The 57,671-nt window shown below is 51.9% G+C and carries 48 protein-coding genes and 2 tRNA genes (2 of these 50 cut by a window edge); 20 read left to right on the forward strand and 30 right to left on the reverse strand.

The features are described 5' to 3' along the window. Nucleotides 1-1,081, forward strand: partial view of a trans-sulfuration enzyme family protein gene (locus tag J3P35_RS06155; RefSeq protein ID WP_210463462.1) — the 3' portion only. 89 nt of this gene lie to the left of the window's left edge; 1,081 of the gene's 1,170 nt are visible here — the last part of the coding sequence; its start codon lies off the left edge, out of view; it ends in the stop codon at nt 1,079-1,081. A gap of 346 nt (nt 1,082-1,427) precedes the next feature. Here the strand turns inward: J3P35_RS06155 and J3P35_RS06160 are convergent, their stop codons facing one another. Beyond that, nucleotides 1,428-2,330: a polysaccharide deacetylase family protein gene (locus tag J3P35_RS06160; protein ID WP_210463463.1), complete on the reverse strand. Its 903-nt coding sequence runs from the start codon at nt 2,328-2,330 to the stop codon at nt 1,428-1,430. 272 nt (nt 2,331-2,602) lie between these two features. Next, the gene (locus J3P35_RS06165; protein WP_062542753.1) at nt 2,603-2,794 is read right to left on the reverse strand and encodes a cold-shock protein; all 192 of its coding nucleotides are present in this window, start codon (nt 2,792-2,794) and stop codon (nt 2,603-2,605) included. Between the two features lie 367 nt (nt 2,795-3,161). Here J3P35_RS06165 and J3P35_RS06170 point away from each other — a divergent pair, with 367 nt between their 5' ends. After that, nucleotides 3,162-4,235 carry an oxidoreductase gene (locus tag J3P35_RS06170; protein ID WP_210463464.1) on the forward strand — a complete coding sequence of 358 codons (1,074 nt, stop codon included), beginning with the start codon at nt 3,162-3,164 and terminating at the stop codon, nt 4,233-4,235. A gap of 11 nt (nt 4,236-4,246) precedes the next feature. Beyond that, a complete protein-coding gene (locus J3P35_RS06175; protein ID WP_210463465.1) occupies nt 4,247-4,849 on the forward strand; it encodes a hypothetical protein in 603 nt (200 codons plus the stop codon). Nucleotides 4,850-5,040: 191 nt separating this feature from the next. Here the strand turns inward: J3P35_RS06175 and J3P35_RS06180 are convergent, their stop codons facing one another. Together J3P35_RS06180 and typA are read right to left on the reverse strand one after the other, a co-directional pair. Continuing rightward, complete coding sequence (locus J3P35_RS06180) at nt 5,041-6,255, reverse strand: OmpA family protein (RefSeq protein ID WP_210463466.1); 1,215 nt, start codon at nt 6,253-6,255, stop codon at nt 5,041-5,043. Between the two features lie 322 nt (nt 6,256-6,577). Further along, nucleotides 6,578-8,383 carry a translational GTPase TypA gene (typA, locus tag J3P35_RS06185; protein WP_210463467.1) on the reverse strand — a complete coding sequence of 602 codons (1,806 nt, stop codon included), beginning with the start codon at nt 8,381-8,383 and terminating at the stop codon, nt 6,578-6,580. 563 nt (nt 8,384-8,946) lie between these two features. On the opposite strand from typA, the gene J3P35_RS06190 reads away from it, so the two are divergent. The 4 genes from J3P35_RS06190 (at nt 8,947) to metG (ending at nt 13,452) form a co-directional block, all read left to right on the forward strand. Further along, nucleotides 8,947-9,771 (forward strand): DUF3050 domain-containing protein, encoded by an 825-nt coding sequence (locus J3P35_RS06190; RefSeq protein WP_210463468.1) that lies wholly within the window; start codon nt 8,947-8,949, stop codon nt 9,769-9,771. 66 nt (nt 9,772-9,837) lie between these two features. Beyond that, entirely contained in the window at nt 9,838-10,143 is a 306-nt protein-coding gene (locus J3P35_RS06195) for a hypothetical protein (RefSeq protein ID WP_210463469.1), read from the forward strand. A 61-nt stretch (nt 10,144-10,204) separates the two neighbouring features. Beyond that, the gene (locus J3P35_RS06200) at nt 10,205-10,510 is read left to right on the forward strand and encodes a hypothetical protein (protein ID WP_210463470.1); all 306 of its coding nucleotides are present in this window, start codon (nt 10,205-10,207) and stop codon (nt 10,508-10,510) included. Between the two features lie 896 nt (nt 10,511-11,406). Continuing rightward, the gene (metG, locus tag J3P35_RS06205; protein ID WP_210463471.1) at nt 11,407-13,452 is read left to right on the forward strand and encodes a methionine--tRNA ligase; all 2,046 of its coding nucleotides are present in this window, start codon (nt 11,407-11,409) and stop codon (nt 13,450-13,452) included. An 82-nt stretch (nt 13,453-13,534) separates the two neighbouring features. Here the strand turns inward: metG and J3P35_RS06210 are convergent, their stop codons facing one another. The 6 genes from J3P35_RS06210 to J3P35_RS06235 form a co-directional block, all read right to left on the reverse strand. Beyond that, complete coding sequence (locus J3P35_RS06210; protein WP_210463472.1) at nt 13,535-14,407, reverse strand: energy transducer TonB; 873 nt, start codon at nt 14,405-14,407, stop codon at nt 13,535-13,537. A gap of 97 nt (nt 14,408-14,504) precedes the next feature. After that, nucleotides 14,505-15,377 carry a hypothetical protein gene (locus J3P35_RS06215; RefSeq protein ID WP_210463473.1) on the reverse strand — a complete coding sequence of 291 codons (873 nt, stop codon included), beginning with the start codon at nt 15,375-15,377 and terminating at the stop codon, nt 14,505-14,507. Between the two features lie 155 nt (nt 15,378-15,532). Further along, nucleotides 15,533-16,510, reverse strand: coding sequence for an NAD(P)H-quinone oxidoreductase (locus tag J3P35_RS06220; protein ID WP_210463474.1), 978 nt, complete (start codon nt 16,508-16,510; stop codon nt 15,533-15,535). A 180-nt stretch (nt 16,511-16,690) separates the two neighbouring features. Beyond that, entirely contained in the window at nt 16,691-17,851 is a 1,161-nt protein-coding gene (locus tag J3P35_RS06225; RefSeq protein ID WP_210463475.1) for a lactonase family protein, read from the reverse strand. Nucleotides 17,852-17,968: 117 nt separating this feature from the next. Continuing rightward, a complete protein-coding gene (locus J3P35_RS06230) occupies nt 17,969-19,183 on the reverse strand; it encodes an MFS transporter (RefSeq protein ID WP_210463476.1) in 1,215 nt (404 codons plus the stop codon). Nucleotides 19,184-19,254: 71 nt separating this feature from the next. Then, complete coding sequence (locus J3P35_RS06235; RefSeq protein WP_210463477.1) at nt 19,255-20,511, reverse strand: MFS transporter; 1,257 nt, start codon at nt 20,509-20,511, stop codon at nt 19,255-19,257. A 304-nt stretch (nt 20,512-20,815) separates the two neighbouring features. Here J3P35_RS06235 and J3P35_RS06240 point away from each other — a divergent pair, with 304 nt between their 5' ends. Further along, nucleotides 20,816-21,079 (forward strand): hypothetical protein, encoded by a 264-nt coding sequence (locus J3P35_RS06240; protein ID WP_210463478.1) that lies wholly within the window; start codon nt 20,816-20,818, stop codon nt 21,077-21,079. 95 nt (nt 21,080-21,174) lie between these two features. Here J3P35_RS06240 and pth read toward each other — a convergent pair whose 3' ends face one another. From pth to atpD, 4 genes are all read right to left on the reverse strand, one after another. Next, nucleotides 21,175-21,735: an aminoacyl-tRNA hydrolase gene (gene pth, locus J3P35_RS06245; RefSeq protein ID WP_210463479.1), complete on the reverse strand. Its 561-nt coding sequence runs from the start codon at nt 21,733-21,735 to the stop codon at nt 21,175-21,177. Between the two features lie 209 nt (nt 21,736-21,944). After that, complete coding sequence (locus tag J3P35_RS06250) at nt 21,945-23,072, reverse strand: trans-sulfuration enzyme family protein (RefSeq protein ID WP_210463480.1); 1,128 nt, start codon at nt 23,070-23,072, stop codon at nt 21,945-21,947. A 288-nt stretch (nt 23,073-23,360) separates the two neighbouring features. Continuing rightward, on the reverse strand, nt 23,361-23,609 hold the full coding sequence (atpC, locus tag J3P35_RS06255; RefSeq protein WP_210463481.1) for an ATP synthase F1 subunit epsilon: 249 nt from the start codon (nt 23,607-23,609) through the stop codon (nt 23,361-23,363). Nucleotides 23,610-23,702: 93 nt separating this feature from the next. Further along, the gene (atpD, locus tag J3P35_RS06260; RefSeq protein WP_149089285.1) at nt 23,703-25,208 is read right to left on the reverse strand and encodes a F0F1 ATP synthase subunit beta; all 1,506 of its coding nucleotides are present in this window, start codon (nt 25,206-25,208) and stop codon (nt 23,703-23,705) included. Nucleotides 25,209-25,754: 546 nt separating this feature from the next. On the opposite strand from atpD, the gene J3P35_RS06265 reads away from it, so the two are divergent. The 5 genes from J3P35_RS06265 to J3P35_RS06285 all read left to right on the forward strand — a co-directional run bounded on the left by J3P35_RS06265 (nt 25,755) and on the right by J3P35_RS06285 (nt 32,243). Beyond that, nucleotides 25,755-27,632 carry a T9SS type A sorting domain-containing protein gene (locus J3P35_RS06265; protein ID WP_210463482.1) on the forward strand — a complete coding sequence of 626 codons (1,878 nt, stop codon included), beginning with the start codon at nt 25,755-25,757 and terminating at the stop codon, nt 27,630-27,632. Between the two features lie 342 nt (nt 27,633-27,974). After that, complete coding sequence (gene purL / locus J3P35_RS06270) at nt 27,975-30,194, forward strand: phosphoribosylformylglycinamidine synthase subunit PurL (RefSeq protein WP_210463483.1); 2,220 nt, start codon at nt 27,975-27,977, stop codon at nt 30,192-30,194. A gap of 96 nt (nt 30,195-30,290) precedes the next feature. Beyond that, nucleotides 30,291-30,363 (forward strand) — tRNA-Gln (locus J3P35_RS06275). A gap of 259 nt (nt 30,364-30,622) precedes the next feature. Next, nucleotides 30,623-31,555 (forward strand): ribose-phosphate pyrophosphokinase, encoded by a 933-nt coding sequence (locus J3P35_RS06280; protein WP_210463484.1) that lies wholly within the window; start codon nt 30,623-30,625, stop codon nt 31,553-31,555. Between the two features lie 103 nt (nt 31,556-31,658). Beyond that, complete coding sequence (locus J3P35_RS06285) at nt 31,659-32,243, forward strand: 50S ribosomal protein L25/general stress protein Ctc (RefSeq protein ID WP_210463485.1); 585 nt, start codon at nt 31,659-31,661, stop codon at nt 32,241-32,243. 258 nt (nt 32,244-32,501) lie between these two features. On the opposite strand, the gene J3P35_RS06290 is transcribed toward J3P35_RS06285, so the two are convergent. From J3P35_RS06290 to J3P35_RS06300, 3 genes are read right to left on the reverse strand one after another with little or no spacing between them, the layout of a single operon-like run. Continuing rightward, nucleotides 32,502-33,632 carry a DegT/DnrJ/EryC1/StrS family aminotransferase gene (locus tag J3P35_RS06290; RefSeq protein ID WP_210463486.1) on the reverse strand — a complete coding sequence of 377 codons (1,131 nt, stop codon included), beginning with the start codon at nt 33,630-33,632 and terminating at the stop codon, nt 32,502-32,504. After that, a complete protein-coding gene (locus J3P35_RS06295) occupies nt 33,629-34,288 on the reverse strand; it encodes an acetyltransferase (protein ID WP_210463487.1) in 660 nt (219 codons plus the stop codon). The genes J3P35_RS06290 and J3P35_RS06295 overlap by 4 nt, the downstream gene beginning before the upstream one ends. After that, nucleotides 34,285-34,881, reverse strand: a complete 597-nt coding sequence (locus J3P35_RS06300) for a sugar transferase (RefSeq protein ID WP_317195359.1) — start codon at nt 34,879-34,881, stop codon at nt 34,285-34,287. The genes J3P35_RS06295 and J3P35_RS06300 overlap by 4 nt, the downstream gene beginning before the upstream one ends. Nucleotides 34,882-35,132: 251 nt before the next feature. Between J3P35_RS06300 and ispE the strand changes: the two genes are divergently transcribed. Further along, a complete protein-coding gene (ispE, locus tag J3P35_RS06305; RefSeq protein ID WP_210463489.1) occupies nt 35,133-35,945 on the forward strand; it encodes a 4-(cytidine 5'-diphospho)-2-C-methyl-D-erythritol kinase in 813 nt (270 codons plus the stop codon). On the opposite strand, the gene J3P35_RS06310 is transcribed toward ispE, so the two are convergent. The 3 genes from J3P35_RS06310 to tgt form a co-directional block, all read right to left on the reverse strand. After that, nucleotides 35,922-36,845: a DMT family transporter gene (locus J3P35_RS06310; protein ID WP_246849993.1), complete on the reverse strand. Its 924-nt coding sequence runs from the start codon at nt 36,843-36,845 to the stop codon at nt 35,922-35,924. The two genes, ispE and J3P35_RS06310, sit on opposite strands and share 24 nt — an antisense overlap. A 230-nt stretch (nt 36,846-37,075) precedes the next feature. Continuing rightward, nucleotides 37,076-38,152 (reverse strand): LptF/LptG family permease, encoded by a 1,077-nt coding sequence (locus J3P35_RS06315; protein ID WP_210464118.1) that lies wholly within the window; start codon nt 38,150-38,152, stop codon nt 37,076-37,078. 119 nt (nt 38,153-38,271) lie between these two features. Beyond that, nucleotides 38,272-39,402, reverse strand: a complete 1,131-nt coding sequence (gene tgt / locus J3P35_RS06320; protein WP_210463490.1) for a tRNA guanosine(34) transglycosylase Tgt — start codon at nt 39,400-39,402, stop codon at nt 38,272-38,274. Nucleotides 39,403-39,573: 171 nt separating this feature from the next. On the opposite strand from tgt, the gene J3P35_RS06325 reads away from it, so the two are divergent. From J3P35_RS06325 to rsmG, 3 genes are all read left to right on the forward strand, one after another. After that, nucleotides 39,574-40,704 carry a glycosyltransferase gene (locus J3P35_RS06325; protein WP_210463491.1) on the forward strand — a complete coding sequence of 377 codons (1,131 nt, stop codon included), beginning with the start codon at nt 39,574-39,576 and terminating at the stop codon, nt 40,702-40,704. Further along, nucleotides 40,695-41,303, forward strand: a complete 609-nt coding sequence (locus J3P35_RS06330) for an RNA polymerase sigma factor (RefSeq protein ID WP_062542709.1) — start codon at nt 40,695-40,697, stop codon at nt 41,301-41,303. The genes J3P35_RS06325 and J3P35_RS06330 overlap by 10 nt, the downstream gene beginning before the upstream one ends. Before the next feature lie 369 nt (nt 41,304-41,672). Beyond that, nucleotides 41,673-42,314 carry a 16S rRNA (guanine(527)-N(7))-methyltransferase RsmG gene (gene rsmG, locus J3P35_RS06335; RefSeq protein ID WP_210463492.1) on the forward strand — a complete coding sequence of 214 codons (642 nt, stop codon included), beginning with the start codon at nt 41,673-41,675 and terminating at the stop codon, nt 42,312-42,314. Between the two features lie 112 nt (nt 42,315-42,426). Here rsmG and J3P35_RS06340 read toward each other — a convergent pair whose 3' ends face one another. Both J3P35_RS06340 and J3P35_RS06345 read right to left on the reverse strand, forming a co-directional pair. Further along, nucleotides 42,427-42,882 carry a DUF5713 family protein gene (locus J3P35_RS06340; RefSeq protein WP_210463493.1) on the reverse strand — a complete coding sequence of 152 codons (456 nt, stop codon included), beginning with the start codon at nt 42,880-42,882 and terminating at the stop codon, nt 42,427-42,429. A gap of 55 nt (nt 42,883-42,937) precedes the next feature. Then, nucleotides 42,938-44,875 carry a peptidylprolyl isomerase gene (locus J3P35_RS06345; RefSeq protein ID WP_210463494.1) on the reverse strand — a complete coding sequence of 646 codons (1,938 nt, stop codon included), beginning with the start codon at nt 44,873-44,875 and terminating at the stop codon, nt 42,938-42,940. A gap of 157 nt (nt 44,876-45,032) precedes the next feature. On the opposite strand from J3P35_RS06345, the gene J3P35_RS06350 reads away from it, so the two are divergent. Beyond that, the gene (locus J3P35_RS06350; protein WP_210463495.1) at nt 45,033-46,223 is read left to right on the forward strand and encodes an MFS transporter; all 1,191 of its coding nucleotides are present in this window, start codon (nt 45,033-45,035) and stop codon (nt 46,221-46,223) included. A gap of 370 nt (nt 46,224-46,593) precedes the next feature. Here the strand turns inward: J3P35_RS06350 and J3P35_RS06355 are convergent, their stop codons facing one another. Then, on the reverse strand, nt 46,594-48,447 hold the full coding sequence (locus J3P35_RS06355) for an ABC transporter ATP-binding protein (RefSeq protein ID WP_210463496.1): 1,854 nt from the start codon (nt 48,445-48,447) through the stop codon (nt 46,594-46,596). A 288-nt stretch (nt 48,448-48,735) separates the two neighbouring features. Between J3P35_RS06355 and J3P35_RS06360 the strand changes: the two genes are divergently transcribed. Together J3P35_RS06360 and cysK are read left to right on the forward strand one after the other, a co-directional pair. Continuing rightward, nucleotides 48,736-49,569, forward strand: a complete 834-nt coding sequence (locus J3P35_RS06360; protein ID WP_210463497.1) for a serine O-acetyltransferase — start codon at nt 48,736-48,738, stop codon at nt 49,567-49,569. Nucleotides 49,570-49,672: 103 nt separating this feature from the next. Beyond that, on the forward strand, nt 49,673-50,587 hold the full coding sequence (gene cysK, locus J3P35_RS06365; RefSeq protein WP_210463498.1) for a cysteine synthase A: 915 nt from the start codon (nt 49,673-49,675) through the stop codon (nt 50,585-50,587). A gap of 287 nt (nt 50,588-50,874) precedes the next feature. Here cysK and J3P35_RS06370 read toward each other — a convergent pair whose 3' ends face one another. The 7 genes from J3P35_RS06370 to J3P35_RS06400 all read right to left on the reverse strand — a co-directional run. Beyond that, entirely contained in the window at nt 50,875-51,582 is a 708-nt protein-coding gene (locus tag J3P35_RS06370; RefSeq protein WP_210463499.1) for a DUF2927 domain-containing protein, read from the reverse strand. A 247-nt stretch (nt 51,583-51,829) separates the two neighbouring features. Continuing rightward, a complete protein-coding gene (locus J3P35_RS06375; RefSeq protein ID WP_210463500.1) occupies nt 51,830-52,552 on the reverse strand; it encodes a DUF3575 domain-containing protein in 723 nt (240 codons plus the stop codon). 469 nt (nt 52,553-53,021) lie between these two features. Continuing rightward, a complete protein-coding gene (locus J3P35_RS06380) occupies nt 53,022-53,291 on the reverse strand; it encodes a hypothetical protein (RefSeq protein ID WP_210463501.1) in 270 nt (89 codons plus the stop codon). Nucleotides 53,292-53,448: 157 nt separating this feature from the next. Further along, the gene (locus tag J3P35_RS06385; RefSeq protein WP_210463502.1) at nt 53,449-53,766 is read right to left on the reverse strand and encodes a hypothetical protein; all 318 of its coding nucleotides are present in this window, start codon (nt 53,764-53,766) and stop codon (nt 53,449-53,451) included. Between the two features lie 168 nt (nt 53,767-53,934). Beyond that, nucleotides 53,935-55,077 carry a glycosyltransferase gene (locus tag J3P35_RS06390; protein WP_210463503.1) on the reverse strand — a complete coding sequence of 381 codons (1,143 nt, stop codon included), beginning with the start codon at nt 55,075-55,077 and terminating at the stop codon, nt 53,935-53,937. Nucleotides 55,078-55,227: 150 nt separating this feature from the next. After that, nucleotides 55,228-55,301 (reverse strand) — tRNA-Ala (locus tag J3P35_RS06395). A 222-nt stretch (nt 55,302-55,523) separates the two neighbouring features. Continuing rightward, nucleotides 55,524-57,671, reverse strand: partial view of a TonB-dependent receptor gene (locus J3P35_RS06400; protein WP_210463504.1) — the 3' portion only. It continues 990 nt past the right edge of the window; the window shows 2,148 of its 3,138 coding nt (coding positions 991-3,138); the start codon falls outside the window, past its right edge; the stop codon is at nt 55,524-55,526.

Consider the following 57,671-nt stretch of genomic DNA (forward strand, 5'->3'; position numbering starts at 1 on the left):
CAGTTTCGCCTTCGATAACGCCGAGGACATGCGGGCCGCCTTCGCTGATGAAACCGATGACAACATCTACAGCCGGTTCAGCAACCCCAGCGTGCAGGAGTTCACCGATAAGATGGTGGCCCTGGAAGGTGCCGATGCGGGGTATGCCACCTCCTCGGGCATGAGTGCCGTGTTCGCCTCGTTTATGGCCTTGCTGAAAGCGGGAGACCATTTGTTGGCTTGTAATTCCATCTTCGGGAGCACGCATACCATCATCACCAAGTACCTGCCCAAGTACGGCATTGAGTACAGCTACGTGTCTGCAGACAAGCCTGAGGAATGGGAAGCGGCCATCCGGCCGAACACCAAGATGCTGTACATCGAGACGCCTACCAATCCCGGGTTGGACATTATTGACCTGGAGTTTGCCGGTAAGCTGACTAAAAAGCACAACCTTATCTACAACGTGGACAACTGCTTCGCCACGCCCGTAAACCAGTTGCCCATCCAGTACGGCGCCGATCTGGTGGTGCACTCCGCCACCAAGTGGATTGACGGACAGGGCCGCGTGCTAGGCGGTGTAGTAGTAGGCAAAAAAGAGCTGATCAAAGACATTTACCTGTTCTGCCGAAGCTCAGGTCCGGCCCTATCGCCGTTCAATGCCTGGGTTTTGAGCAAGAGCTTGGAGACGCTGGACGTGCGCATGGAACGCCACGCGGCCAACGCCCTTTCCATCGCCACAAGACTACAGGATCACCCCAAACTCACCTGGGTGAAGTATCCGTTTCTGCCCACGCATCCGCAATTTGAGATTGCCCAAAAGCAGATGAAGAACGGCGGCGGGCTTTTCTGTTTCGAGCTGAAAGGAGGCCTGGAAAGCGGCCGCAAGTTTCTGGATAGCCTGCAACTCATGTCGCTTACGGCTAACCTGGGAGACACCCGCAGCATTGCCTCGCACCCGGCCAGCACTACCCACGCCAAACTCACCGAGGAAGAACGCCAAGCCGTCAGCATCACGCCAGGGCTCATCAGAATCTCCGTAGGCTTGGAGTACGCCGACGATATATTGAACGATATTCTGCAGGCGCTGGAGAAGTGCTAGGAGAGGAGTAGTAACCTTCCATTAACTAAAAAGTGTTTAGGCCTGTTTTTCTAAAAACAGGCCTAAACACTTTTCTTTTTCTCGCTGGCGCGAGCCTCCGGCTCGTGTCCGCACACATTGCTGATCCTTTTTTGTCATCCTGAAAGAACCTTGCGGGCAAACGAGAGTAGCGTTTTTCTAAGCCTTTTCTTGTTGGCTCACAAGAACTTTGTAAGATGACAAGAGTGTGTATCGAATACTTTCAGGAATACGTGCGGACACGAGCCGGAGGCTCGCGCCAGCGATGGAGTTCCGGAAATAGGCCTGGAATGCTCTTTGCCCCTACAAACAGAATTTCTAGGTTCGCTTAAAAGCTGTTCACAATGCTATTATGCAAACCTTTAGTGCTCCAGTAACCACTGGCGATGATGCGACGGATGGTGAACAGCGGGTCTTGCGGATCACGTTTGGTAGCTAAGATATAAGCCGCGTCAAAACCACGTTTCTTCAGTTCAGGAATAGCTTCTGGTCGCCACAAACCAAATGGGTAGGCAAAGTACTTGATGGGTTTGCCGGTGATCGCTTCCAGTTGCTTCGTGGGTTTCTCAATCTGGGTGATCCAGTCTTTGCCTTCGTACTTCTTCACGTTGTGGTGGTCATAGGTGTGGGAGCCTATCACGTGCCCGGCATCTGACAATTCTTTGATCTGCTCTTTGGTCATGTAGTTGGGCCGACCAATAGAAACGGTCATGATGAAGAAGACGCCTTTGAAGCCGTACTTGTCCAGTTCTGGTTTAGCAACGGTGTACTGGTCCAGTTTGGTGTCATCAAAGGTGAGCATGATGGGCTTGCTGGGCAGCGGGGTGCCTTTGGTGAGGTAATCTTGCAGTTGGTCTGGCAAAATGGTGTGATACCCGCTATCAGCCAGCATCTTCATCTGGGCCCTGAATTCATGGGGCTTCACGATGTAGTCTTTGCCTACTTTTCCGTCATGGGAGTTCCACTCACGTATCTGGTGGTAGCACAGAATGGGCACCTGCGGGCGGGCCAGGATGGTGGAGGCAGTGGCTGGTTCAGTATCGGTGGGGGCAGCGGTTGTTTGGGTAGATGGAGCCGGAGCTTGTTCTGTCTTGGCGCCGGCCGTCACTACCGGCGTGGCAGATACGGCAGGAGCATTCTCTGTTTTTTTATCGGGAGTGGAGCAGGCAAAGAAACTCAGCCCAAGGGCTGCCAGGAGGAAGAAACGACTTCCGTGTTTAGTAAAAGGCATAGGTATTAAAAAGGAAGATCTGTAAAGTGAAATGCCCTGGCTGCCTGGAAATCCGCTCCAGGGCGGCTCGCCATGCCAAGAATATTTCAATTGTAATCTACTACAATCTTGCGGTAATCTGAAGCTGTTTTAGCCCTGTTTTCTGTAAAATAAGCCAAAAAGGAAAGGCTGATTTCTCCAGGGCAGGGATTTATGAAAATGGGTAGGGCCTAAAAGCAAAAAGGGCCTCACGTGTGGTGAGGCCCTTTTGGAGGACTGATGTATATTAAAACTTAAGCAAGTTTCACATTTACAGCGTTCAAACCTTTGCGGCCTTCTTTCAGCTCAAAAGTTACTTCGTCATTTTCTCTGATTTCGTCCACCAAGTTAGATACGTGCACGAAATACTCCTCATTGGAGTCTGCGTCTTTGATGAAACCAAAACCTTTGGAATCATTAAAGAATTTTACTTTACCGTTTTTCATTAATGTGATAATGTTATAATAAACAAATGTAGAGATTAAAATCTACATTCTGTCTTTTTAGACGAAGTATATTACGGAACATGTCTTTTTTAGTTCCTGGAGCCGTTAACCTAAGCCCATAGCCAGCACCCGCAGAGCACTACAAAGACAGGTTTGGGCACTAGAAGTCTGCAGAGAATCAGGCTTTTGGAATTTTCCTGTTTTAAATCATCCTGCTGAGATAACCGAAGTGTAATACTTTGCCAAAGAGAATTTTAATATCTGTAAGTGGCTTTTGATACCTTGCAGATGAAAGCGTTTCTCCTTGGGTTAAAGGTTAAACCCCATGAGGAACGCTACTTTTAGTATTAGAACAGAAAAGCATTCCATGGCAGAAACACAGAACACCATTAAAGTAGGGCTCATTGGTTTCGGGATGGCCGGCCGCATTTTCCATGGGCCATTCATCCACCTGGTAGCCGGGCTGGAACTGGTGCGCATCCGGGAGTCACGTGAGGAAAACATCCAGATTGCCCGCAGCCGCTATCCACAGACGCAGATCACGAGCCAGGTAGATGACATCCTAGATGACCCAGCCATTGATTTGGTGGTGGTGGCCACGCCCAACAGTTCGCATTATGGTTTAGCAAAACAGGCTCTAAATGCAGGCAAGCACGTGGTAGTGGAAAAGCCGTTCACGCCCACCGCCGCTGAGGCCGATGAACTGATCCAACTCGCCCAACAGAAAGGAAAGATTCTTACCGTTTACCAAAACCGCCGTTGGGACAGCGATTTCAAGACGGTGCAGAAAGTGCTGGCGAGCGGCGTGCTGGGGAACGTGGTGGAGTACAAAGCCCACTTTGACCGGTTCCGGCCGGCGCTCAAAGGCAATACCTGGAAAGAAGAAGAGGCCCCTGGCTCGGGCATCGTCTTCGACCTGGGTTCTCACCTCATTGACCAGGCCTTGGTGTTGTTCGGGCTCCCGCAGGCTATCTCCGCCGATGTCAGAATTCAGCGCCCCAGCAGTCCGGTAGTAGACAAGTTTGAGGCCACACTGTTCTATGAGCATCTCAAAGTAACCTTATCGGCGGGGTTGCTGGTGCGGGAACCAAGTCCAAGATACATCCTCCACGGTGACCAAGGCTCCTTCCTGAAGTACGGCTTGGACGTGCAGGAAAAAGCCCTCAATGATGGTTTGCTACCCCACCTTACGCCTAACTGGGGCGTAGAGCCCGAAAGCATATGGGGGCAATTGAACACCGAGTTCCAAGGTCTTCATTTCACGGGGAAAATAGAAAGCGAACCTGGCCATTACCGCAGCTTCTATGAGAATGTCTACCTGGCTATCAAAGGAGAGGCGCCGCTGGCGGTAAAGCCCGAGCAGGCCCGGGACGTAATCAGAGTAGTGGAACTCATCATGCAAAGCAGCCAGGAGAAACGGACGGTTCCGTTTCAGGCATAGGAAAAGTAGACATGAGTAGAAGTTATATCCTCCTGCTAGCCTTCTTGGTTCTAGCTTTTTCAAGTTGCTCTGATGGTTCGTCTAAAGCTGAAACAACGGTTGGTAACTCAAAGGAAAACCCTGCGATTTCCCTTGACAAAGAGTCTGGTGAGCAAGCCTTCCAAGATGGTCTCCAAAGCCTCTTGGCAATAAAGAAGAAGATTTCAAAAGGGAACTACAAGCAGGTAGAAGACTTTATTAGCCAAGTCAACTCCAGTATATCAAAAGACTCGGTCCGGATGACCACAGAGGAAAGATTAAGCTTTCCTCAGCCAAGTAAAGAAATTCTGGTAGACTTCCTGAAATCAATCAACTCTGATTCCTTACGGGCTACCAAGAGATTTGAAAAGAAGTATTCCTTTGGCTCAGCACCCAAAGGGTATAATCCGGACAGCAGCGGGTGCCCAGACGGACTTACCTTGACTTTTGACGAAAACACCCAGGAATTCACTCTTTCTATTGCCAATAGGTTCTTGGTTGATGCTGACATAGGATGTGTAGAGTCAATGACTATTTACTATTTAACAGCGGAAAAGGAGAGAATCAGGTTGAAGAGATTAGAGTATGCTGGTTAGTTAAGTAAATACCATGCTTCTCGAAACGGCCGACGCTTAGCGTCTGGTTTTCACAAAACACCATAAAAAAGGCCCGCTATATAACAGCGGGCCTTTTTTATGGTAGAAAGTCGTTTCTACATCCTCTACATGAAGAAACAGCTTTGATAGGTTAAAAGAGCATGTTGGTTGTAGGTAATGGGCTAGGGTAATTAAATCTTGACAAACTCTACTCTGCGATTATTGGCCTTGGCCTCTGCCGTGGTGCCTTTGTCCAGCGGCTTGCTTTCACCCTGGCCTTTGGCTTTCAGACGGCTATCCGCGATGCCCTGGCTCACGAGGTAGGTTTTCACAGCCTCGGCGCGTTGCTGGCTCAACTTCAGGTTAGAGGCGTCGTCTCCATCTGTGTCAGTGTGGCCATCTACGCTGAAATTAAGGGAAGGTTGCTCCTGCATGAGTTTTACAATGCTGTTGAGGGTACCCATAGATTCTGGCCTGATCACGGCTTTGTTTGTATCGAATTTTACGCCGTAGGTCACAATCTTGCCGGTGGCCAGCACCTGGTCATAAAGTTTCTTACCGCCCTCCGCAATGAACACGTTTTTCACCATGGCATTTCCTTCTATCCGTCTATCTGATTTGATCTTCAGGTTAACCGGTTTACCGGTGACGTTGGGGATGTTGATGAGGCGATGTTGATCAAGGTAGATTTTCATGCTGCGTTTGTTGAAGGCGATGGACACGTGGCGCCACTGGCTTTTGGTACCGGCAGCCTCTAACTCAGCAGAATTCGACCCGAAGTTTTTGAAGTGTACCCCTTCCGGCGAAATCACAATCGGGTCCCAGAACATGCCGTGGGTAGCCTCGTTGTACTTGTTCGCGTCGCTCAGGAAATAGATTTCATAAGCCATGTTGGGGTTATCTGAGTCAAAGTAGACGTCCATCTCTACGGTAAACGTTTCAGGCAGATAGTTCTCGGTCTTCATTAGCGGGCTGATGGCGGTGCCGTTGCTCACCAGGTGAATCACATCAGTGCCGCCAAAGGAAGCTACCTCCGCGTTTCCATTTTTCAGATCCCAGCGGGAAGGGAACTCGCCGTTTTCCTCGCCTTTGAGGTTATCGGCGAACAGTACTTTGTCACCGGGCACAAAATCATATTTGGTCCAGACTTTCGCCTTAACCTCCGGGGCAGCCGCAGTGCCCTCGGCTTCTGCTTCCTCTGCCGCAGTTTCCTGGCTTTCCTTTGCTGCCCCGCTAGTTGCTTTTTTGCCGCTGGTTACCTGGTCTGCCGTTTTGTTTATTTTGGCATCTATCTTCTCGTTGACTTTGCTTTTGAGTTTGTCAGCGATGTTGAACTGAGCGTGTGCCGGAAGCACTAAAAGGAAGAGGGCCAAAGCCCCGCCAAGCATAGAAAGTCTTGAATTCATAACAGAAAGGAATGAAGGGTTTGAATATGTGATAGAAGTTAGTCTATGAGAGTGCCAGTAAATTGTTCAACCCTGGCCGCTTATATAGACAAAGAACCTTAAGGCAACCCCTATCCCCGTGGATGATCCCTGAAATAAATTCTGCTTGCCTAATATCAGAGCAAAGCAAAGCGTGACTTTTGCGAAAGGTGGGAAATGAAAAGGAAGATGGGTGAAGGTCTTTGGCCGGCCTTTTCATTTTAGGCGCGTTTTTAGAAAAACAGCCATAAAAAAGCCTTACCGCGGGTAGCAGTAAGGCTTTTAAAGGAAATATCAATACTTATTATCCTTGGGAGTTTCCGTAGCGCTTGCGCTCGTTCTCGTCAAGGTAGATTTTACGCATTCTAATGCTCTTAGGCGTCACTTCCAGCAATTCGTCTTTCTGGATGTATTCCATGGCTTCTTCCAGGGAGAATTGTTTCTTAGGAACAATCTTCACGTTGTTGTCAGAGCCGGAGGCACGCATGTTGGTCAGCTGCTTTCCTTTCTGGATGTTCACGGTCAGGTCATTCTGACGAGAGTGCTCACCGATAACCATACCCATGTACACATCCTCGCCGGGCTCCACGAAGAACACACCGCGGTCTTGCAGTTTGTCAATGGAGTAAGCAGTACCAGGACCATTTTCCATCGCGATCAAGGAACCATTGATACGACCCGGGATTGGGCCTTTGAACGGCTCGTAGCTGATGAAACGGTGGTTCATGATGGCCTCACCGGCAGTGGCAGTCAAAACGTTGTTACGCAGACCAATTAAACCACGGGCCGGGATGTTGAACTCCAAATGCTGTAGGTCGCCTTTCGGCTCCATGATCAGGAGGTCACCTTTACGCTGGGTTACCAATTCAATAACCTTACCGGCAGACTCTTCAGGAACGTCCACTACCAGGTGCTCCATTGGCTCCATTTTCTGGCCGTTTTCTTCTTTGAAGATCACCTGTGGCTGACCCACCTGTAACTCATAGCCTTCGCGGCGCATGGTTTCAATAAGTACAGACAAGTGAAGGATACCGCGTCCGTACACTAGGAAGGTGTCTTCTTTGTCGGTCTCGTCTACGCGCAGGGCCAGGTTTTTCTCGGTCTCTTTGTACAGACGGTCACGCAAGTGACGGGAAGTCACGAACTTACCTTCCTTCCCGAAGAAAGGAGAGTTGTTGATGGTGAAGAGCATGTTCATGGTTGGCTCATCAATAGAGATGCGCTCCAATGGCTCTGGGTTCTCAAAATCAGCTAAGGTATCGCCAATGTCAAAGCCTTCAATACCGGTCACGGCGCAGATCTCGCCGGCAGATACAGACTCAACTTTTACTTTGCCAAGGCCTTCAAATACCTGAAGTTCTTTGATCTTCACTTTCTTGATAGAACCATCGCGCTTGCAAAGGCTCATGTTGGCGCCTTCTCTCAAAGTACCGCGTTTTACGCGCCCGATGGCGATACGGCCCACGAAAGAAGAGTAGTCCAAAGAGGTAATCTGCATCTGCGGCGTGCCTTCTTCTGAAGGAGCCGGAGGGATTACGTCAATGATAGCCTCCAAAAGAGGAATGATGTTATCAGTTGGTTTCTGCCAGTCGGTGCTCATCCAGCCGTGTTTGCTGGAACCATACAACGTCACGAAGTCCAGCTGGTCTTCAGTGGCGTCCAGGTTGAACATCAGGTCGAACACCATTTCGTGTACTTCGTCCGGACGGCAGTTCTCTTTGTCTACTTTGTTTACTACCACAATCGGCTTCAAGCCCAGAGAGATAGCTTTTCCTAGCACGAAACGGGTCTGCGGCATAGGGCCTTCGAAGGCATCTACCAGCAGCAATACGCCGTCGGCCATTTTCAAAACGCGTTCTACCTCACCTCCAAAGTCGGCGTGACCAGGCGTGTCAATGATGTTGATTTTCACATCTTTGTAACGCACCGATACGTTTTTGGAAACGATGGTGATGCCGCGCTCCCGCTCCAGGTCATTGTTGTCCAGGATCAGGTCGTCGAACTGTTGGTGCGCGTCAAATATCTTTGAGGCGTGGATGATTTTGTCTACCAGCGTGGTTTTACCGTGGTCCACGTGGGCAATAATCGCGATGTTGCGGATACTTTGCATTCAGAGGTTATTTTCAGCCCGCAAAGGTAGGGTTTTTCTCAGGCTTTTCTATACTTTTTATGAAAAACGCCTTTTGCCCAACCAGTTACGGATGTTTGCTTGTTGGGAAGAACAGCTCTATGCACTACTAAGTTCCGGTTAGGGCCATGCTTCATAGTAGAAGTACGGTAGATTACTACTCCGCTAGGTACTATATTTACGTATAAGGTAACAAGCATAATTGGTCCCTAAGTCCAGGTCCGGTATTTTCATTATCAAGGGTGGATTTCAGCTAAAAAGGTCAGTCAGAAAGGCAGGTGGGAGCATTCCAGCACAGGTTTCTTGCATTTTGTTAGAAGGTAATTCACTGACTTTAAGCCTAGAGAAACCACTTAGGAAACGATGGCTCTTTTTGTCCAAAATAAGATAAAATAAAAATAAAACGAACGTGCGTTTTTTGCGTAATCACCGGTTCCAAACGTACCTTTACCCTCCAGGATAGCAGTCTGCAGAAGAGGAGATGTTTGGGGGCCGGGACCGGAAAATCCGTAGTCTGTCTATACCTAATTCTATACCCCCATACTATGCCCGTAACTTTAGATAATTCCGTATCCTTATCTACCCTGTCTCCCTATTATCAGGAAAAGATAAGCTGGCTACAGCAGTCTCTTCGCCCGCACCGCGAAGCCCTGATGCAGCATCCGCTCTACGAGTCCATCTATGACCTGGCCGACCTGCGGGTTTTCATGGAGCACCACATTTTTGCTGTTTGGGATTTCATGAGCCTGCTCAAAAGCCTGCAGCGCCACCTTACCTGCGTAGATGTGCCCTGGACCCCGCACGGCACCCCTGCCAACCGCAGACTCATTAACGAGATTGTGCTGGAAGAAGAAACCGATGTGGACCCCGCCGGAAACCCCATCAGCCATTTTGAACTATACGTGCGGGCCATGGAAGAATGCGGCGCCGATGTCCGCCTGATCCACGAGTTCATGGCCGGTCTGCACCAGGGCAAATCGGTATTCGCCCAACTGGAGAACCTGCCGGTGCCGGGCCACACCCGCGATTTTGTGTCGCACACGTTTCAGATCATCAACAGCGGCCAGGTACACCGCATCGCGGCCGCCTTTACCTTCGGGCGCGAGGATGTGATCCCAGATATGTTCCGCTGCCTCATTGGTGACTTGAACCGCCGTTACCCCGGTACCCTTGACACCTTCCAATATTATATGGACCGCCACATCCAACTGGATGATGAGGTACACTCACCGCTGGCCATGCGCATGGTGGCTGAATTGTGCGGCCAAGATGAGCACAAATGGGAAGAGTGCCTCCAGGAAGCCATAGCCTGCCAGAAGATGCGCCTGCACCTGTGGGACGGTATTCTGGCCAGCCTGCGGCGCTACTAAGCGGCCTAAATCCTTTGGGTGGGGGTTGACGTACTGTAAAGCACAGAGACCTTAACACACAAGACTATGGATTTAGAGAACCTGAGCTCCAACAGCGAGAATATTGAGAATACCGGCTACCTGATTTTAAAAGCCTTCAAAGCCAAAGGCACCCAGGCCGAAGAAGTTTTAGGATGGACTGAAATCTACCCTTTCCTGCACCAGGAGGATGAAAAGCTTCATTACCAGGATGTGCAGAAACGGGCCGAGGAACATTTACGGAACCAGGGGTACGCCACGCCAGACCCATCTGGTCTGCGGTTGACGCCTGTAGGCTACAAAGCGGTGCAGGAACTGGAGGATGAGGATTTAAGCCAAAGCAACGCCCGATAAGCCATAAACCATGCAGACGTTTTGGAGCAGTTTTGGAAAAAGGAGGCGTAAAACGTCTGGGTTGATATGGTGTGCCCTGTGGAGCGCCTTAGCTGTGGGTTGCACCTCATCCAGGGAAAGTCCCCCGCTGGAAACAGCAGGACAGCAACGCACCTACCGCGCCACCCCCACCTCGCGTGACCTGAACAACCAGGCCAGCCAGGTGAACCAGAAAAAGAACATAGAGGACCGCAACCCCAACTCCCCCGGCAACCAGACCCCGGCCGTCCGGAGCCAGAAAATCCTCCCGGGCCGGCAACCCGTAGCGCCAGACACCATCCGGCGCCCAGCCATGCCGCCCACGGTAGGCACCACCACGGGCCAGTAACAGAAAACCGTTTTCAGGCCCTTTCCCTGGAAACAACCCCAAAACGCCGCGACCTCCCCAGAAGTCGCGGCGTTTTGTTTTGCTGTGTGGATAACGGCTTGTGCAGACCTGAAACCCACCCCAACTCCTCTGAGGAGGGGAATCTAGTAATGCGTGAGAAGGTAGTTGAGCAGTGTTTTTGGTTGTTGGTGATAACACCAACAACGGTGGGCGCGACGCAAGAGGATTGGAAGAGAATGGTAAGGTGAATGTAGGGGCACCTCTTGTGGGTGCCCTTCCAGGTGGTAAACGTTCTTTGCAGAGGGCCCGCCGGAGACAAGGCATGCCTTGTCTCTACAGGTTAATAAAACTACCAAACGTACAACCATCTGAATTCTGCGGCAGGCCGGGGCGAAGGCCTACGGTGAGGCCGAGGCACAGGCTGCAGCACGGATGAACTGCTCAAGCAGTAATGGCCTGCGTTGGCTATGCAACAGAGGACGCTGGCGGGGTGGTACCTTGATGGAAGCCTCACTGTCCGAGCGTCAGCGAGTTTGAGGCTTCTTGATTCTTTTGGTTACTTTTCTCATCAAGGAGAAAAGTGACAAACGCCCGCAGACCCCGGCTGCAGTTCTGAGACTTGGCAAGGAAGGGATTAGAAAGTAAAGACCCAAATACATGTTTGAGGGTGACGCCTCACTGCAGTTGCAAACTGCAGACCATTATAGGTCCAAGTTGAAAACTTGAACCAGAGAAGAGAGAGGTATTCAAAAGAACCAGCAAATTCAGTAAAAGAAAATGCTCAAAGAGAAAATAACTCAACCCGGCAGGAGAGAGAAAAGGCATTTTTATTGCCAGTAGAACCACAAAAAAACCTCCCTGCAAATTCGCTATATTTGCCCCTTCAAAGAAAGACTATGGCTGAAATAACCTATCCCCAACGATATACTTTGACCGCGGCGCTGCCCTACGCCAACGGCCCCGTGCACATTGGGCACCTGGCCGGCGTGTACATCCCCGCCGATATCTATGCCCGTTACCTGCGCTCGCGCGGCCGCGATGTGAAGTTCGTGTGCGGCTCAGATGAGCACGGTGTTCCTATCACCATCCGGGCCAAGAAAGAAGGCATCACGCCGCAGCAGGCTGTGGACAAATACCACGAGCTCATCAAGAAATCCTTCTCCGATTTCAACATCTCCTTCGATACCTATTCCCGCACCTCATCACAGACGCACCGCGAGGTTTCCTCCGGGTTCTTCCTGAAGCTCTACAACGAGGGCAAGTTCATTGAGCAGACCACTCAGCAGTACTATGACGAGAAAGCCCAGCAGTTCCTCGCCGACCGCTACATTGTGGGCACCTGCCCCAAGTGCGGCAACGAGAACGCCTACGGCGACCAGTGCGAAAGCTGCGGAACCTCGCTTAACGCCACAGATCTCATCAACCCCAAAAGCACACTGAGCGGGGAGCCTCCGGTGCTGCGCGAGACCAAACACTGGTACCTGCCGCTGGATCAGTACGAACCCTGGTTGCGCGAGTGGATTGTGGAAGGCCACAAAAACGACTGGAAAACGAACGTGTACGGCCAGTGCAAAAGCTGGATTGACCAGGGACTGCAGCCGCGCGCTGTGACGCGTGACCTGGACTGGGGCGTTCCCGTGCCGGTAGAAGGTGCCGAAGGAAAAGTACTCTACGTGTGGTTCGATGCGCCCATCGGGTACATCTCCGCCACCAAAGACCTTACGCCCGATTGGGAAACCTATTGGAAAGACAAAAACTCCAAACTGGTGCACTTCATTGGCAAGGACAACATCGTGTTCCACTGCATCATTTTCCCGGCCATGCTCAAGGCCCACGGTGATTACGTGCTGCCGGATAACGTGCCCGCGAACGAGTTCCTGAACCTGGAAGGCAACAAGATCTCCACCTCCCGCAATTGGGCCGTGTGGCTGCACGAGTACATGGAGGAACTGCCCGGCAAAGCCGATGTGCTGCGCTACGTGCTCTGCGCCAATGCCCCCGAGACCAAGGACAACGACTTCACCTGGAAAGACTACCAGGCCCGCAATAACAACGAGCTGCTCGCCATCTTCGGGAATTTCATTAACCGGGTGGTGGTGCTCACGAACAAATACTACAACGGGGTCGTGCCGCAACGCGGTGAGTTGACTTCTTTTGACGAGGAAGTACTGGCCCAACTAGCCGATTTCCCTGAGAAGGTTGCCGCTTCCCTGGAACAATATCGTTTCAAAGAAGCTTTGGGTGAACTGATGAACCTGGCGCGCCTAGGCAACAAATACCTCGCCGACACTGAGCCCTGGAAACTGATCAAGACAGATGCCGCTCGCGTAGAGACCATCATGAACATTGCGTTGCAGATCTCAGCCAGCCTGACTATATTGTCTGAGCCGTTTTTGCCGGAAACAGCCAATAAACTCGCCGCGATGCTCAATTACACGCCGGGCAAGTGGGACGAGGCGGGTTCACCTGATCTCATTTCTTCGGGGCACAATATCGGCGAAGCCGCTTTGCTGTTTGAGAAGATAGAAGATGCCGTGATTGAAGCGCAGGTGCAGAAACTGCTCAACACCAAAAAAGAGAACGAACTGGCGAACGCTGTGGCCGCGCCGGCCAAAGAAGACATCAACTTCGAGGATTTCTCCAAGATCGACATCCGGATAGGTACAATCCTGGAGGCTGAGAAAGTAGCCAAAACCAAAAAGCTCCTGAAGCTGAAGGTAGATACCGGCATTGACCAGCGCACCATCGTGAGCGGTATTGCCGAGCACTTCAACCCCGAGGAAATCATCGGTCAGCAAGTGAGTGTGTTGGTGAATCTGGCGCCTCGCGAGATCAAAGGTATTGTGAGCCAAGGAATGCTCCTGATGGCTGAGAACGCCGATGGATCTTTGGCCTTCATGCAGCCTTCTAAGCCAGTGGTGAACGGCGGTGGCGTGAGCTAACTGAACACAAGCGCCGTTTTTGAGCTGTTTCCTGAAAAAGAAGCCGAAAACAGAAACCAAATAGAAAAGCCCCGCCGGGAATTTACCTGCGGGGCTTTTTCTTTGCCGGTTTTACGGGTTCATCCATTATTTGGAAGGACACGGGTATTGTATACCTTGACTTTACCCTTCTACCATTTACCAGGGCAGGGTTCCAGGCGGTTGAAGCTTCCAGTTTTTGAAGCACTACTTTATTAAAACCGTCGTATGAGCTGTTTAGCGCCTTGAATTCTCCTAAATGGCCTTTGTCATCTACCGTAAACTGTATGTAAATGGTAGCTTGTACATCTGCATATAGTTCATTTTCAGGGTAGGGGATTGTACTGGCAAGCTTTTGTACGAAAGCCTGGATACCAGTCTTGGGTTCGGCCCTTTGGTCCAGCTTAATAAAGACAAAATCTTTCTGGGCGGGCCGGTACGTGAAGGCAGAAACCAGCAGTGAATCTTTATAGAAGTAACGCGAATTTTCTGTGCTGTCTTTGTTCCAGTAATTGCTGTTGCCAGTGCCTTTGACCAGATAGGGTATGTTGTCACTATTCCACAATTGTGCGTAAAGTACGCGCGTGCCGTTGGCTATGATGTCTGAAGAGGGTTGTCCGGCTTTCGTGAAGGTATGCACCCTGGCCTTCAGGTTGCTGAAATAAGGCTCCACCAAATAATCGGCTTGGACTCTGACATACCACAAATAATCATCGGCTTCGTCTAAAGAGGTTGTGCCGGTTATAAAGCTTTTCTGCTTCAGCGTATCATATTCATAATCTTCTGTCCGCACTTTGTTTGCCTCTAAGAAGTAGCGCCTTTCAAAGCCAGTTTTAACGCTACGTTGGGTTTGGAACCTTTCTGAAAAGTATCTGACCTCTTGTGAAAAGGCCGTCACAGAAAGCAGGGAAAGAATAAAGCAAAAGATGAAGCGCATGGGAGGGGAAGTCTCATGGGGAATGAGGTGTAAATATAAATAGAGGAAAGCATATATAGGAACCGAAGCAGAATTGCCTCGTTATTGATCCCAAGCGTTAATCCTCAATGAAGACCTGATTTTTGGGCGGGAACAGCATGTCAACAGCCTGTATGAGCCTAGCGCGTGTCTTCTTGTTGCGCTTGATCAAAGCCAACGACTTGTACTGGAACTGCTGCAGGCGGGCCACGTCCTGCGCAACGGTAAAGTTTTTCAGGTGAGACTCCAGGAAGAACTGGCTGATGTGCTCATTCCACTCGTCTTTGTTGCCCCAATAGTGCGCAAGCCAAGGTTTGGCTTCCCGCAGGCTATAGGTCTCCTGCAGGGCCACCGAAAGCGCAAATTGCTCAATAAGGCGGGGCGTTACCTGTTGGGCGCACATTTTGTCGCAGATATCCAGGGCCAGGGTTACGGCCGCCAGGTTGTGCTGGCTTGGCAAAGCCACCACGCCTGCGTTCCACATCTGGTGGTGCTCATTCAGTTTAAACCTTCCCAAATCCATGCCTTGCACTTGTTGCCACATCCGCTTCTCGGTTTTGCTCGGCAGCTCAGAGAGTCTTCCTTCGGGTTGGTGCATGAAGGCCGTCCCTTTCCTTAGTTGGCTGCACAACTCCTGCGGATTCTGGTACAGGAATACGTCTGAGTCTACGTACATCACCGGCTGGTCTGGACTCTCCTTGATGAGTTGCTCAATGGCTTTGATCTTCACGCGCCAGAAGAATTGGTGCGGACCTTCCCAGGCGGTGAGCTGTTCCTGGGTTACGGTGATCACCTGAACCTGCTCCCTGAGGCGCTCATAGTATTGCGGGTAATCGGTGAAGACGTAGATGGTGTTCAACTCCTGCTGGTACCGCAAAAACGACAGAATGGCGAAGTTTGCCTGGTAATGGTTTTTGATGTTGGGACCAAAAGTGAGGAACAGTAGGTTCATGCAGGGCTTCAGTGAAGAATCAGAAGGTTAAAGATAAGGTGAAAGGATTGACCATGAAAAGAAGGAGTGCCTGCTCCTTTGTTTTAAGGCCATTTTTCTGGAAACAGGCGCTAAACCTAAGGTCTTCTCCTTTACTCTATCGGGTACTTTGGGGTTTAATCCCGGGATACCTTGAGAACGATTTTTCCAATATGGCCGCTGCTTTCCATGAGGGCATGTGCCTGGGCGGCATCGGCTAAGTCAAAGGTTGTATAGAGGACGGGTTTGAACTTTCCATTTCCCAGGTTGGGCCAAACGTGCTGCCCAACTTCGGCGGCGAGGGCGGCTTTGAAATCAGCGGAGCGTGGGCGCAGGGTGCTGCCGGTAATGATGAGGCGCTTCTGCATGACCTGGCGCACATCAAACTGGCCCTGGGCGCCTTGCATGGCGTTGATGAACACCAACCTACCATCGGGTTTGAGCAGGCTCAGGTTCTTGGGGATGTATTCACCGCCAATCATGTCCAGCACCACGTCCACGCCATCGGCTTTGAGTTCCTCGGCAAAGTCCTGGGTTTTGTAGTTGAGGCAGCGGTTGGCGCCTAGTTCTTCGCAGGCGCGGCATTTCTCCTCGGTGCCTGCGGTGGCGTACACCGTGGCGCCCCAGGCCTTGGCCAACTGAATGGCCGTAATCCCGATGCCGCTGCTTCCGCCGTGCACCAGAAAAGTCTCGCCTGGCTGTAAAGCGCCTCTTTGGAAGACGTTGTGCCAGACGGTAAACACGGTCTCGGGCAGGGAAGCGGCCTCCTCAAAGCTCCAGCCTTGGGGCACGGGCAGGCAGTGGCGAGCGTCCACTACCGCGTATTCGGCGTAACCCCCGCCGGGAAGCAGGGCGCACACGGCATCGCCTGCTTTCCAACGCTCCACCCCCTCGCCGCAGGCTTCCACGGTGCCCGCAATCTCCAGGCCCGGAATGTCAATGGGAGCGCCCACTGGTGGCGGATAATTGCCTTTGCGTTGTGCCACATCGGGGCGGTTGATGCCGGCGGCGTGCACGCGCACCAAAAGCTGGCCCGCCTCCGGTGCCGGAATAGCGCGTTCCTGTACCTGCAATACCTTGGGTGCGCCTGGTTCTGTGATCACCACTGCTTTCATTGTCCCATTTTTTAGATGAAGTATATAGAACCTATACCTTTTGCCGGGAGGGAGGTTTCAAGTTGGGCGCAAACCATTGGAAATGCTCCGGAAGCCTACCTTGAGTAAGGCAGGAACCAGAAAATGGAGGAGTCGGTTTAAGCCCTGTTTTACAGAAAACAGGCCCTAAACAGTTTAGAGTTACGGTCTTGGGGTCTGCGGGAAAGCGGGCACCACCTGCACGTACACCGGTGATGGCACCGCGGCGGAGTTTCCGGTGTAGGTCAGCTTGCCGGTCTGGGTGTCTACTTTGAAGGTGGTGATGTTGTTGGAGCGTTGGTTGGCCACCAGCATGGTTTTGCCCGAGGGGCTGAAGGTGAAATTGCGGGGCCAGTTGCCCTGGGTGCTTGCGTGCTGCACCAGCGTGAGTTTATTGGTGTTTTGGTCAATGGCGAAGACCACAATGCTGTTGTGCCCCCGGTTAGAGCCGTAGAGGAAACGACCATCAGCGGAGACGTGGATGTCAGCGCAGGAATTTTCTCCGGTATAGTCTGCGGGCAGCGTGGGCACGGTTTCCACCTCGGTAAGGGCACCGGTCTGTGGATTATAGTTGAAAGCCGTAAGCGTAGCGTTCAGCTCATTGATCACGTACGCAAAGCGCTTGTTGGGGTGAAACGTAAGGTGCCGCGGCCCGGCGCCGGTCTTGGCCGTGTACGCCGACTGCCGCTCCAGCTTGCCGCTCTCCTTGTCTATTTTATAGCTGATGACCTGGTCAATGCCCAAGTCCACGGCCAGCGCGAAATTGTTGTTGGGGTCTGGGGTGATGCAGTGCGCGTGCGGACCATCTTGCTGCTGCGGCCGAGGACCTTTGCCGGCGTGCTGTTCCATATCAGTGGAGGCGCTCAAACGGCCATCGGGTTGTACCAGGTAAGCGGAGACGTTACCGCCCACGTAGTTGGCCACCATAGCCATTTTGTTTTTGTGGTCCAGGCTGATGTAGCAGGGCGCGCCGCCCAAAGAAGGTTGCTTGTTGAGAAAAGTAAGGTTACCGGTTCTCTGGTCTACGGAGAAGGCACTCACCGCCCCGCTTTTCTGGCCCTCGTATTCAGTGGTCTCGTTTACTGCGTACAGGTGCTTGCGGTCATTGTCCAGGGTAAGGAACGATGGATTCTCCCCGCCTTTCACCGCGAAAGCCTTGGTCAATGTCCCGTTCTCCTCGTCTAACCGGTAAGCGAAAATGCTCTCGGCATCTGGCTTGGCGTAACTACCCACGTAGACCAGCATTTCCTGTTGCGAGGAACTTTGCTTCACCACAGAACAGGCGACCAGCAATACGGTTAAGACGATTAAAAGTGACATCATTGTTTTCATAGATCAGAGGAACGAAGTGTTGGTGAAAGATGCCAAAAAGATGGCAAAGCAGAAAAAGCTTTTCCGTTTTACGGCTGATTTCTGGAATAAGAGAAGAAAACGCAGAGCCTATCCGGCCTGCAAGCGCCTTACCACATAGTAGAACCCCACAATAGCCACCAGGCACAAAGCGCTGGCGCCCCACCACAGGGTGTCAAACCCAAAGCTGGCGATGACCGTGGTACCCACAAACGGCCCTATAATATGGGCGGCAGAGTAAGACAAACTGTAAAGCCCCATGTAAGAGCCTCGGTTATGCGCACCAGAGCGCTGCACCGTGATTGTGCTCATAAAGGGCATGGCCAGGATCTCTGAAAGGCTCATAAGCAGCACCGATATCACCAGTACCGGGAACCCTTTGGCCACGTTGAGCAGCACAAACGCCAGCGCCAGCAGAAACAAACCCAGCACAATCATCTTCCAAAGCGCGTGCTTATCGCCTATGAGGTACACAATGATCATCTCCAGCAGGAACACAACCATGCCGTTAAACGCCAGCAAGGCGCCAATCTGCAGTTCAGACAAGTGGTAGACCCTTCTGAAATACAGCGGCATGGTGGAGAAGAACTGGAAGAAGGCCACAGCAAAGCAGCAGCACAACACCGCAAATAAGACAAAGAGGCCATCTCGGTAAGGAGAGCGCGTAATCGCAGGCGGCACTGGTGGCTCTCCGGCTGTCTGCGGTTGGGGATCGTGCCCCTGCCGGTGCCTGAAATACAGGAAAAACAACACCCCCGCGGAAAGGCTGGTAAGACCATCGGCCAGGAAAAGCCATTGGTAAGAAACCGTGGCCAGAATCCCGCCCAAAGCCGGCCCGATGGAAAAGCCCAGGTTAATGGCCATGCGGTTAAGGGAGAAAGCCCGGGTCACGTTTTCGGGCCGGGCGTAGGAACTCACCGAGGAGGCGTTGGCCGGGCGCAGGCACTCAGTCAATAGGCTGAGAAGGAAAATGCCGCCCGCAAAGAACTCAAATTGCTTAAAAGAGAGCATCACAAAGAACCAGAAACCACCCAGCGTCAGGCTGAAGAACTGCACCTTGAAATGCCCGATCTTATCGGTGAGCCAGCCGCCCAGGAACGTACCGCACATGGAGCCCACCCCGAACAGACTTAACAGCACGCCTACCTGCTGCAGACTGAAGCCCAGGGCCTCGGTAAGGTACACACTCAGGAACGGCACCACCATGGCCCCGCTGCGGTTGATGAACATCACGGCGGCCAGAAACCAGGCTTCTTTGGAAAGTCCGCCGAAGGCGTTGCGGTAAAGGGAAAGGATTGGGGTCATTCTAAAGCGGGTAGCGGCACAAAAGTAGAGAAATGAAACCAACTCTGCCGCTTATAAATGAACCGGGCTTTTTAAACCGGTTCAGGTACGGCCAGGTTGAAATCCAGCTCAGTTGAGGCCTGCAACCGGCGCACCACCAGGTATAACCCTCCGGCGGTGAAGACACCCAACGCGCTGCAGGCCCACCACAGCGCGTTGAACCCGTAGGCATCAATGAGGTGGGTACCCGCCAGAGGACCCACCACAAACGCCACCGAGTAGGAGAGCGTGTAGAGTCCCATATAGGAGCCTCGGTTCTGCAGACTGGACCGCTGTACCGTAAGGGTACTTGTAAAGGGCAAGGTTAAGATCTCTGAAAGAGCCCAGAAAACCACCGAGAGGACCAACACCAGAACCCCGTGGGCCATGGGAAGCAGCAGGCAAGCCATAGCCAGCAGAAGGAGTCCGGGCACAATCATTTTCCAGAGCCTACGCACCTTGCCCAGTCTATAGATGATGACCATCTCCAGGAGAAACACCAGCAAACCCTGCAAGGCCATTAAGGCGCCAATCTCAGAATTAGACAAGTTATGCACCTGTTGCCAGAACAAGGGCAGGGTAGTGAATAATTGGGAAAACACCACCAGATAGCAGCAGCACAGGAAAGCAAAAGCCAGGAAAAGCACGTCACGGTACGAGGAGAGCGAAGAGAAGGAGTTTAACCCGGGATCTTTTGGTTGGGCTTGCGGGCTGGCTTCCACTGCCTTTCTGTTTCTGAACAAAAAGAAAAACACCAGGCCGGCCGTGAGGCACGTGAGGCTGTCGGCCAGAAAGATTAGTTTATAAGACACCGTGGCCAAAAAGCCTCCAAGCGCCGGGCCCAGGGAGAAGCCCAGGTTAATGGCCAATCGGTTCAGGGAAAAAGCACGCGTTATCTGCTGAGGTGGCGAGAAGGCGCTCACCGCAGATTCATTGGCCGGGCGCAAGGTCTCGGTTAAGATACTCAGCAGGAAAAGCCCTCCGGCTACCGTCTCAAACCGCTGCATCCAAAGCACAACCATAAACCAGACCCCGGTCAGTAGATAACTCCCCAACTGTACCTTGAAATGGCCAAACTTATCGGTGAGCCAGCCGCCCAGAAAATTACCGATGGTGGCACCCACCCCATAGAGGCTTAGCAGCACCCCAACCTGCTTCATACTGAAACCCAGAGATTCTGTGAGGTACACGCTCAGGAACGGCAACACCATGGCTCCGCTGCGGTTGATAAGCGATACTGCCGCCAAATGCCAGGCTTCTCTTGGGAGCCCACTAAAGGCATTGCGGTAAAGGGAAAGGAGTAGAATCATTGGGGGGAATTGCGCGACGCAAAATAAGGTAAATGGCACCAATTCAAAAGCATACACCGGGTGAGAACGTGGTTTTAACTTCCGCGGACCTGCGTCTGTCGAGTCTCAAGTAGTATGCTTGCAGCATTTCTTAACTTTAATTAAACAAGGCTCCGGTGCTTTAAGGAAGGGAGTTAACGAAAAAGAGCGAATTATCCATCAAGCCACTTGGGTATTAGGCAGGCGCCCAGCCGCTAATCAGAAGGAAGCCAGGAGAAATCTCTTAATACTGGCAGTTTACGCAAGAAAAATAAACCAAAAAGCCATGCTGCAACTAGAATTGAAAAGGAGCCAGCCGGAAAGGGTGAAAGAGCAGGAGGAGTTTGCCCTGGCCAATGAAAAGCTGCAGAGATTTCAGGATCAACTTAGCCATCACCTCCAGATGCTTTTAGATGAGGTGGTGGCGCTCGGAAATAAAATGGAGACCGATACCGCCGCCAATGGGGAGTCTATGAGCCGGAATTTCAAACGTCTGAAAGTACAGGCCGAACTTCTGGCCCGGAATCTGGAACTGCTGCGCGCCGTCTAACGACAACTCATTTCCCTGAAACTAAGCCAGCGTTTGGAGGCTGTTTTATAGAAAACGGCTTCCAAACGCTGGCTTAGTTTTCTTATACAGGGAAATTACTTATTGAAGAAGTTCATGGTGCGCTCCAGCCCAATAGTCCCGAAGGAAAGGCTCATCTCGGCGGCTTTTTCAATATGCGTCTGCAGGTCAATCTGCTCATCGGCAGAAAAGGGGCTCAACACATAATCTACCTGCCGGCCCTTGGAGAACTGTGAGTCCACCCCAAACCGCAGCCGCGGATATTCATTATGGCCCAAGGTCTCCTCAATGTGTTTGAGGCCGTTGTGCCCGCCGGCGCTTCCTTTGGCGCGCATACGCAGTTTACCGAAGGGCAGGGCCAGGTCATCGGTGATCACCAGCATCTGCTGGGCCGGAATCTTCAGAACGCTTAGCCAATGTGCCACGGCTTTGCCGCTCAGGTTCATGAAAGTGGTGGGTTTCACCAAGGTGAAGTGCTTGCCTTTGGTTTTGAACTCGGTCACAAAGGAGTGACGGCTGGTGTCAAAAGAAACCTCGTGCTTTTTGGCCAGGTGATCCAGCACCATAAACCCGATGTTGTGCCGTGTATCAGCGTATTCTGGGCCAATGTTGCCCAGGCCCACAAGTAAGTATTTCATATCAGTTGGGGTGTCATCTGCTGGCTGAGCAGTCTCTTTGCCGCCGAGCCAGTTGACTAAACGTGTAAACATCCTGCAAAGGTAAGGCTCTTAGTTCATAGTGTTTAGTTGTCAGTTTGTGGTAATCTAGATTTTGAAGGTATCAGGACACTCAGTAAGCTCATTTCCTTCTGAACTATCAACAATCGCTACTAACAAATCGCTAACACCTAAATAGCCGCCAATCCCTGCTCCAGATCCGCGATGAGTTCCTGCGCATCCTCGATACCCACGGACAACCTGATGAGGCCCACGGTGATGCCCATCTTCTCCTGCTGCTCCTGGGTGAGACCACGGTGCGAGGTTCCCAGCGGATAAGAAATGGAAGTAGTAACCCCAGCCAGTGACGGAGCAAAAGGAATATGCGACAAGGCTTTCATGAACCGATTCACGGCTTCGGTTTCATCCGCGATTCTGAAGGACAGCATACCGCCGCAAAGGCCATTGCCCTGCTTTTGCGCCAGCTCGTGCTGCGGATGCTCCGAGAGACCGGGATAGAAGACGGCCTGCACTTTGGGGTGCTGTTGCAGGTATTGGGCCACGGCCAATCCATTGGCAGAGTGCTCCCGCATTCTGAGCTTCAGGGTTTTCAGGCCACGGGCACCCAGCCAGCTCTCAAACGGACTCAGGTTCAAGCCCCAGGTGCGCATGATCTGGGCGGCCCGGGCCTCGTCTTCGGCTACTTTGGCAATCAGTACGCCCGCGGTCACATCGCTGTGGCCCGAGAGGTATTTGGTAACGCTGTGGATGACCAGATCAGCACCTAGTTCCAAAGGGCGGGTGATGATAGGCGAGGCGAAGGTGTTGTCCACCACCAATTTGATGCCCCGGCTTTGGCACTCCTGCGCCAGTTGGGCCAGGTCCATCACCATCATCATGGGGTTGCTGATGGTCTCGGCCAGGAACAGTCTGGTATTCTCGCGCACGTACCCTTCCAATGAGTAAGTATCAGCGGTAGGCACGTAGCTCACCTCTACACCCAGCCGGTTGAGTTCATTGGAGAGCAGGGAAGATGAGCCGCCATAGATTTCCTCGGCACAGAGCACGTGATCGCCCGCCTTGGCGTACACCAGTACCGCGGTGAGAATCGCCGACATGCCGGAGGAGGTAGCCACCGCGCCTTGTCCATGTTCCAGTTTATTTACTTCCTGGGCCAGTTCCTCGCTGTTGGGGTTGCCGTAGCGGGTGTACATGTAATGCTGACCAGGCTCCTGGAAGTAAGCCTCCAGCGCATTCAGGTCTTCAAACGTGAAAACCGAGGTCTGGTAAATGGGGGTGATCTTTGGCGAAATGGACACTTTATTAATTAGGAATTAAGAATTAACAATTAAGAATTGAAGGTGTTCTTAAAGTTTGCCACAGTGCCATTGTTGGTGTTATCACCAACAATCCAACGTCAAGAAAAACCTTGGCTCCCTCACATTCTTTACAAACAATCAACAAATAATAACCAGCAATTCTAAAGGTAGTCAGAAAGCAGTAATTCTATTGAATCTGTTTAAGGCCTGCTTTTGCGGAAAGAGCTAAAAACAAAAGCCCGCCTCCTGGAAAGAAGAACGGGCTTTTTAAATGGAAAACAGGAAATCTTAGGCGGTTACGGCTTCGGCCAGGACAATGATCTTGTTGTCTAGCACCTCCACAACTCCCCCGTCAATCTGGAAGGCCACTGGGGCTCCGGTGGCAGGCGTAATGCGTACCGCTCCGTTGGCCAGGGCACTGATGAGGGCGGCGTGGTTGTTCAGCACCTCAAATCCACCATTAATGCCCGGAAACTTAACCGAGGTTACGTCGCCTTCAAATACTCTTCTATCTGGGGTAATGATTTCTAAATACATTTCTTAGGAGTTCTGAGTCTTGAGTCTTGAGTTCTGAGTCAAAATCTTGCACAGACTCAGGACTCAGAACTCAAGACTCAGAACTAATGAATATTATTTTGCTTCGGCCATCATTTTCTGACCTTTGGCAACGGCGTCTTCAATGGTACCAACCAAGTTGAAGGCTGCCTCAGGCAGGTTGTCATGCAGACCGTCCATGATCTCGTTGAATCCGCGGATGGTGTCTTTGATGTCAACCAACACACCTTTTAAGCCGGTGAACTGCTCGGCTACGTGGAATGGCTGAGACAAGAAACGCTGCACACGACGCGCTCTGTGTACGACCAGTTTATCTTCTTCAGATAATTCGTCCATACCCAGGATGGCGATGATGTCTTGCAGTTCTTTGTAACGCTGCAGGATTTCTTTCACGCGCTGCGCGGTGTTGTAGTGCTCAGCACCTACCACGTCGGCGGTCAAGATACGGGAAGTAGAATCCAGTGGGTCTACCGCAGGGTAGATACCAAGCTCAGAGATTTTACGGGAAAGTACAGTGGTAGCATCCAAGTGAGCGAAGGTGGTCGCTGGAGCCGGGTCAGTCAAGTCATCTGCAGGTACGTAAACGGCCTGTACAGACGTGATGGAACCACGCTTAGTAGACGTGATACGCTCTTGCATGGCACCCATCTCAGTCGCCAAAGTGGGCTGGTAACCTACCGCAGATGGCATACGACCTAAAAGGGCCGATACCTCAGAACCTGCCTGGGTGAAACGGAAGATGTTGTCAATGAAGAAAAGGATATCGCGGCCAGAACCGGTACCGTCACCGTCGCGGAAAGACTCCGCAATGGTCAAACCAGACAAGGCTACACGGGCGCGGGCCCCTGGCGGCTCGTTCATCTGACCGAACACGAAGGTAGCTTTAGAGTCTTTCAACGCGTTAGCGTCAACTTTGGAAAGATCCCATCCGCCGTGCTCCATAGACTCCATGAACTCGTCACCGTATTTCACGATGCCTGATTCAATCATCTCACGCAGCAAGTCATTTCCTTCGCGGGTACGCTCACCCACACCGGCAAACACAGAAAGACCACCGTGGCCTTTGGCGATGTTGTTGATCAACTCCTGGATCAATACGGTTTTACCCACCCCGGCACCCCCGAACAAACCAATTTTACCTCCTTTAGAGTAAGGCTCAATCAGGTCAATTACTTTGATACCGGTGTATAATACCTCTGATGAAGTAGAAAGGTCCTCGAAACGTGGCGCGTTGCGGTGGATAGGCAGGTCTACCAAACTGGCAGGCTGCGGAATACCGTCAATGGCATCGCCGATTACGTTGAACAGACGGCCTAGCACGTTGTCGCCGGTAGGCATTGAGATAGGAGCCGCAAGGTCAGTTACTTCCATGCCGCGGGTTAAGCCCTCGGTTGCGTCCATCGCAATGGTACGCACGCGGTCTTCGCCTAAGTGCTGCTGAGTTTCCAGTACCACGCGGGCACCGTTCTCTTTCACCACTACCAGGGCATCCATGATGTTGGGCAACTTAGAATTCTCACCCGAAAAGCTAACGTCCACTACCGGACCGATCACCTGGGTAATTCTGCCAATATTCGCCATTTGGTTGGTTTATAATTATTTAGATAGATACAGTACTCAATCAGGGTGCAAAACTACTGCATTCTTCCCTCATTTCCATAGAAGTAGGTAAAAAGTTTTGGATGTAAAATGTATTAAAGTGCGGTTTTCGGCCAAGGTCTGTTTTAGCGCCGATTCTGGCAAAATAGCCCGGAATCGCTTTGCAGATACTAAGGAGGGAAGTAAAGTTAGTTTTGGCTCCACACAGCCCAAGAGCACACTCGCCTTTGATAATTTCGCTAAAGCCTGAGCCACTGCATCCAGATTGTAAATCCGGATATTTTCTGTTCCCAGCCGCCCTTGAACGCGCGAGCTGTTTTGTCAAGGTTAGGCTAAAAGCAACCTCCTTTCAGGTTTTGGGCGATAGGTGCTGCTTGGTTTTTAAGGCGTTTTTGGGATTTCAGGTGAAAACGGGATCTTCCATTGGTAGGGGAAAAGACGGTTGAGGTTGTCAAAAGGTAAGTGGCCGTGTCTTAGGTAATGCGCTGGCTGCCCGCTCTTCTCGTCACCACCAGATCCAGGCCATATATGAAGACCAGACTTGTACGTTTCTTTTTCCTCTTCTTTTTACCTTTTTCATCCTTGGCGCAGACGCAGCAGTGCTGGGAGTGCTCCATTCCCGGTATTGCGCTGTATGACTTTGATGTGCAGGTTCCCAAACCCACCGATCCGGCGGCGCTTACTGCCTGGCGGAAACTTTTCCTGGCGGCCGGGCACGTGAACAACATCCTGTCTACCACCCTGAGCGACAACCCCTGTTTCACTGTCTTCCACGCCGATGACCTGGAAAGGGACAGCCCCGATCCAGACCACATTAACCTGCCGGGCACCCGTGACCAATCTTACGCCGATTACCTGGTAATCGGCACTGTAACCGGCTCCGGCAATGACTACACCGTGCAAATCAAAGTGGTAGGTGCCGTGAACCGGAAAGTGGCTGTGACCAGCAGTGCCTCCTTCAAACTCTCTGACCCGGATGGTCCGCGTGATGCCGCCGTACGGGCCGCAAACCAACTGAACCCGCTGCTGGACAAGATCAAAGCCTTTGAACAAGCAGAAAGGGAAGCCAGCACTGATGTGGCTCTGCTGTCTATGATGATTGGGCAGGTGCAGCCCGTGGACATCAAGATCACACCTTCCAAAACGATCCTGAGCAAGAACGAGGAGATAGACGTGGAGATTGAGATGGTGGACTGCGACGGCTACAAACTCAAAAACCGGAAGGTGCGGTTCACCTCCGGCGAAGTGGCCGGCCTTTCCGTGCCCGGCACTACTTGTGGCCAGATCATTCCTTCAGAAGTCACCACTGATGAGCAGGGGAAGGCCAAAGTGAAGTATAAAGCCGGTAACCAGGCCTGCTCTGGCAAGATTGTGGCCTACTATGGTTTTACCCATCCCAACGGTAGCCCTGGTATTATGTACGGAGAGGTACCCATCAATGTGGAGAACACAGACACCTGGTATGTAGATGTGCACTACCATTATAGAATGAAAAGATCTTTGGATAAGACCTCTCAAACCTCAGAAGGTACCAAATATGATAAAGGCTCTTCTAATTATGAGACAGAGTACAGGGCCCAGTTTCTTTACCGCCCCAAGGAACCCATGACCGACAACATCAGCATCAGTTCACTTGCTGAACCTGAAGCCGAGGGCCAGGTTTTTGATTTCTTTGAGCAGGGCAGCCATACTTCCTTCGGGAATTCTTACATGAAAATGGTCTACAAAGGCGGCCCTGTTGTGACAGACCGCAACCGTCACCTGGCCACCGGTAAGCCAACTGATAGGCGTCTGGCGGCTATCAACTTTGATTATGGCCGTTTCGGGGATATGCTGAGCCTGGCGCTTGATTTTGAAGTTGACCGTACGTCTACCCAATCAGGGGGCTTGGGCAACGGTACTAATACCTCTAAAGACGTAGAATCTGTGGGGCAGGTAACGGTATTTGACGGCATAAACGGAGGCAAGATAGAGGTGTTGCCGCCTACGTCCACGTCCAGGTTTAAGATGTACAAGGTTACCTTCCATGAGGAAAAAACCAACAGTTCTTCCGGTTCCCGCATCACCTGGAGTGAAACTGTCAGAGCCTACATCATGTCGCCCACCATTGTTACGGGCATCTTGGATAACCTTGAAACCAAAGACAGCGGCCTGGAACTGGAGCAGAACTTTCCCAACCCTTTCAAGGGCTCCACAATTATCCCGTACACGCTACCAGCCAGGGCACAGGTTTCCCTCACGTTGTATGATGTGGCAGGTAGACCCATGAGGGAACTGGTGCATGAGACCAAACCCGCCGGGTTCCACCGGGTAGAACTGTCTAGCCTTGACCTGAAACCCGGTATGTATTTCTATAAATTACGGGTGGGTAACCAGGTGGTCACCAAAAGGATGATCCATTTGTAAAGCCATAAAAAAGCAAACTGGCCACTTATTTATTAACGACTTCAAGAGCCGGTGCCAGGTAAGCGCCGGCTCTTTGGGTTAGCTGTGGTCTGGAAAAACTGGTTCGGAAAACGGTGGGTCTCGCCTTTTGGCCAGCTTCTAAACTTCAAATGAGGCAAATTAGGGAGACTTTCTACCGTTTCTGAAAGCAACGATTTCATGCCCAGAGGCTTCCTTTTAGGGGCTGTTTTCCGGTTTTTGCCCTGCTTTTGGGAAAACACCTGAAAAACGCTGCAAAAAGATGGCAGTGCCTTGTAAAAGAAATCTTTATTTTTGCCCCGTCTTACCAAATCCATATCCGTCTTGGAAACCCAGACCCTGACTACCGTAGAGACCGCCCAGAAACTGGGCCTCCTGCCCGAAGAATTCGATCGTATCAAAGAAATACTAGGCCGCACGCCCAATTTCACCGAGCTCAGCATCTTCTCTGTGATGTGGTCTGAGCACTGCTCCTACAAAAACTCCATTGTCTGGCTCAAGACTTTGCCCAAAGACTCACCGCGCATGCTGGCCAAAGCCGGCGAAGAGAATGCCGGTCTGGTAGACATTGGCGGAGGTCTGGCCTGCTCCTTTAAAATAGAGTCCCACAACCACCCGTCGGCGTTGGAGCCTTACCAGGGCGCGGCTACCGGTGTGGGCGGGATCAACCGCGATATCTTCACCATGGGTGCCCGGCCTATTGCGCAGCTGAACTCCCTGCGTTTCGGGAACCCTAATTCAGATAAAACCAAGCGTCTTTTAAGAGGTGTGGTGAAAGGAATCGGGGATTACGGCAATGCCTTCGGTATCCCGACGGTGGGTGGCGAGCTGTTCTTTGATGACTGCTACAATGTGAACCCCTTGGTAAACGCTTTCTCGGCGGGTATCGTGGAGGTGGGTAAAACTGCCAGCGCTACCTCGCACGGCGCCGGAAACCCGGTGTTCATCATCGGGGCCGCTACTGGCAAGGACGGTATCCATGGCGCGGCCTTCGCGTCTAAAGACATTACCGAGGATTCTGTGAACGATTTGCCGTCTGTACAGGTAGGCGACCCGTTCCAGGAGAAACTGCTTTTAGAGGCTACTTTGGAGATTCTGGCCACCAACCGTGTTATTGGTATGCAGGACATGGGAGCCGCCGGTATCACCTGCTCAACCTCAGAGATGAGCGCCAAAGGCGAAAGCGGCATGGAGATCTGGCTGGACAAAGTGCCTACCCGCCAGGCCAACATGCAGCCGTTTGAGATCCTCCTTTCAGAGAGCCAGGAGCGGATGCTGGTGGTAATGGAGAAAGGCGCTGAGGACCTCATCCACCAAATCTGCGATAAGTGGGACATGTCTTGCGCCCAGATTGGTGAGGTAACCGACACCAAACGCCTGCGTTATTATGTAAAAGGCGAATTGGTGGCCGATGTGCCTGCCGAAGACTTAGTATTAGGTGGCGGAGCCCCGGTGTACCACCGCGAGTACCGCGAACCTGCTTATTTCCAAGAAGCCAAGAAATTCTCCATTGACTCCGTGCAGGAGCCAGCCAACTATAAAGAAGTAGCCGAGTTCCTGGCCACGCACCCCAACATCGCGTCTAAGCGCTGGGTGTACAAGCAGTACGATTCCATGATCGGGACTTCCACCTTGACCACCAACCGCCCTGCCGATGCGGGCATTGTGAAGGTGAAAGGTTCTGACAAGGCCATTGCTATTACCGTTGACTGCAACAGCCGCTACGTGAACGCCGACCCTGAGGAAGGTACCGCTATTGCCGTAGCCGAGGCGGCCCGTAACATTGTGTGCGCCGGCGGTGAGCCCGTGGCCATCACCAACTGCCTTAACTTCGGGAACCCGTACGTGCCGGAGGTGTACTGGCAGTTTGTGGGGGCCATCAAAGGCATGGGTAAAGCCTGTACCGCTTTCGGGACGCCGGTAACCGGCGGTAACGTGAGCTTCTACAACCAATCCTCGGATGAAGGTCCGGTGTTCCCAACGCCAACCATCGGCATGCTGGGGATAGTGGAAGACAAAGCCAAAACCATGACGCTGGCCTTCCAGAACGAAGGAGACGCCATTTACCTTTTGGGAGACGCGCAGAATGACATCGCCTCCAGCGAGTACCTGTATTCTTACCACAACGTGAAACTGTCTCCGGCCCCAGCCTTTGACATGGAGAAAGAATTGGTGCTGCAGAAAACGGTGAAATCCCTGATTGAGGAATCGCTCATCCAGTCGGCCCACGACTGCGCTGATGGTGGTTTGTACATCACTTTGCTGGAGTCTGCCATGCCTAACGAGCTTGGATTTGCCGTGACCACCGATGAAAATTTCCGGAAGGACGCATATTTATTTGGCGAGAGCCAGAGCCGTGTGGTGGTGAGCGTAAGTCCGACCCAGCAAGAAGCATTTGAGAATCTGGTAGCCGGTAACGGCCTGACTTTCAAAAAAATTGGTGAGGTGACTGCCCGTTACTGCGAGGTAGACGGCGAGGTTTTCCATGCCATCCAGGTCATCAAAAACAGCTATGACACCGCCCTGGAGCGGATTATGGAATAAATTTTTTGAAAAATTTTTCGCCTGGTGTATTGCGCTGAATAAATTCTTTTCTACCTTTGCAACACCAAACGACAACAACAGGTTGTCAGCGGAGATTGTCCGATGGTGTAACTGGCAACACGTCTGATTTTGGTTCAGAAGAGTCCAGGTTCGAAACCTGGTCGGACAACTTAAAACCTCTGTTTCTGCAAAGAGACAGAGGTTTTTTGCTTTTATAGTTTTGTGTTTCTGGGACAGAAGAAGCAGAAATAGCCTGCTAATGGTAAGTTAGTGATTCTGAGTGTGTTTGGATTATGCCAAGGAAATTGTGGGCTAAGTAGTTGTACTGTTAAGTTTCTGAAAAAGTACCACTTATTTTTAGGCGCTTGGTTTGGGTCTACCAAAATAAGGAGTAATTTTGCGACTTCATTCGGCAACCCTCTTTTCCCATGAGCCCAACGGTAAAGATTTTCTCCGGAACAAATTCCCGGTATTTCGCTGAACAGGTAGCCGCCGCTTACGGTCTGCCTTTAGGTGACCTAACGGTGCAGCACTTCTCTGACGGCGAGATCTCAGTTCACTTCAATGAGTCTGTACGCGGCTGCGAGGTGTTTTTGATCCAGTCCACGTTTCCGCCCGCTGACAACCTCATGGAGCTCATGCTGCTGGTAGACGCGGCCAAACGGGCCTCAGCGCACAAAGTGATTGTGGTGATGCCTTACTACGGCTACGCCCGGCAAGATAGAAAAGATAAGCCGCGGGTTTCCATCGGGGCCAAAGTGATGGCCAACGCCATCCAGTGCGTAGGTGCTGACCGCCTTATGACCTGTGACCTGCACGCTGGTCAGATTCAGGGCTTCTTTGACATCCCGGTGGACCACTTAGATGGTTCGGCCATTTTTGTGCCTTACCTGCGCAGCCTGAACCTGGGCCAGGACCTGATCTTCGCTTCTCCGGATGTGGGAGGTGTGGTAAGAACCAGAAGCTTCGCTAAGGTATTCGGGGTGGAGATGGTAGTCTGCGACAAGCACCGGAAACGCGCCAACGAGATTGCTTCCATGCAGGTGATTGGTGATGTGGACGGAATGGACGTGGTGCTGGTAGATGACCTGGTGGATACCGCCGGAACTATTACCAAAGCTGCCGAGTTGTTGCGTGACAAAGGCGCGAAAAGCGTACGGGCTATTGCTACCCACGGGGTATTGTCTGGTCCGGCCATTGACCGCATTGAGAACTCCGTACTGGAGGAACTGGTGATTTCAGACACCATTCCTTTGAAGCGGGAGAGCTCTAAGATCAAGGTGCTCACGTTCTCAGACCTGTTTGCCCGGGCCATCAGCAACGTGGTAACTCATGATTCCATCAGCTCCCTGTTTATCTAATTGCTGATGGTTGTTTGCCATACAAAAGAAGTCTAGTGTCTAATATTTAGCTACTAGCATCTTCTTAAAAGAGTTTTTTCATTTTTTATTTATATCCATTTTTATGCAAAGCTTAGAGATTATAGGGTTTAAAAGAGCAAATCTCGGTAAATCCGAAGCCAAAGCGCTTCGTGAGGAAGCTCAAGTTCCATGCGTGTTGTACGGCGGTGCTGAGCAAGTTCATTTCTCATCGCCTGCTATCCTGTTCCGTGACCTGGTGTACTCTCCGGAGGTTTACCAAGTTGATTTGAACATTGAAGGCACGCACTACAAAGCCATCATGCAAGACTTACAGTTCCACCCAGTAAACGAAATGTTGCTGCACGTGGACTTCCTGTTACTGCAAGACGAGAAAGAAGTTAAAGTTGATGTACCGGTACGTTTCACTGGTACTTCTCCAGGGGTTATGGCCGGTGGTAAACTGGTGACCAAACTGCGTAAACTGCGCGTGAAAGCACTTCCTGCTAACCTGCCAGATTCAATCGCGGTTGACATCTCTGACCTGGAGTTAGGTAAGTCTATCAAAGTGAACAAAATCACTCCTGAGAACTACACTATCTTGACCAACCCGCTTTCACCAGTGGCTACGGTAACTATCCCAAGAGCTCTGAAAAGCGCTCAGACAGAGGAGAAAAAAGGCAAGAAATAGTCTGTTGCTTCTTGAAGTCTTTGGAAATCCTGTTCTGCCCCTGGCAGGGCAGGATTTTCTTTTTTAAGCAGGATTTACGGGATTTATTTGATTGATCAGGATTGGGAATGTTGTCAGTCAATAGGTGGATGGGGGGAGTCTGATCCTTTCATTCCTCATGAAAGCCTATGACTTGATCTGAAGGGTTTGAGGCTTTCCATCTGTTCAATCAATCTATCTGCTCAAATCCAGGTTTTGCCTATTTTCCCTGAATCAGACCTAAAACGCTTTTTTGATGACATCAGCTACCCGTTCCTGATCTGAGAGGGTTAAGCTGGAGCCGGAAGGGAGGCAAAGGCCGCGGGCGAACAAATCATCGCTCACGTAGTCACCAAAGTAGTCGCAGGATTGATAGAGCGGCTGCCTGTGCATGGGCTGCCAGAGCGGACGGCTTTCAATGTTGACGGCTAGCAATTGCTGGCGTAGGGCCTCTGGGGTAAGTTGGCTCCCTTTTTTGATGGTGAAGCAGCTGAGCCAGCGGTTAGAGTGGAAACCCTCAGGTTCATGGTGCCATTCTAGTTCGGTCACGTCCTGCAGCAATTCCTGGTAGTTGGCGAATATCTTACGGCGTTGCTGTACTCTTTCTTCCAATACTTCCAATTGTCCCCGACCTATACCGGCAGAAATATTACTCAGCCGGTAGTTGTAGCCCATGGTGGTATGGTGATAGTACGGCAAGTCATCTTTGGCCTGCATCGCCAGCCAGCGGGCCTGTTCTACTAAATCGGGGTCAGAAGACACGAGGCCGCCGCCGCCTGAGGTGGTGATGATTTTGTTTCCGTTAAAGGAGAAAACCCCTAATTTCCCAAAAGTACCCAATAAACGACCGTGGTATCTGGAGCCCAAGGCTTCGGCGGCGTCTTCAATGATGGGCACTCCGTAATGCTGGGCAAGTTCCTGGATTTCCTGCATTCTGGAAGGCATGCCGTAGAGATGCACCAGCATGAGGGCTTTGGGCAGCTTGCCTTTCTTCTGGCGGTCCTGAAGGGCCGCTTCAAGGGCGTTAGGGCAGAGGTTCCAGGTGATGGGCTCACTGTCTATGAGCACAGGGGTGGCGCCCACATAACGGATGGGATTGGTACTGGCCACGAAGGTGAACGTAGAGCAGAAGACCTCGTCTCCGGGACCTACGCCCAAGGCAAGCAAAGCCAGGTGCAAGGCAGCGGTGCCCGATGCCAAAGCGGCTGCGGCCGGTACTCCTGTATAGCTGGCCAATTCCTGCTCAAAGCCGTTCACGTTGGCGCCAGCGGTGGTAATCCAGTTTTGATCAAAAGCCTGTTGCACATAATGCTGTTCCCTGCCGCCCATGTGCGGAGGCGATAGGTAAATGAATTCTCCTTTTTGGCTCATGCCGTCTGTTTGATGATGCGGGCCGGGACCCCCACGGCGGTACAGTAACTGGGCAGGTCTTCGTTTACCACCGCGCCTGCACCTATGGTGGTGAAATCGCCCACTTTTTTGTTTTGTAAAATAGTGCTGTTGGTGCCGCCGTACACACCCGCGCCCAAACGTACACAGCCACTTACCGCTACCTGCGGCATTAAAGAGCAAAAATCACCTATGATCGCGTCATGCCCAATGGTGCAGGCCAGGTTCAGCAGCACGTGCCGCCCCAGGGTTACGTTGTTTGTCAGGATGCAGTTCTGGCAGATGATGGTACCTTCGCCAAAGTGGTTTTTCTGCTCGGGGTTGCACAGCACCGAGGGGTGCACCAGCACGGGAAATTTCAATAAAGGACTCAATAATCGGTCGGCCACGTCTGTCTTGGCGGCGCAGTTGCCTATGGCAATGGCCACGCAAAGCGGGGTTTCGGTGTCGTTGAGCTGATCTACGGTGCCCAGGTACGGGTAGCCGCAAATGGTGGGGTGGGCCGAAGGGGCATCGTCATAGAACCCTACAATCTCCCATTTGGGCGTAGCCTGGTTTATCTGCAGCAAAAGCATAAGCACCTCGCGGCCCAGTCCGCCGGCACCTACAATAGCAATTCTTTGTTTAACGGTATTCATGAGGAAGAGGGGTTGGAGGAGCCGGTGAAGCGCTCCATGGTGGCTGTGCCCGGGGCCGAGATGCCTTCGGGTTTAAACAAGTGCTTTATGGTGCGCCATAAAACCAGCAGATCAACCCGTAGAGACACATGCTCCACGTACCATACGTCATAAGCGAATTTCTCTTCCCAGCCCAAAAGATTGCGGCCGTTGACCTGTGCCCAACCCGTAATACCGGGTTTCACATCGTGCCGGCGAGCCTGCTCCGGGGAATACAGCGGCAGGTAATCCATGAGCAGCGGGCGTGGCCCTACAATGCTCATCTTACCTTGTAACACGTTGAAGAGCTGCGGTAGTTCGTCCAGGGAAGTTTTGCGGATGAATTTCCCCAGCGGGGTAAGGCGTTGGACATCGGGGAGAAGGTTTCCGTGCAGGTCCCGCGCCTGGGTCATGGTCACGAATTTATAGAACGCAAACGGCTTGCCATGCAGGCCCGGGCGCTGCTGCCGGAACAAAACCTGCCCGTTGAACCCCACCCACAGAACCACCGCCACCAATACCATTACGGGCCACAGCAGTAGCAGCGCACTCCCGGCCAGCAGAAGGTCAAGCAAGCGTTTTCCGTAAGGCAGATACATGAGTAATGTGCTAATTTTTAAGGTGCTGATGCTGCTATTGGATTGACAAAACAGGCAATAAATAGTGATTAAGAAATGATAGCCCTTTCAAGAAAACGTTTTGAGTCTGATTTCTTAAAAACAGGTTTAAAACGGAAGATACCAAATTTAATGTTTGTATGGCTATTCCCCGGTTCATGGGCACTAAACACTAACAACTAATTACCAATCACTAGTATCTTGCGGGCATGATTCAATTCCCGAACGCGAAGATAAACCTGGGCCTGCAACTGGTGGAGAAGCGCCCCGATGGGTTCCACAACCTAGTCTCCTGTTTCTATCCTGTAGGGTGGACAGATGCTCTGGAGATTCTGCCCGTGCAGGGAGAGGCCTCTTTTACGCTCTCAGGATTGCCGGTGCCGGGCGCTCCCACCGCTAATCTCTGCTGGAAAGCCTACGAACTCCTGCGCCGCGACTTTGAACTGCCCGTCATCCAGATGCACCTGCACAAGGTCATTCCCATGGGGGCCGGCCTGGGCGGCGGCTCCGCCGATGCCGCTTTCACGCTCAAACTCCTGAGCCAGCAATTTGCTTTGGGATTGTCTAATGAGGCCCTTGAAAACTACGCCCGGCAACTGGGCAGCGACTGCGCGTTCTTCATCAGGAACCAGCCGGTGCTGGCACTGGAGAAAGGCGATGTGTTTGAACCCATCCCATTGAATCTGCAAGGCTGGCACCTACTGCTGGTCTACCCCAACTTTGCCATCAGCACCGCCGAGGCCTACGCCGGAGTTTCGCCCCGTTTCCCTGAAAAGAGCCTTAAAACGCTGTTGGCGCAGGACATGAGCACCTGGAAAAACGAGGTGGTGAATGACTTCGAGGCTAGCCTGTTTCCCCGGTACCCGTTGCTGACCGAATTGAAGGCGCAGCTGTACCAATTGGGCGCAGTGTACGCGTCTATGTCAGGTTCGGGTTCAACGATGTACGGTTTGTTCAAAACTGCGCCCGAAGGGCCGTTACCTTTTCCAGAGGATTACTCAGTTTGGCAAGGCGTCCTTTAAGCGGTTCTGGCGCCGGTTGATCACACTTTCCAGGATAGGGTGCAGAAACACGCTGAACAGGATAATTGCGGCCCCATAGTAAAAGCCCGCAGACATCTGCTCGCCTTCCTTGAAGATGAAGAAAGCCAGCAGAATACCGTACACCGGCTCCAGGTTCACGGTGAGGTTCATGGTGTAGGCGCTGAACTTGTGCATGAGGCGCACGGCAGCCGTGTACGCGTAGACCGTGCAGACCAGAGCCAGCATGGCAATACAAAGCACATCAACCCAGGTAAGGGCAAGGTGCAGTTCGCCTGTATCAGTCATGAACTGGCGGTAAAACGGGAAGAAAAGGCACGTCGCCAGCCAAGCCCCGGCCATCTCATAGCAGGTGATGGTGGTAGCCGCGTGCTGTTTGGTGAGTCTGCTGTTGATGATGGTGAAGCAGGAGGCCAGAAACGCCGAGCCCACGGCCATGGAAATGCCCACCGCATGGTCAAATTCAAACCGGAAGATGACGTACAGGCCCACAAGAATCAAAAGGGCCAAAGCCACCTCATGCGGCCTTATTTTCTTGTTCGTGAAGATGGGTTCCAGAATAGAGGTCCAGAGGCTGGACGTGGCCATACCTGCTAGACAGATAGACACTGAGGCCACCCGCGCCGAGGCGAAGAACAGAATCCAGTGCGCTGCAATCAAGAAACCCACTCCCAGGATCTTGGCAATATTCCGCCGGCCAATCCGCAGAGACCCTTTCCTGACCTTGATGACCACAGCCAGTGCCACCGCCGCCAGAATAGTCCGGTAAAACACCAGCTCCACCGCCGGAATTGAGATGAATTTCCCCAGAATGGCCGTAAAGCCCCACAGCAGAATAATAAAGTGAAGTTCCAGGAAATCTTTGAGGCGAGGGGTTTGCAAGAGAATCAGGAATTAGGAATGTGGAATTAAGAATTAGGAAGGGTGGGTGGTTCCCAGGCCGTTTTCTGAAAAATGGCCCTGAAACAGGAAAGCGGCTTGGAGCGCTTCACCACCCCGCCTTGCGGGCACCCCTCCTAAATTAGAAAGGGAGTTTTGGGGTGCTTACAGGACAGCGCTTGCTCAGAAGACCTCGCAGCGTCCGGAGGTCCTGCGAGCGTCTGTGCCAACAATTATCGGGGAACCGTCCGGTACAAGACAATCCCGATGATACTAAAGACGAACAAAGGCACGAAGGCGGCCAGCTGCGGCGGAATCCCGCCCACCGAGGCCAGGCTTCTGCTCATCATTACGAAGATGATGAAGATAAACGCCAGCACGAAGCCCAAGGCAATCTGCAGACCCACGCCGCCGCGCACCTTGCGGGAACTCAGAATCACCCCGATAATGGTGAGAACCGTGATGGCGAACGGATAGCTCATTCGCTCGTATTTTTCGGTCATGTACATCTCTACATCGGTGGCGCCCCGCAGGATTTTCTCGTCAATGAGCTTGTTCAGCTCGGCATTGGTGAGGGTCTCTTTGAGGCGGTAGGTACTGGCGAAGTCCTTAGGCAGCAGGTTGAGGGTGGTGTCAATGGCGCCGCCGTTGAAGACCGTTTCTTTGTCGCCGTTGAAGGTCCGCAGGGTGTAGGAGTCCATGTGCCACTTCTGCTTGGTGCTGTCCCACCGGATAGACTCTGAGGAGAGTTTCCGGATCAGTTCCTGCTTTCTGATGGTCTCCAGCGTGAATTTGTAGCCCACATCGGCGTGGTTGTTATAGCTCTCAAGGTAGGCGTAAGAATCTGGGCCTATGCGGAAGTGCACGTTGCGGCCCTCAAAGGTATAGGGGTTCTTCACGTACTTAATTTCAAAGGCCACCCGCGTCTTGTTGGCCGTAGGAATCACGTAGGAAGAAAAGAAGAAGATGAAAATCCCGATGATCACTGACCCGATGATGTAGGGCACCAGCATCCGCTTGAAGGAAACCCCGCTGCTCAGAATGGCCACAATCTCGGTGTGCGAAGCCAGTTTGGCCGTCACAAACACTGTGGCAATAAACACCGTGATGGGGCTCAGCATGTTGATGTAGTGCGGGATCATGTTCATGTAGTAATCCACCAGAATGATCTTCACAGAGAGGTTATGCTGAATGAAGTCATCATTCTTCTCCACGAAGTCAATCACGCAGATCACCGCAATCAGGATGATCACCACAAACACGAACGTGGTCAGGAACTTCTTGAGGATGTAATTATCTAATAGCTTCAGTTTCACACTTATTCAATTATGAATTAAGAAGTAAGAATTAGGAATTGATTTTCCATGCAAATAGCGGGATTCATCAGCTTCCAATTCTTAATTCCTAATTGTTAATTCCTAATTCTTAATTACAAACGTGTCATTAGTTTCTTCACCATCTCATCTTTCCAGGTCCGGAAGGTGCCGGCAATGATCTGCTCGCGCGCCTGGCCCACCAGCCACAGGTAGAAGGTGATGTTATGCACACTGGCAATCTGGGCTCCCAGCATCTCAGTGGCATGCATAAGGTGGCGAAGATATGCCTTAGAGTAAAACGTGCTCACGTAGCCGCCAAGTTCCGCATCAATGGGGGAGAAGTCCTCCTTCCAGCGTTCGTTCCGGATGTTGATGATGCCTTGGGTAGTAAACAGCATGCCGTTCCGCGCATTACGGGTAGGCAGCACGCAGTCAAACATGTCTACGCCCAGGGCGATGTTCTCCAGGATGTTGGCTGGCGTGCCCACGCCCATGAGGTAACGCGGTTTGTCACTGGGCAGTATGTCGCAGACCAGTTCGGTCATCTCGTACATCATCTCGGCAGGCTCGCCTACCGATAATCCGCCGATGGCGTTTCCGGGCCGGTTTTTAGAAGCGATGGTCTCCGCACTTTGGATGCGCAGGTCTTTGTAGGTGCTGCCCTGCACAATGGGGAACAGCGTCTGCTCGTAGCCATACTTGCCCTCCGTAGAGTCAAAGCGGTCAATGCAGCGTTGCAGCCAACGGTGGGTGCGTTCCATAGAGTTGCGGGCGTAGGTGTAATCGCAGGGGTAAGGTGTGCACTCGTCAAAGGCCATGATGATATCCGCCCCGATGGTGCGCTGCGTGTCCATCACGTTCTCGGGGGTGAACAGGTGTGAGGAACCGTCAATGTGCGAGCGGAATTTCACGCCGTCTTCAATGATCTTGCGCGTGCCCGAGAGCGAGAACACCTGGTACCCGCCGCTGTCCGTTAAAATAGGGAAATCCCAGCCGTTGAATTTGTGCAGGCCGCCGGCTTTCTCCAGCACGTTGAGTCCTGGCCGCAGGTACAGGTGATAGGTGTTACCTAAGATAATCTGGGCCTTTACGTCTTCTTTTAGCTCGCGCTGGTGCACGGCTTTCACGGTGCCGGCGGTGCCCACCGGCATGAAAATAGGGGTTTGTATTTTGCCGTGCGCGGTGGTCAACTCACCGGCGCGGGCTTTGGAAGCGGGATCTTTCGCTACTAAATCAAAGGTCATGTACAAGGGGTAAAGTGCTGGAAAAGCCTTGTTTATAGCTGGTGTGGGCGGCGGTTAGGCAACCCACGCTTTTCCAAACGGCAAAGATACAAACAACCTTTTGTTCTGCCGCCCTGCGGGTAGGCTGCGCATGAATATTTGTGCTATTTTTGGATTCTGTTTTCAATTGCTTTGGACTACTCATTCATTCTTTCTGCTTCCCTCTTCTATCTGCTGGTGGCCTGCGTGCTGGTGCAGTTGTTTTATGAGTTCTACTATTTCCTGCCGCTCGCTTTTCACCAAAGACAGGAGGTAGCCCCACCATCGGCTTTGCCGCCTTTGTCCATTCTTGTCTGTGCCCATAATGAGGTGGAGAACCTGAAAGAGCTGTTGCCGCTGTTGCTGGAGCAGGAATATCCGCAGCCAGTGGAGATCATTATCATAGATGACCGTTCCTGGGACGGCTCCCATGTGCTGGTGAAAGAATATGAATTGGAGCACCCCAACGTTAGATTACTGCGGGTGAAGGAAACCCCGGCGCTCATGAGCCCAAAAAAATACGCCCTTTTTCTGGGTATTAAAGCTGCTCAGTATGAGCACTTACTGCTCACCGATGCCGACTGCAGGCCCCTTTCTGCCCAGTGGGCGCAGTACATGGCCAGCGGTTTTTTAGGCCAAAATGATATCATTTTAGGCGTTTCTCCGTATATGCAGATATATGGATTCTTAAATCATTTGATCCGTTATGAAACCTTCTTAACGGCGATGCAGTATCTGTCGTTTGCCAAGAAGGGCCAGGCGTATATGGGAGTGGGGAGAAATCTGGCTTATACCAAATCAACGTTTTTACGTAACAAAGGCTTTGCCTCCCATATAAGGTCCTTGGGAGGGGACGATGATTTATTTGTGCAGGAAGCTGCCAAACACTCTGCCGTCCAGATTGTCATTGACCAAGACGCCCAGACAAGCAGCACCCCGGAAAGCCGGTGGCGCGACTGGTGGCGCCAGAAACGGAGACATTTGGCGGCAGGGCGGCAGTACCAGAAGAAGGAGCAGTTCAGACTCGGACTTTTTGTCTTGTCAAATGGGCTATTTTATGTAATATCACCTGTTCTTTTAGGTTTACAGTATCAACTGCTATGGGTTGGCCTCATTATTGGGGTGAGGTATGCCGGACTGTACGGGACGTACCTACCGGTGGCCCGCCGCCTGCAAGACCCGCTCAAGTGGTGGCTGTTGCCCATATTGGAACTAGGATATTACCTCAATTACATAGGGATCGGGATCTCTGTTTTAACGACTAAAAAGGTAAGATGGAAGTAAACAAACAATTCTCCGCGAAAGCGAAACACGATTTTAAACTGATCCAGTCAGCGGTGGAAGACGGAGATGAGAAGGCCTACGCCGAGCTGATGCAGATCTACAAAAAGCCGGTTTACCACGTAGTCCTTAAGATGGTGCGCAACGCCGATGATGCCGAGGACCTCACCATTGAAGCCTTCGCGAAAGCCTTCCGTAACCTGCATAAATTCAATCCGGAGTACGCCTTCAGTACCTGGCTTTTCCGTATCGCCACAAACAACTGTATTGACTTCATCCGGAAGAACAAGATCAAGACTATGAGCATTGACTCAGCCATCAAGATCGATAACGGCGATGAGATCACCATTGATTTCAAAGACAACAACCTGAACCCGCAGGAGTCTGCCATCAAGAACCAGAAGATCGAGATCATGCAGTACATCGTGAGCAAGCTGCCAGACAAGTACCAGCGCCTGGTAACGCTGCGCTACTTTGACGAGCTGTCTTACGAGGAGATTGCCACCGAACTCAGCGCCCCGTTGGGTACCGTAAAGGCCCAACTGCACCGCGCCCGCGAGTTGCTCTATGACATGGTGAAAAACAAAAAGCACCTGATCTAGCAAGTATCACGTAGCAAGATTTTAAAGTTGAAATGTTAGCAGAAAGCAGCCCATGTGGCTGCTTTCTGTGCTTAGGGCCTGTTTTACAGAAATGGGTTGTAAACGGATTGATACACCAACCTCCCGCAAGTTTGAGCGCAGCGGTAACTTGTGGGTAATCATGTAGCCAGTTTGTAACTGGCTTTGACCATAATCAGGTATCGTATTTCGCCAGTTACAAACTGGCAGTCAATTTTACTCCAAGTTACCGCTCCGCTCAAACTTGAAGTATAGGAGATTTAAGACCCTTTTCCTGAAAACAGCCTCAAAACAAAACCACCATTACTGACTTCTGACAAACTCAGGACTCCTTTCGTTATCTTTGAGCCTATGAACGCACAATCTGTGGATATCCTTACCCATTACTTTCCAGATCTCACCCCAGAACAACAGCAGCAGTTTGCGCGCCTGGCGGAGCTGTACGTAGAGTGGAATTCCAAAATCAACGTGATCTCCCGCAAAGACATGGACAACATTGTGGTGCACCACCTGCTGCATTCCTTGGGCATTGCCAAAGTGGTGCAGTTTCCGGCGGGCACCTCTGTGATGGACGTAGGCACCGGCGGTGGCTTGCCTGGATTACCTTTGGCTATCATGTTCCCTGAGGTGAAGTTCCACCTGGTAGATTCTATAGGCAAGAAGATCCATGTGGTGCAGGAGATTGCCCAGGAACTGCGCCTGCATAACGTGAAAGCCACCCACACTCGTGCCGAGCAGGTGCACGAAAAGTATGATTTCATTGTCAGCCGGGCTGTGGCCCGCTTGGCTACTTTCTACCAATGGATTCAGTTCAGCTACAAAAAAGACTCAGTGCCCGGTCAAGGTCTGTACTACCTCAAAGGTGGCGACCTAACCGAGGAACTAGCTGAGTCTGGTCTGGTGCACAAAGTGTTTGACTTGAGCAGTTACTTTCAGGAAGATTTCTTTGAGACGAAGAAAGTAGTGTTTGTGCCGCTGCACCCAACGGCTTAGGCTGTTTTCTGAAAAGCAGCTCTGAAATAGATTCAGATAAAATGTAGAAGCCGCTTCAAATTTGGAGCGGCTTCTGCATTTTATAAGTTAGAGCAAAGGCTCTATAGATTCATTACCAAGTGCGCCATTTATCAATAATCGTAATATTGGTTTTAAACCCGGATGTTGTGATTATCCGCTCCATTTCATTGATAATTTGCTCTCGCGCTAAAGTGTCAATGTCATTGTTATCCTTTTCTGATAGTGCGTTGAAGTTCTCAATGCTTCTTTTGAGGATGGCTAATTCCTGCTCTTGATTAAGGTTAGGGTAATTGCGTTCTATCTCCTCCACCATATTCCTAAGAATGAGTTGGGCTTCCTTCACCATTTTCTTACTATGATAGGAGTCCTTAGCCATATCATGCAGAAAGCCTTTCTTTTTCAACTCCTGTATCTTCATAGCAGCAGTACCCTGTTGTAGCTTAGGACCTTCTTGCAACTTGTCAATTGGAAAATTTTCAATAGGGTTGCCAGTGTAGCCTGTGGTAATAAGGCTAATTAGGATAAGAACAATGAATATCTGTTTCATCAGGAATAATTGTCTACTTGGCTTAGGTTAGTGAGAAGCAACAAGGTCAGTTGTATTACCTCACCAACTCCACTTTCTCAATCCTGTCCCCAATATTCAACTGATGTACCACGTCCATACCTTTTACCACGCGAGCGAAGATGGTGTATTTGCCGTCCAGGTGCGGGGTGGGAGAGTGGGTGATGAACCATTGGCAGCTCTCGGTGTCTTTGCCCGCCGAGGCCATGCCTACGTAGCCTTCCAGGTAGTTCAGGTCCGCGAACTCAGAGCGGATGGCGTAGTCAGTGGAGCCCCAGCCGTCGCCGCGGGGGCAGCCGCCCTGCGCCACGAAGTTGGGCACCACGCGGTGGTAGTTCTTGCCGTTGAAAAAGCCCTGCTCCAGCAATTCTACAAAGTTTGCGACTGAGCCTGGTGCATCTTCCACCAGCAGCTCAAAAGTGATGTCGCCTTTGGAGGTCTTCAGGCGGGCCTTCTGGGTTTTCTGCAGCTTGTTCACCGTGGCCCAGTTGATGGGGTGACTGAAGGGGGTAGCCGGAATGGGCGCCGAGGTTTTGCCTTCCAGGTAATCCAGGGTTTTCTGCAGTTCCAGATAGGTCTCAATATCGCGGGGCAGGGTGAGTTTGTCACGGGCCTGCGTGAGGAAAGCACGGTCGGCGTAGGCGTCCTTCATCTTCAGGTCTGGGTTCCGGATGGCGCCCGCCGCGATGCCCACCATGGCTACATCCCCGGATTGGATGGCTTTTTGGAAAATCTGGTTAAAAACAGGCGCCGCCGAGGCGTCAAAGTTTTTCTGACCCCTGATGGCTGCCAACGCTTCAATACCTGCTGTGCTGATGGCCGGGTGCGCCGCCCTAAAGGTCTGTTGTTCAATGAACGGGTACTGGGTGGCGTCTTTGCTGAGGGCCGTAAGCAAGGCCGCTTTCTCGTAAGGATTTTTCGCTGAGGCAAACCGCTTTTGGATTTCCTGGCTTACGGGCTGTTTTTGACCCGCAGAGGCCAGGGCAGCCCCAAACAAGGTGGCCCGCACGCGCCAGTCTTTCTGCTCCTCGGCTGCTTTCAGTAACCGCGCAGATTCAGTGGCGGGCGCTTTGGCGGTCAGGTACTCGGCAGCGGAGAGAGCCACTAGCGGGTGTTTGTCTGACAGGGCATTCCAGGCAGCAACCTGTACCGCTTCATAAGGCAACTGATACAAAGGCCGCACGGCATTGATCCGGACGCGGTAATCGGTGTCTTTCCGGAGCACTGCGTTTACCACCGGAGCCAGGCCCACGGTATCGGCCATTTTGCCTAGGGCCAGGGCTGCTGCCATGCGCACGTTGGCACTAGGGTCTTGCTGTACTACTTTAAACACCTGTGCTTTGGCCGGACTGGGGTCTAGTTTGGCAGTGCGGCCCAGAAAGTGGGCGGCACCCAGACGGGCTTCCTCCTGGCCTGAGGCCAGCAGCACCGCGGCCTTGGTGATGGCGCCGGTGTAATTGAGTTTCCGTTGGCCGGCGCGGTAAAGGGCCCAGGCCTGCGCCGCCTCCATCTGTGGTTGTGCCGTGTACCTGGAGATCATGTTCAACCCGTTCTGTGATGCGCATTTGCCCCAGGCCTCCAGAATCTCGGCCCTCACCGGAATGTTCTGCTCCTGGTTATACGCTTCCATCAACGCCGGTTCTGCCGAGGCACTTCCTATCTGCCCCAAAGCGTAGGCGCTTGCTTTCCGGACCTCGGTCTCCGGGTCTTTCAGGGCTGAGGATAGAGCGGGAACGGCGGTGCTGTCCTGCACCGATCCGAAGGCCAGGGCTGCCTCGCGGCGGTACATGGTTTCGGGGCGTTCCAGAAATTCCAGCAGAGCCTGGGTTTTGCGTTCGTCCTGCAGGGTGTAGATTCTGCGCAGGGTAGCATCGCTGAATTTATTCACGCCACCAGCGGCGCTGTTCTGGGCGGGTTGCCGGCACGCAACGGCCAGAAGAAGCAAAGCAGCGGCGTTTCTGAGTTGTTTTTTCATAGAGAGCACTTGAGCACGGAAGATACAAAAGAGTCCTGAGTCTTCGGCACGGCCACCTGGCAGCAGAAACCTAAATACCGTTTTTGTATTGTTTTGGGGAAAATGGGGGAGAAACGCCGCGTGGATTGTCTTAAAAATGCAGACCTTTGCGCCAATTATGATTACCGCTGCCCCCGCTACTAGTACCTATTCGTTTCGTTTCTGGATGCTGTGCCTGAGTTCATTTCTCTTTTCGGCCAGTTTCAACATGATCATCCCGGAGTTGCCCAACTTCCTCACCCACCTGGGCGGCGCCGATTACAAAGGCTACATCATTGGTTTGTTCACGCTCACGGCCGGCCTCTCGCGCCCGTTCAGCGGCAAGCTCACCGATACCGTGGGCCGGTTACCGGTCATGTACTTCGGGGTGGCAGTCTGTATTCTGTGTAGTCTGCTGTACCCGCTGCTCACCACTGTTTTTGCGTTCCTGCTGCTGCGGCTCATCCACGGGTTCTCCACCGGTTTTACGCCCACGGGCGAGGCAGCGTACATCGCGGATATTGTGCCGTTGGAGCGGAGGGGCGCCGCCATCGGGATTTTCGGTCTGGCCGGAAGTTTGGGCTTGGCGGCCGGACCAGCCATTGGCGGGGAGTTCAGTCGGCATTTCTCTTTGGATGCGCTTTTCTATTCCTCCTCCGGCATGGCCTTGCTGTCCATTCTGGTGCTGGTAAACCTGAAGGAGACACTGCCCAATCCGCAGAAATTCAGGGCCGGGTTGCTGCGCATCAAGAAGGATGAGATTTTTGAACCGCGGGTGATGCCCACTTTCATTGTAATGTTGCTCACGCTGTTCTGCTACGGCGCCGTTCTCACCGTCACGCCCGATTTCAGCGAGCACCTGGGCATCCAGAACAAGGGACTGTTCTTTACTTTCTACACGGTTTCCTCCATAGGCGTGCGCTTTCTGGCAGGTCGTGCCTCAGATCGTTTCGGACGAGTTCCCATTCTGCGGGTTTCCACTTTCCTGATGGCTATCTCCATGGTGGTGCTGGGCTTAGCCGAAAACAAAACCATGTTCCTGGGCGCGGCGGTCCTGTACGGTTTCGGGACGGGCATGAACTCACCCACGCTCTACGCCTGGGCCATCGACCTGAGCCACCCGGAACGTCGTGGCCGCGCCATGGCGACAGTGTACATCGCGTTGGAAGCCGGTATTGGTATCGGTGCTTTCGCCTCCGGCTGGATCTACGGAAATGAGATAGGCGCTATTCCTTATGTCTTCTGGGGCGCTGCTGCCCTTTGTTTTGTGGCGTTTCTGTATGTAATGGTGGGCAAGTTTGGGAAGAGAGTCCTGAGTTCAGAGTCTTGAGTCCTGAGTTGAGGGAAAGCAAGCGGGAGGTCTTAGTAGTACCGTTGCTGTTATCACCATAACTGTCCGGTTAACGGGAGCCTGAGCCGGTTTTCCTTGGAGTACCACCTCGTTACAATGTAACGAGGCTACATTCTGGTCTGTAGCGACGTTACACTGTAACGTCGTACCCATTGCGGAGCCCGGTGCAAGGGCAACCACAAGGGATTGCCCCTACAAAAGATTATCCATAAACTTTTTATAGCCTGTTTTTAGTAAAAAGCACTAGAAACGCCATTGTGGTTGTTGGTGTTAACACCACTAACGGCGTCTGTATTCAAGAGCTTCAGACCAAGAATTCCTCACTCAAAACTTAAGACTCAGAACTCCCCTAGAGATATCCCTTCGCCTGCAACCTGAACAATTCCGCATACCGGGTGCCCTTGGCGATGAGCTCTTCGTGGGAGCCCATCTCTACGAATTGGCCGTTTTCAATGACAAGAATCCGGTCGGCCATGCGGACGGTGGAGAAGCGGTGGGAGATGAGGACGGCGGTTTTGCCTTGGGTCAGTTCCGCGAAGCGCTGGAAGACCTCGTGCTCGGCGCGGGCGTCCAGGGCAGCGGTAGGTTCATCCAGGATCAGGAGCTGGGCATCGCGCATGTAGGCTCTTCCCAAGGCTATTTTCTGCCACTCACCACCAGACAAGTCCACACCTTTGTTGAAGCGGCGGCCGATGATCTGGTCGTATCCCTCGGGAAGTTTGGCGATGACTGTATCCGCTAAGCTTTGCTGCGCTGAAGTTTGGATGCGGGGACGGTTCTCTTTCTCTTCAATCCGGCCAATGGCGATGTTGGTGCCCGCGCTCATCTGGAAACGTACGAAGTCCTGGAAGATGACGCCAATCTCGCGGCGCAGATCGGCGGGGTCGTATTCGCGCAGGTCAATGCCGTCCAGCAGGATTCGGCCCTCAGTCGGATCGTAGAGCCGGGAGAGCAGCTTGACCATGGTGGTTTTACCGGCGCCGTTTTCGCCTACCAAGGCCAGTTTCTCCCCGGCATGCAAGGTGAAGTTAAGGTGGCGGAGCGCCCATTTCTCTGAGTTGCGGTACCGAAAACCCACGTTCTCAAAGGTGAAGCCGTGTTGGATAGGCCTTGGGAAGGGTGGGGCCGAAGCCAGCCGCCTGATGCGGGGCTGCAGCTCAAAGAAGTCAAAGAAATCCTGGAGGTACAGCGCGCCCTCGGCCACGCTGGTGAACCGGTTCAATACTGATTCTAACAATCCACGCAGGCGCATGAAGGAACCAGAGAGAAAGGTCAATTGCCCCAGAGAAACCTGGCCTTGCACCGTCTGCAAGAGCAGGTAAACATAGGCTCCGTAATACCCGGCACTGCCCAACGCGGCGAACACGCTGCCCCAGCCAGCCCGGCGGGTAGACAGTTTCTTGTTGTCCTGGTAAAACTGGTCTGAAAGCGTGAGGAAACGGTCTACCAGGAAACCAGACAACCCGAAGATCTTCACCTCTTTGGCCGTATCATCGCTGGCGCCGGTCTGGCGAAGGTAGTCCAGTTCGCGGCGCTCGGGTGTCCAGCCGTGCACCAGAGAGTAGCTGCGCTCGTTGAAGTGCGACTCGCCCAGGAAAGCCGGCAGCACCGCCACCAACAACAGCAGCAGAAGCCAGGGGTAGAAAGCGATGAGTCCGGCGGCCAGGAACACCATGGAGAGGATGTCCTGCATCTGCCCCAGGACCTGGCTCATGAGAATGGTGCGGCTTAAAGTCTGGCGGCGGGCGCGTTCCAGTTTGTCATAGAATGCCGAGTCCTCGAACTGGTCCAGGTCCAACTCGGCGGCGTGCTCCATGAGCCGCACCGAGGATTGGTTCGCGAACAGGTCGCCCAGCAGACCATCTATGAGGGCGATGCCGCGGTTCAGGAAATCTGAGATCACCGCCAACCCGAATTCAATGGCCACCAGCGTGAGCAGATACCCCAGCAGTTTGTCGTCTGTTCTGGAGAGGCGCACCACCTCGTCAATGATCAACTGGCCCACGTAGAGCATGGCCACCGGCACCGCCGCCCTAAGCAGACGCAGCACCACGTTGATGAAGGCCATGCGCGGGTTCGTCTGCCAGACCATCTTCAGGAACGGCGGCAGGTGTTTAAGGGCGCTCACCCGCTCCTTGACTGAAAGCTGCGGTTGTCCCTGCCTGGGTGGCTTTCGCCCGAAAAGATTATCCCAAAATGCCATAGGCGGTGAAGTTATTGAAAAGCCCTTTACTTACGCGCTTTAAAGTAAAATGTAGGGGCAGAAGTAAGAGAATACCCGTCTGGCGTAGCTGCGGGCAGCATGTTACAGACTTAATTTCCGTTTTAAGCCTGCTTTCCTTAAAACGTGCGTAAAACAAGGTTGGTGCTATACTGTAAGAAACCAAAGGCACTGCGCATCTGCCTGCCAGCGGCTTTACCTTTGCATCGCCTAAATGAAAGAGAGAAGGTTTTTGTTTCCCTTGGAGGTATAATTTCGTAGGTAGTTTTTATGGAAGAATCATTTTTGAATCGGCTCTGGAGTCTCCATCAGCAGAACCAACTCCGGATACCCACCGGTCTGCTTTGCCAGTTCCTGAACCGGCTGTTGCAGATGCTTTTCCCGCCTCTGGCTGAGCAGCCTTTCAGGGATGCCGATGCGCTGGCCCAGGAAGCCACGTTTCTGGAGCAGGAACTGGAGTCTCTGCTGGAAGGCGTGCAGCACATCAGTGCGTTTCCGGCCCCTGAGACCGTCAGTCGTTTCATGACCCAGTTGCCCCATCTGCATGAGCGGCTCATTGCCGATGCCCAGTTTATTCTGCAGGAAGACCCGGCAGCCCGCCACATTGAGGAGGTGATGCGCTCTTACCCTGGTTTCTACGGTATTGCCGTTTATCGCATCGCGCACCTGCTGTACCAGGAGGGAGTGCCGCTGCTGCCGCGCATCTTAACCGAGTATGCCCACAGCCGCACCGGCATTGACATCCATCCCGGCGCCCAGATCGGGTTCCCTTTCTGCATTGACCACGGCACCGGTATTGTCATAGGCGAGACCACCACCATAGGCAAAAACGTGAAGCTGTACCAGGGCGTGACCTTGGGGGCCCTGAGCGTGGCCAAATACATGACCGACCTCAAGCGCCACCCCACCCTGGAAGACAACGTGATTATCTACGCCGGGGCCACCATTCTGGGCGGCAACACGGTGATAGGCGCGCACAGCATTATTGGGGGTAACGTTTGGCTCACCGAGAGCGTACCTGCGTATTCACGGTTATATCATCGGGCCCAGATCAAGGTAAGCCGGTCAGAAGCGCCGGAAGACATTCTTGATTTCTCAATTTAGTTTTATCCCCTATGGGATTAATGAAATAATTTTACATTTGTACCAAGCCTTGGCTAAGGACTTTTGCCTGGGATTGGTACACTTATAACGTAAACCTTACGAGATGAAAGCAGAAAACATATTGCAGACCATCGGGGATACCCCCACCGTACGAATCAACAAGTTATTTGGCCCCGATGCTGAGGTTTGGATGAAACTGGAGCGTGCCAACCCCGGCGGAAGCATCAAAGACCGTATTGCCCTGTCCATGATTGAAGACGCAGAGCAACGCGGTTTGCTTAAGCCTCACAGCCATATCATTGAGCCGACCTCGGGTAACACCGGAGTAGGGTTGGCCATGGTGGCTGCCGTAAAAGGCTACGAACTTACTTTGGTGATGCCAGAGTCTATGTCTATTGAACGCCGCCGTTTAATGGCTGCCTACGGCGCCCACCTGGAACTGACCCCGCGCGAGAAAGGCATGAAAGGCGCCATTGAGCGCGCGAACGAACTGGCAAGCCAGAACGAGAACGCCTGGATTCCCATGCAATTCGATAACGACGCCAACACCCGCATCCACATAGAGACTACCGCGCAAGAAGTGCTGCGCGATTTCCCAGATGGCTTTGACTACCTCATTACCGGCGTAGGAACCGGCGGCCACATCACCGGCGTAGGCAGGGTTCTGAAAGAGAGATTCCCTAACCTGAAAGTGTTTGCCGTAGAGCCCACCTTGTCTCCGGTGTTAAGCGGCGGCGCCCCTGGTCCGCACCCCATCCAGGGCGTAGGCGCAGGGTTCATCCCTAAGATCATGGACATGTCTGTGCTGGACGGCGTGATTCAGGTAGACCCTAAAGATGCGTTTGAGTATGCCCGCCGGGCGGCCAAAGAAGAAGGACTCTTTATTGGGGTATCCTCTGGTGGTTCGTTGGCAGCGGTAGCCCAGAAGCTGGCCGAGATTGAGCTGGGTGCCCGTATTCTCACCTTCTGCTATGACACCGGCGAGCGTTACCTGTCAGTGGAAGGTTTGTTTGTGTAACTAACCTTTGCCTATAAAAACAAAGCCGCTCCTGCTATTACAGGAGCGGCTTTGTTTTAGGCCTGTTTTCTTAAAAACAGCACCTAAACATGAAATACAAAGTGCCTGATTTTAGATTCCTGTATTCCCAAAAAGGGCCTTTTTGAATAAATCGGAAATACTTCTGCCTATACTTGACGGGATCTCAGACTTGGTTATGTAAGGAAAATCTGATGGGGGCTTTACCCGTTTTAAACCTGTTTTATTAAAACTGCAGTAAAAACGTAAGTGAAGATGATAGCCTAGGGTTAACGTTTTTCATCCAGCAGGATTTCTTCCAGTACGGCTTCTGCCTGACTTTGGTCTAAACCGATTTGCATTCTTGGGTGGTATAGAAGCCGTATCAATTCCTTGTCAATGGGGGTGTAACTGGTGTTGAGTTCTAAACCTGAGGTGAAAACACTTTCCGGGTAAGTAGGTGATAAATCTGCCAAACCTATAGATGCCGTTAAGTTGTATAATAGCCAGGTTTTTTGCTCCTGGGCGTTTGCCCTAAATGTATCCAAAAACATATGGGCATGGTTTATGGCCTGATCCCCTTCCCAGTACACATTGAAATAACCAAGACTGATAACCCTACCCATGGTAGGGTATCTGGCGGCATAGCCTGCTACCGTGCCAAAGTAAATGTAGGCATTTGATTGAGCCGAGTCCGTGACAATTTCAATGGAGAAACCATCGGTGGCCAGACCATTTATTTCCTGCCTTATTTTATTCAGATCACTTAAATTCTCCGCGCTTGGATTCCCTCCGATGAATAGCCGCATGTCAGAGTTCCATTTCCGGGTCATCTCGCTTCCACCGCCATTTTGATAGCCAAAGGCGATCTCTTTAAAGTAAGCAATGACATCTCGGTCAGCCTGGGTTAATTCCGGGGTAGATTCTTCCTCGTCTGTGGTAATGCAACCGGTCAGTAAAATCAGAAATGCAATAAAAAGGGTGTAGAGTTTCTTCATGGTTGTTGTAGATAATGATCCATTTTATGCCCAATTGGCTCGGATTTAAAATTTTAGTGGTTTTGGATTTCTGATTCCCTTCCTGTATTGTAAACCTCCTCTACCCGCACGGATATTTAAAGGCTCTATTGGCCTTTTACAGATTTTGTACCTTCAAACCTTTGAGGGAGTAGACTGTAGAGGGGTTTTTCGCCTGGTTTGGGGGTGTGGGGCACGCGTGATAGTTGAAGAAATAAGCTCCAGGGGTTTAGAAAGCAATGCCCAAACTGAAGCCAAGGCCACGGATTCCGGCAAAAGGCGTGTTCCCTTTGACGGTTACCCCATTGTCGGTTACGGTGGCCTCTACTTTTGAACTGCCTATCATATAATCGTTGATAGATTCTATCTCCTCCTCTAAGTCTCTTTGTTCTTCCGGGGTCATGGCGCTGAGGTTGGCCGTGCCCGTTAAATTCATTTTCATTTTCCCGAAGTGCCCTCCTACGATGTACCAGTCAAACGCTATCCTTTTGGCGATCAGCCATTGGGAGCCTACCATCAGTCCACCCCCAAAGCCTTGTACATTTCCATCTATCGGAATGATGTACGTGTTGGAATTGGCCTCATATTCATGTGTATAGGTAGCATCAAGGTTCATGTAGCGCCCATACAAAGACAGGTATAAACCCCTTGCCCCGGGCTTCTTGCCAGAATAGAACCTGATCTCACCGGTATAGGTTTTGTCCGCGACAGTGGAGTTGGTGAGATAGTCTCTTATGTCATCGTCTTCGTCTATGAATTCATCCAGGGCTTTCTCCACCAGGAAAATAGAGGAGATGTTTGTTTTGGGTATAAAACTGTAGCCACCCACAAACGTTATCTTGCGGGTCAAAGAGCGTTCATAGCTAAGGTTATAGCTATTCAGGACCAGAGAGGATAAGTTGATTTTGACTATGTTTTTCCTGAAGACCTCTTCTTTGCCTTTACTGTTCAAGCCCGGGCTGTTTTGTTTCCCTGGTGCCGGGGAAGCAAGTTTCAAGCTGTCTGGTTGGTATTTTGTGGAGTCAGTCTGCCCGAAGCAACGGAATATGGTAAGTAATAGAACAAGAGTTAAGGATAATTTCATATAATTTTGGTTATAGAATTTATCCAAAGGTGCCTGTTAATGCTTGTTATAGCAATACTTACAAGTAGGTATTATATTAATTTTATAAATTTTTGTAATAAATAAGGTTGAGTTGTGTTTGCTGCTTGATTCACCTAACCATAAATTATACTTCTGATAATCTGAGATCTAGACCACGATATAAAACAAAGCCGCTCCTGTTATGACAGGAGCGGCTTTGTTTAGGGGCTGTTTTCTTAAAAACAGCCCCTAAACGGAAAATTCTTCAAAGGGTGCTTTCGTTTAGAACCTGAATTGGGAAGGTCCAGAGGGTTAGTTCTGAAACGCCTACCAATCATTAAGAATTCTGGTCAGTTCCTGAGGACGTCTGATCAGATCCTGAGGTGGCAGTTGATTGGCCTGTCAACCCTTGCACAGAGTTGGTAACAGTATCCAGAAGGGCACGCCGTTTCCCTTTACCAATGGCTGAAAGGGCTATGCCCACGCCTGCGGCTCCCAGCAGGGAATACAGCACCTTTTTATTCTTCACCAGGCTCTGCACTCCGGTTAAAAGAGACTTATCCTTTTTGACTTTGTTCTTCTTGGTCTTGTTCTTATTCTTTGACATGGCGGTAAGGTTTGAATTTAATGGATCAAAGTGAATGGGTTAATACGATAATTACATGTGGTTAACCCTTAGTATGCACCTACGCCACCCACGTCTTTTGGTTTTTACCGGCCAGCGAATTGCCGAAGAAGCACGTTTCTTTCCCTGGCTTTTATGATTACTTTTCGTCGTCTGAAGAGCCGTTGTCTGGGGCAATGGTGAGGGGAGGAGGGTTGTTCCCTTTTAATTTCTTTTTCTTTTTAGAAGGTTTCTTTTCCTTGACCTCTTCGGGTTGATGATGAGCCAAATGCTTGACCACGGCCGTGATCCCGTCCACCAGATTCCCCGCCCTGTCCGGACCTATCGCCCTGGCCAGAGCAACCCCAGCCCCCACTGCGCCAACCAGAGCGAGTAAAACCCGGTTATCGCTTATAAACGGCTTTACCGCTTTGTAAAAGGTCTGGTGTTTGGTTCCTTTTTTCTTATTCTTGGCCATAGTCTTTTCTAAAAAGAATCTGAAAGTAGTGGGATTCTGGAAGAGGACATTCAATACCTCCTTCCTGCCTTCTCTACGTGTCCTCTAGTTCTGGGTTCTTTTCTTGAAAACAGCCTTAAAACGCACCCTCAGTCAGTACCTCATTTAACCCGGCTAAGACTTTGTCCATTATCGTTGCTTTTTGAGCTCCTTCAAGGGGTAGAAGCTGTCGCGCCAGTAGATGCCGCCCTGCCGGATGGTCTTCACCGCCGATGCAATCAGGATGTAGACCATCACTGCGCCCGCGAAGGGAATAATAAGGGCATGCCATCCTTTGCTATGGATGCCGCTTTTGAACTGCATGAGCAGCACCTGGGATAGAAGCAGCACCACAGCCAGCAACTGCCCTGTTGTTCCCTCCAGCAAAAGCAAAGGAAGGGGAAGCACGAAGACCAGAAGTGTAGCCAGGGCCATACCCAAGGCGGTAGGAAAATGGTAGTTTGCCACCGAGAACGTGTTTTTCATTAGGCCCCGCACAAACTCCTGAAGGCTGGTATACCACTGTAAGGAGATTTCCTTATTACCATATACCACATCCTGCCTGAAACCCGCTGCTTTGATTTGTTCACCCAGTTTCAGGTCATCATCCGGCCGAAGCGAGAAAGCCTTGTGGGTACCCGCCTGTTCGTAGGCGGCCCGTTTGACCAGGTTGAAAGCACCTATTCCAATAGATGCATCAGATTTGGGGTTACGCACTTCCCAGGGCCTCTGCCGAAGTTCCAGCATGATGGCAAACGTGCTCATTACGCTTCTGAACAAGCCAGACGGAGAAGTGATCTCGGGCATGACGGTGAGGTGGTCTAGACGATGGTCCTCCACGTATTGCATCGCTTTTCTTAAGGCTTGCCGGCCGTACATCACGTCGGCATCGGTGAACAGCATCCATTTCTCTGTAGTATGCAGGTACCCCTGGTACAAAGCGTGGTTTTTTCCTAGCCAGCCCGCCGGGAGCTCCGTCACCGTCCTCACTGATATAGCCGGATTTGCCTTTACCATTTTCTCCAGGATCTGCGGGGTACGATCCGTAGACCGGTCATTGATGACCAGGATTCTGGCCTGGGGATAATCAACTTGACAGATGCTGGCCAAGGCCTGTTCCAACTCTGCCTCCTCATCTTTGACGGCCACAACAATAGCCACCTGCGGCTCCGGTGAACCCGCTTGCGGCGAGACGTTCTTCAGGTACTTTACCCTGCGGCTATTGACAAGTAAGTAGATACTCGCGCAAACCCACGCAAAAGTGATCAGCAACGCATAGCCGGTGAGTAACATAATGCAGTGTTTGGTTTGGCCTGTATTTACTTAGAATAAGCAGAAAACGGTACTATTGTTCGGCAGGGTTCCAGAAAAAGTCATTTAGGAACCTTAGTATATGAGCACAAAAAAAGCGGCACTTACTTTTGTAAGTGCCGCTTCAGAGAGTGGAGAATATCGGAGTCGAACCGATGACCTCTTGCATGCCATGCAAGCGCTCTAGCCAGCTGAGCTAATCCCCCGTTTTGATGTTACAAAAGTAATAGCCTTTCTGATAACTACAAAATCTTTTCGGCGCATTTCTTCATTTTGCTTTCCGTTAAACAGCTTATTTGAAGCTATGTCAGAGGTAAATGGCTGACTTGATTAAACTTATGTAACGATAAAAATTGGTTCAGATAGGCAGAAAAAAATCGGGCGAAATGTGTTTTCGCCCGATTTTCTGAAAAAGAGGTTAGAAACGTTTACTGGAAAAGGTAACGTACCCCAAGCTGCCCTTGCCATCTGGAAGAGAAGGTAGTAGTCCAGACATCGCCAGTGGGGTTGTTGAAGGTGAAAAGTGGCCGGTTATTCTCATCGCGGCGGCTGAACCTCACCAGCTCAACAGCGGCGTTGTTCACGAAGTAGTTACGTCCCCAATCCTCGTTAAACAGGTTACCCACGTTGAAGACATCCAGGGTTAGCTGCAGGGTGTGGTTTTTCCCTCCCAGGTTGGCGAAGATATCCTGCGCCAAACGGAGGTCCACACGGTGGGTCCAAGGTGTGCGGGCGCCGTTCCGCTCAGCATACTGGCCCCGGCGGGTTTTTAGGTAATCATCATTCTCAATAAAGGCATTCAGGTCTGCCCACTGCTGGGCTGCGGTGCGCGTTACGGCACCGGAACTACTAGTGATATCAATAAGCCCGCTTTCTTCAATAGTGCGCGGAACGTAAAGCAAATCATTGGCGTTGCTGCCGTCATTGTTTATATCACCCGCGTAGAGATAGGTGAAAGGCGTGCCTGATTGGCCTTCGTAGAACAAGGATAAGGTGGTGGAGAAGTTGTTCAGCCATTTAAACGTGTAGCCCCCGGAGGAAATAACCCGGTGCCGGATATCGAAGCGGGAGTAGGAAAGCTCAGGGTCGTTAGGGTTTCGGTATACCTGGTTGAACTGCCAGTTAGACCGGGCGGTGCTGCTGGCCCCGGAGTTCACGTCCTCAGATTTTCCGTAGGTGTACGCCACCATAGTGTTGAGGCCCATGTTGAAGTTTTTCTGCAACTGACCAGTCAAGGTGTAGGTATAACCGCGGTTGGTGTTATCCAGCAAAATCACGTTGGTGAAAGAAGAGGAAACCCGCCCCGATGAATATAGCGCCCGGTTGTCTGGACCACTCAAGGTACCGACAGGGGAGAGCAGGTTGATATCGCGGTACACAATGTCATTCATGGTTTTGGAGTAGATACCTTCCACGGTGGCAATGATGCCCAACGGAAGCGTATAGTCCACGGCCAGGTTGGTTCTGAAGGTCTGTGGGATTTTGAAGTCTTCGGAAATCAGGTTGATCTCCGTGGTGCTCACGGCTGGGCCCAGGTTCCGGACTTGGCTGATGTCGGTTACAAACCGGTTTGGCGCGGTCTGGTTTCGTAATTGAAGCGAGCTGAAAGTGATCCCGTTGTTCACAAATTGGTTAGACAGCCACACAAACGGCACCCTACCCGTGAAGATACCGGTACCGCCCCGCACCTGTATGGTTTTGTCTCCGCGCACGTCCCAGTTGAAGCCCAGGCGCGGGGCCCACAGAAGCTGCCCGCTGGGCGTTACGTCTGTCTTCAGGCTTGAATAGGCGGTGTTTGCAAAAGCGGTTTCCACGGCCTGGTTGCGGGCGGGCTCATCTGGGATGACCGGAACATCCAATCGCAGCCCAAGGGTTACCCTCAGGTTCTCCAGCACATCCATCTCATCCTGTACATAGAACCCTAACTGCGCGGCGTTGAACTCGGCGGCAGGGGTAGGATTGCTTTGGCTGGCGGAATAGGTCTGCTCTATCTGGAAAGGTCTGCCGGCAAAGAAATCCTCGGCGCTGTTGAACTGGTAGTAAGCGTTATAGTTGTTGATGAACAGGTTCCGGAAACTGAAGAACTCGTTGTGCGTTCCCAACGTGAAGGTATGGCGCCCCCTGAAAATGGTGAGGTTGTCTGTGAACTCAAAGATGTCCTGGTCCAGCTCGTTAAAGGCCGAACTCCGCTCGGTGCCGGCGGTGATAGTGTTACTGCCGCTTCCTGCAAACCGGATGGTTACCTGCGGAAAAAGCCCACCGGGAGTCTCCCTGTTGTCCCTGATTCTGGAATAACCTACAATAAGGCTGTTAGAGAAGCTCTCAGAGAAGCGGCTGCGCAGCTCGGCTACGGTGCTGTTGGTGGTACTGTTAAACTGGTAGGCATTACCCCCAAACCGGAAAGTAGTGTTGGTCCGGGTGATGTTCTCGTCAAAGGCGTCTACAAAGTTATGCCGCAGGGTCAATTGGTGCCGGTCTGTGATGTTCCAGTCCAGACGGCCAAAGATCTTGTTGCTTTCAGTTAGCCGGTTGATGGGGCCTGAAGTGCCGGGATCATACCCGTACTTGATGCGCAG

The sequence above is a fragment of the Rufibacter roseolus genome, assembly GCF_017916365.1.
In the GTDB taxonomy this organism is placed as follows: domain Bacteria; phylum Bacteroidota; class Bacteroidia; order Cytophagales; family Hymenobacteraceae; genus Nibribacter; species Nibribacter roseolus.

Excerpts from the sequence above, each read along its gene's own strand:
- atpD (WP_149089285.1), bottom strand. The coding sequence starts at position 25,208 with ATGGCGAATATTGGCAGAATTACCCAGGTGATCGGTCCGGTAGTGGAC.
- J3P35_RS06340 (WP_210463493.1), bottom strand. The coding sequence starts at position 42,882 with ATGAAACAGATATTCATTGTTCTTATCCTAATTAGCCTTATTACCACA.
- J3P35_RS06160 (WP_210463463.1), bottom strand. The coding sequence starts at position 2,330 with ATGCCTTTTACTAAACACGGAAGTCGTTTCTTCCTCCTGGCAGCCCTT.
- J3P35_RS06390 (WP_210463503.1), bottom strand. The coding sequence starts at position 55,077 with ATGTTACTCACCGGCTATGCGTTGCTGATCACTTTTGCGTGGGTTTGC.
- J3P35_RS06380 (WP_210463501.1), bottom strand. The coding sequence starts at position 53,291 with ATGTCAAAGAATAAGAACAAGACCAAGAAGAACAAAGTCAAAAAGGAT.
- J3P35_RS06355 (WP_210463496.1), bottom strand. The coding sequence starts at position 48,447 with ATGGCATTTTGGGATAATCTTTTCGGGCGAAAGCCACCCAGGCAGGGA.
- cysK (WP_210463498.1), top strand. The coding sequence starts at position 49,673 with ATGAAAGCAGAAAACATATTGCAGACCATCGGGGATACCCCCACCGTA.
- J3P35_RS06240 (WP_210463478.1), top strand. The coding sequence starts at position 20,816 with ATGCTGCAACTAGAATTGAAAAGGAGCCAGCCGGAAAGGGTGAAAGAG.
- J3P35_RS06180 (WP_210463466.1), bottom strand. The coding sequence starts at position 6,255 with ATGAATTCAAGACTTTCTATGCTTGGCGGGGCTTTGGCCCTCTTCCTT.
- J3P35_RS06285 (WP_210463485.1), top strand. The coding sequence starts at position 31,659 with ATGCAAAGCTTAGAGATTATAGGGTTTAAAAGAGCAAATCTCGGTAAA.
- J3P35_RS06350 (WP_210463495.1), top strand. The coding sequence starts at position 45,033 with ATGATTACCGCTGCCCCCGCTACTAGTACCTATTCGTTTCGTTTCTGG.
- ispE (WP_210463489.1), top strand. The coding sequence starts at position 35,133 with ATGATTCAATTCCCGAACGCGAAGATAAACCTGGGCCTGCAACTGGTG.
- J3P35_RS06220 (WP_210463474.1), bottom strand. The coding sequence starts at position 16,510 with ATGAAAGCAGTGGTGATCACAGAACCAGGCGCACCCAAGGTATTGCAG.
- rsmG (WP_210463492.1), top strand. The coding sequence starts at position 41,673 with ATGAACGCACAATCTGTGGATATCCTTACCCATTACTTTCCAGATCTC.
- J3P35_RS06385 (WP_210463502.1), bottom strand. The coding sequence starts at position 53,766 with ATGGCCAAGAATAAGAAAAAAGGAACCAAACACCAGACCTTTTACAAA.
- J3P35_RS06235 (WP_210463477.1), bottom strand. The coding sequence starts at position 20,511 with ATGATTCTACTCCTTTCCCTTTACCGCAATGCCTTTAGTGGGCTCCCA.
- J3P35_RS06265 (WP_210463482.1), top strand. The coding sequence starts at position 25,755 with ATGAAGACCAGACTTGTACGTTTCTTTTTCCTCTTCTTTTTACCTTTT.
- metG (WP_210463471.1), top strand. The coding sequence starts at position 11,407 with ATGGCTGAAATAACCTATCCCCAACGATATACTTTGACCGCGGCGCTG.
- J3P35_RS06190 (WP_210463468.1), top strand. The coding sequence starts at position 8,947 with ATGCCCGTAACTTTAGATAATTCCGTATCCTTATCTACCCTGTCTCCC.
- J3P35_RS06170 (WP_210463464.1), top strand. The coding sequence starts at position 3,162 with ATGGCAGAAACACAGAACACCATTAAAGTAGGGCTCATTGGTTTCGGG.
- J3P35_RS06210 (WP_210463472.1), bottom strand. The coding sequence starts at position 14,407 with ATGCGCTTCATCTTTTGCTTTATTCTTTCCCTGCTTTCTGTGACGGCC.
- J3P35_RS06330 (WP_062542709.1), top strand. The coding sequence starts at position 40,695 with ATGGAAGTAAACAAACAATTCTCCGCGAAAGCGAAACACGATTTTAAA.
- J3P35_RS06345 (WP_210463494.1), bottom strand. The coding sequence starts at position 44,875 with ATGAAAAAACAACTCAGAAACGCCGCTGCTTTGCTTCTTCTGGCCGTT.
- atpC (WP_210463481.1), bottom strand. The coding sequence starts at position 23,609 with ATGTATTTAGAAATCATTACCCCAGATAGAAGAGTATTTGAAGGCGAC.
- pth (WP_210463479.1), bottom strand. The coding sequence starts at position 21,735 with ATGAAATACTTACTTGTGGGCCTGGGCAACATTGGCCCAGAATACGCT.
- J3P35_RS06280 (WP_210463484.1), top strand. The coding sequence starts at position 30,623 with ATGAGCCCAACGGTAAAGATTTTCTCCGGAACAAATTCCCGGTATTTC.
- J3P35_RS06165 (WP_062542753.1), bottom strand. The coding sequence starts at position 2,794 with ATGAAAAACGGTAAAGTAAAATTCTTTAATGATTCCAAAGGTTTTGGT.
- J3P35_RS06295 (WP_210463487.1), bottom strand. The coding sequence starts at position 34,288 with ATGAATACCGTTAAACAAAGAATTGCTATTGTAGGTGCCGGCGGACTG.
- J3P35_RS06290 (WP_210463486.1), bottom strand. The coding sequence starts at position 33,632 with ATGAGCCAAAAAGGAGAATTCATTTACCTATCGCCTCCGCACATGGGC.
- J3P35_RS06175 (WP_210463465.1), top strand. The coding sequence starts at position 4,247 with ATGAGTAGAAGTTATATCCTCCTGCTAGCCTTCTTGGTTCTAGCTTTT.
- typA (WP_210463467.1), bottom strand. The coding sequence starts at position 8,383 with ATGCAAAGTATCCGCAACATCGCGATTATTGCCCACGTGGACCACGGT.
- J3P35_RS06195 (WP_210463469.1), top strand. The coding sequence starts at position 9,838 with ATGGATTTAGAGAACCTGAGCTCCAACAGCGAGAATATTGAGAATACC.
- tgt (WP_210463490.1), bottom strand. The coding sequence starts at position 39,402 with ATGACCTTTGATTTAGTAGCGAAAGATCCCGCTTCCAAAGCCCGCGCC.
- J3P35_RS06230 (WP_210463476.1), bottom strand. The coding sequence starts at position 19,183 with ATGACCCCAATCCTTTCCCTTTACCGCAACGCCTTCGGCGGACTTTCC.
- J3P35_RS06370 (WP_210463499.1), bottom strand. The coding sequence starts at position 51,582 with ATGAAGAAACTCTACACCCTTTTTATTGCATTTCTGATTTTACTGACC.
- J3P35_RS06360 (WP_210463497.1), top strand. The coding sequence starts at position 48,736 with ATGGAAGAATCATTTTTGAATCGGCTCTGGAGTCTCCATCAGCAGAAC.
- J3P35_RS06225 (WP_210463475.1), bottom strand. The coding sequence starts at position 17,851 with ATGATGTCACTTTTAATCGTCTTAACCGTATTGCTGGTCGCCTGTTCT.
- J3P35_RS06215 (WP_210463473.1), bottom strand. The coding sequence starts at position 15,377 with ATGAACCTACTGTTCCTCACTTTTGGTCCCAACATCAAAAACCATTAC.